The 49,297-nt window shown below is 67.1% G+C and carries 45 protein-coding genes and 1 pseudogene; 21 read left to right on the top strand and 25 right to left on the bottom strand.

Annotated features, from left to right (window positions below; translation table 11 throughout):
- Window positions 1-52: 52 nt before the first annotated feature.
- The 11 genes from PUN71_RS15060 to PUN71_RS15110 all read right to left on the bottom strand — a co-directional run bounded on the left by PUN71_RS15060 (window position 53) and on the right by PUN71_RS15110 (window position 12,039).
- Window positions 53-1,999 carry an HNH endonuclease signature motif containing protein gene (locus PUN71_RS15060; protein ID WP_277799050.1) on the bottom strand — a complete coding sequence of 649 codons (1,947 nt, stop codon included), beginning with the start codon at window positions 1,997-1,999 and terminating at the stop codon, window positions 53-55.
- Window positions 2,000-2,231: 232 nt separating this feature from the next.
- Window positions 2,232-2,711, bottom strand: a complete 480-nt coding sequence (locus PUN71_RS15065; protein WP_277799051.1) for a YtxH domain-containing protein — start codon at window positions 2,709-2,711, stop codon at window positions 2,232-2,234.
- 134 nt (window positions 2,712-2,845) lie between these two features.
- On the bottom strand, window positions 2,846-3,112 hold the full coding sequence (locus tag PUN71_RS15070) for a GlsB/YeaQ/YmgE family stress response membrane protein (protein ID WP_043451908.1): 267 nt from the start codon (window positions 3,110-3,112) through the stop codon (window positions 2,846-2,848).
- 131 nt (window positions 3,113-3,243) lie between these two features.
- Window positions 3,244-4,077: an aldo/keto reductase gene (locus PUN71_RS15075; RefSeq protein WP_277799052.1), complete on the bottom strand. Its 834-nt coding sequence runs from the start codon at window positions 4,075-4,077 to the stop codon at window positions 3,244-3,246.
- A 55-nt stretch (window positions 4,078-4,132) separates the two neighbouring features.
- Window positions 4,133-5,689 carry a long-chain-fatty-acid--CoA ligase gene (locus PUN71_RS15080; protein WP_277799053.1) on the bottom strand — a complete coding sequence of 519 codons (1,557 nt, stop codon included), beginning with the start codon at window positions 5,687-5,689 and terminating at the stop codon, window positions 4,133-4,135.
- 24 nt (window positions 5,690-5,713) lie between these two features.
- Window positions 5,714-6,910, bottom strand: a complete 1,197-nt coding sequence (locus PUN71_RS15085) for an acetyl-CoA C-acetyltransferase (RefSeq protein ID WP_277799054.1) — start codon at window positions 6,908-6,910, stop codon at window positions 5,714-5,716.
- A gap of 49 nt (window positions 6,911-6,959) precedes the next feature.
- A complete protein-coding gene (locus PUN71_RS15090) occupies window positions 6,960-8,216 on the bottom strand; it encodes an acyl-CoA dehydrogenase family protein (RefSeq protein WP_277799055.1) in 1,257 nt (418 codons plus the stop codon).
- Window positions 8,217-8,336: 120 nt separating this feature from the next.
- Window positions 8,337-9,041, bottom strand: a complete 705-nt coding sequence (locus tag PUN71_RS15095) for a TetR/AcrR family transcriptional regulator (RefSeq protein WP_277799056.1) — start codon at window positions 9,039-9,041, stop codon at window positions 8,337-8,339.
- Between the two features lie 107 nt (window positions 9,042-9,148).
- Window positions 9,149-10,174, bottom strand: a complete 1,026-nt coding sequence (locus tag PUN71_RS15100) for an NAD-dependent epimerase/dehydratase family protein (protein WP_277799057.1) — start codon at window positions 10,172-10,174, stop codon at window positions 9,149-9,151.
- Complete coding sequence (locus PUN71_RS15105) at window positions 10,168-11,139, bottom strand: aldo/keto reductase (protein ID WP_277799058.1); 972 nt, start codon at window positions 11,137-11,139, stop codon at window positions 10,168-10,170. Before PUN71_RS15105 ends, PUN71_RS15100 begins: the two co-directional genes overlap by 7 nt.
- A gap of 78 nt (window positions 11,140-11,217) precedes the next feature.
- Window positions 11,218-12,039: an aldo/keto reductase gene (locus tag PUN71_RS15110; protein WP_277799059.1), complete on the bottom strand. Its 822-nt coding sequence runs from the start codon at window positions 12,037-12,039 to the stop codon at window positions 11,218-11,220.
- 221 nt (window positions 12,040-12,260) lie between these two features.
- Between PUN71_RS15110 and PUN71_RS15115 the strand changes: the two genes are divergently transcribed.
- Entirely contained in the window at window positions 12,261-13,160 is a 900-nt protein-coding gene (locus PUN71_RS15115; RefSeq protein ID WP_277799060.1) for a helix-turn-helix domain-containing protein, read from the top strand.
- A 163-nt stretch (window positions 13,161-13,323) separates the two neighbouring features.
- The gene (locus tag PUN71_RS15120) at window positions 13,324-13,530 is read left to right on the top strand and encodes a hypothetical protein (RefSeq protein WP_043451888.1); all 207 of its coding nucleotides are present in this window, start codon (window positions 13,324-13,326) and stop codon (window positions 13,528-13,530) included.
- Between the two features lie 74 nt (window positions 13,531-13,604).
- On the opposite strand, the gene PUN71_RS15125 is transcribed toward PUN71_RS15120, so the two are convergent.
- The gene (locus tag PUN71_RS15125) at window positions 13,605-13,817 is read right to left on the bottom strand and encodes a dodecin (protein ID WP_043451886.1); all 213 of its coding nucleotides are present in this window, start codon (window positions 13,815-13,817) and stop codon (window positions 13,605-13,607) included.
- A 127-nt stretch (window positions 13,818-13,944) separates the two neighbouring features.
- Window positions 13,945-14,649: a FadR/GntR family transcriptional regulator gene (locus PUN71_RS15130; RefSeq protein ID WP_277799061.1), complete on the bottom strand. Its 705-nt coding sequence runs from the start codon at window positions 14,647-14,649 to the stop codon at window positions 13,945-13,947.
- Between the two features lie 174 nt (window positions 14,650-14,823).
- Between PUN71_RS15130 and PUN71_RS15135 the strand changes: the two genes are divergently transcribed.
- From PUN71_RS15135 to PUN71_RS15165, 7 genes and pseudogenes are all read left to right on the top strand, one after another.
- Entirely contained in the window at window positions 14,824-16,332 is a 1,509-nt protein-coding gene (locus PUN71_RS15135) for a four-carbon acid sugar kinase family protein (RefSeq protein ID WP_277799062.1), read from the top strand.
- A gap of 34 nt (window positions 16,333-16,366) precedes the next feature.
- A pseudogene (locus PUN71_RS15140) lies at window positions 16,367-17,260 on the top strand (NAD(P)-dependent oxidoreductase); the annotation flags it as partial.
- A 159-nt stretch (window positions 17,261-17,419) separates the two neighbouring features.
- The gene (locus PUN71_RS15145; protein ID WP_277799064.1) at window positions 17,420-18,886 is read left to right on the top strand and encodes a GntP family transporter; all 1,467 of its coding nucleotides are present in this window, start codon (window positions 17,420-17,422) and stop codon (window positions 18,884-18,886) included.
- Window positions 18,886-19,749, top strand: a complete 864-nt coding sequence (locus PUN71_RS15150; RefSeq protein ID WP_277799065.1) for a class II fructose-bisphosphate aldolase — start codon at window positions 18,886-18,888, stop codon at window positions 19,747-19,749. The genes PUN71_RS15145 and PUN71_RS15150 overlap by 1 nt, the downstream gene beginning before the upstream one ends.
- 122 nt (window positions 19,750-19,871) lie before the next feature.
- Window positions 19,872-20,276 (top strand): DUF1304 domain-containing protein, encoded by a 405-nt coding sequence (locus PUN71_RS15155; RefSeq protein ID WP_277799066.1) that lies wholly within the window; start codon window positions 19,872-19,874, stop codon window positions 20,274-20,276.
- Between the two features lie 88 nt (window positions 20,277-20,364).
- Window positions 20,365-21,672 (top strand): acyltransferase family protein, encoded by a 1,308-nt coding sequence (locus tag PUN71_RS15160; RefSeq protein WP_277799067.1) that lies wholly within the window; start codon window positions 20,365-20,367, stop codon window positions 21,670-21,672.
- A 15-nt stretch (window positions 21,673-21,687) separates the two neighbouring features.
- Window positions 21,688-22,017: a GNAT family N-acetyltransferase gene (locus PUN71_RS15165; protein ID WP_277799068.1), complete on the top strand. Its 330-nt coding sequence runs from the start codon at window positions 21,688-21,690 to the stop codon at window positions 22,015-22,017.
- A 49-nt stretch (window positions 22,018-22,066) separates the two neighbouring features.
- Here the strand turns inward: PUN71_RS15165 and PUN71_RS15170 are convergent, their stop codons facing one another.
- The gene (locus tag PUN71_RS15170; protein ID WP_043451868.1) at window positions 22,067-22,390 is read right to left on the bottom strand and encodes a hypothetical protein; all 324 of its coding nucleotides are present in this window, start codon (window positions 22,388-22,390) and stop codon (window positions 22,067-22,069) included.
- Window positions 22,391-22,561: 171 nt separating this feature from the next.
- Complete coding sequence (locus PUN71_RS15175) at window positions 22,562-22,897, bottom strand: hypothetical protein (protein WP_277799069.1); 336 nt, start codon at window positions 22,895-22,897, stop codon at window positions 22,562-22,564.
- 154 nt (window positions 22,898-23,051) lie between these two features.
- On the opposite strand from PUN71_RS15175, the gene PUN71_RS15180 reads away from it, so the two are divergent.
- Genes PUN71_RS15180 through PUN71_RS15200 form a run of 5 tightly spaced genes read left to right on the top strand, consistent with a single transcriptional unit; the run spans window position 23,052 to window position 29,276 of the window.
- Window positions 23,052-24,674 (top strand): pyridoxal phosphate-dependent decarboxylase family protein, encoded by a 1,623-nt coding sequence (locus tag PUN71_RS15180; protein ID WP_502860801.1) that lies wholly within the window; start codon window positions 23,052-23,054, stop codon window positions 24,672-24,674.
- Window positions 24,671-26,032, top strand: a complete 1,362-nt coding sequence (locus tag PUN71_RS15185) for a lysine N(6)-hydroxylase/L-ornithine N(5)-oxygenase family protein (protein WP_277799070.1) — start codon at window positions 24,671-24,673, stop codon at window positions 26,030-26,032. Before PUN71_RS15180 ends, PUN71_RS15185 begins: the two co-directional genes overlap by 4 nt.
- Window positions 26,029-26,613 (top strand): GNAT family N-acetyltransferase, encoded by a 585-nt coding sequence (locus PUN71_RS15190; RefSeq protein WP_277799071.1) that lies wholly within the window; start codon window positions 26,029-26,031, stop codon window positions 26,611-26,613. Before PUN71_RS15185 ends, PUN71_RS15190 begins: the two co-directional genes overlap by 4 nt.
- Window positions 26,610-28,493, top strand: coding sequence for an IucA/IucC family protein (locus PUN71_RS15195; protein ID WP_502860803.1), 1,884 nt, complete (start codon window positions 26,610-26,612; stop codon window positions 28,491-28,493). Before PUN71_RS15190 ends, PUN71_RS15195 begins: the two co-directional genes overlap by 4 nt.
- A 9-nt stretch (window positions 28,494-28,502) precedes the next feature.
- A complete protein-coding gene (locus tag PUN71_RS15200; RefSeq protein ID WP_277799072.1) occupies window positions 28,503-29,276 on the top strand; it encodes an SDR family NAD(P)-dependent oxidoreductase in 774 nt (257 codons plus the stop codon).
- Here PUN71_RS15200 and PUN71_RS15205 read toward each other — a convergent pair.
- Together PUN71_RS15205 and PUN71_RS15210 are read right to left on the bottom strand one after the other, a co-directional pair.
- Window positions 29,244-30,380 carry an FUSC family protein gene (locus tag PUN71_RS15205; protein WP_277799073.1) on the bottom strand — a complete coding sequence of 379 codons (1,137 nt, stop codon included), beginning with the start codon at window positions 30,378-30,380 and terminating at the stop codon, window positions 29,244-29,246. The genes PUN71_RS15200 and PUN71_RS15205 overlap by 33 nt on opposite strands.
- A 204-nt stretch (window positions 30,381-30,584) precedes the next feature.
- A complete protein-coding gene (locus tag PUN71_RS15210) occupies window positions 30,585-32,174 on the bottom strand; it encodes an MFS transporter (RefSeq protein WP_277799074.1) in 1,590 nt (529 codons plus the stop codon).
- 432 nt (window positions 32,175-32,606) lie between these two features.
- On the opposite strand from PUN71_RS15210, the gene PUN71_RS15215 reads away from it, so the two are divergent.
- Entirely contained in the window at window positions 32,607-32,864 is a 258-nt protein-coding gene (locus PUN71_RS15215) for a hypothetical protein (RefSeq protein ID WP_277799075.1), read from the top strand.
- A 156-nt stretch (window positions 32,865-33,020) separates the two neighbouring features.
- On the opposite strand, the gene PUN71_RS15220 is transcribed toward PUN71_RS15215, so the two are convergent.
- On the bottom strand, window positions 33,021-35,537 hold the full coding sequence (locus PUN71_RS15220; protein WP_277799076.1) for an ATP-dependent DNA ligase: 2,517 nt from the start codon (window positions 35,535-35,537) through the stop codon (window positions 33,021-33,023).
- 40 nt (window positions 35,538-35,577) lie between these two features.
- Between PUN71_RS15220 and ku the strand changes: the two genes are divergently transcribed.
- The 3 genes from ku to PUN71_RS15235 all read left to right on the top strand — a co-directional run bounded on the left by ku (window position 35,578) and on the right by PUN71_RS15235 (window position 38,164).
- Window positions 35,578-36,756, top strand: a complete 1,179-nt coding sequence (ku, locus tag PUN71_RS15225) for a non-homologous end joining protein Ku (protein ID WP_277799077.1) — start codon at window positions 35,578-35,580, stop codon at window positions 36,754-36,756.
- A gap of 130 nt (window positions 36,757-36,886) precedes the next feature.
- The gene (locus PUN71_RS15230) at window positions 36,887-37,729 is read left to right on the top strand and encodes a class I SAM-dependent methyltransferase (protein ID WP_277799078.1); all 843 of its coding nucleotides are present in this window, start codon (window positions 36,887-36,889) and stop codon (window positions 37,727-37,729) included.
- A 3-nt stretch (window positions 37,730-37,732) separates the two neighbouring features.
- The gene (locus tag PUN71_RS15235; protein WP_043451828.1) at window positions 37,733-38,164 is read left to right on the top strand and encodes an SRPBCC domain-containing protein; all 432 of its coding nucleotides are present in this window, start codon (window positions 37,733-37,735) and stop codon (window positions 38,162-38,164) included.
- Between the two features lie 104 nt (window positions 38,165-38,268).
- On the opposite strand, the gene PUN71_RS15240 is transcribed toward PUN71_RS15235, so the two are convergent.
- The 5 genes from PUN71_RS15240 to PUN71_RS15260 all read right to left on the bottom strand — a co-directional run bounded on the left by PUN71_RS15240 (window position 38,269) and on the right by PUN71_RS15260 (window position 43,052).
- On the bottom strand, window positions 38,269-38,547 hold the full coding sequence (locus PUN71_RS15240; protein WP_043451825.1) for an HPr family phosphocarrier protein: 279 nt from the start codon (window positions 38,545-38,547) through the stop codon (window positions 38,269-38,271).
- A 65-nt stretch (window positions 38,548-38,612) separates the two neighbouring features.
- Entirely contained in the window at window positions 38,613-40,724 is a 2,112-nt protein-coding gene (locus tag PUN71_RS15245) for a PTS fructose transporter subunit IIABC (protein ID WP_043451822.1), read from the bottom strand.
- A gap of 2 nt (window positions 40,725-40,726) precedes the next feature.
- Window positions 40,727-41,734 carry a 1-phosphofructokinase family hexose kinase gene (locus PUN71_RS15250; protein ID WP_277799079.1) on the bottom strand — a complete coding sequence of 336 codons (1,008 nt, stop codon included), beginning with the start codon at window positions 41,732-41,734 and terminating at the stop codon, window positions 40,727-40,729.
- The gene (locus PUN71_RS15255) at window positions 41,731-42,537 is read right to left on the bottom strand and encodes a DeoR/GlpR family DNA-binding transcription regulator (RefSeq protein WP_043451819.1); all 807 of its coding nucleotides are present in this window, start codon (window positions 42,535-42,537) and stop codon (window positions 41,731-41,733) included. Before PUN71_RS15255 ends, PUN71_RS15250 begins: the two co-directional genes overlap by 4 nt.
- A 257-nt stretch (window positions 42,538-42,794) precedes the next feature.
- Entirely contained in the window at window positions 42,795-43,052 is a 258-nt protein-coding gene (locus PUN71_RS15260) for a DUF6458 family protein (protein ID WP_043451817.1), read from the bottom strand.
- Between the two features lie 170 nt (window positions 43,053-43,222).
- Here PUN71_RS15260 and PUN71_RS15265 point away from each other — a divergent pair, with 170 nt between their 5' ends.
- The 3 genes from PUN71_RS15265 to PUN71_RS15275 all read left to right on the top strand — a co-directional run bounded on the left by PUN71_RS15265 (window position 43,223) and on the right by PUN71_RS15275 (window position 47,260).
- The gene (locus PUN71_RS15265; RefSeq protein ID WP_277799080.1) at window positions 43,223-43,840 is read left to right on the top strand and encodes an alpha/beta hydrolase; all 618 of its coding nucleotides are present in this window, start codon (window positions 43,223-43,225) and stop codon (window positions 43,838-43,840) included.
- A gap of 199 nt (window positions 43,841-44,039) precedes the next feature.
- A complete protein-coding gene (locus PUN71_RS15270; RefSeq protein WP_277799081.1) occupies window positions 44,040-44,777 on the top strand; it encodes an HAD family hydrolase in 738 nt (245 codons plus the stop codon).
- 137 nt (window positions 44,778-44,914) lie between these two features.
- Complete coding sequence (locus PUN71_RS15275) at window positions 44,915-47,260, top strand: glycoside hydrolase family 65 protein (RefSeq protein ID WP_277799082.1); 2,346 nt, start codon at window positions 44,915-44,917, stop codon at window positions 47,258-47,260.
- A gap of 78 nt (window positions 47,261-47,338) precedes the next feature.
- On the opposite strand, the gene lipA is transcribed toward PUN71_RS15275, so the two are convergent.
- Together lipA and PUN71_RS15285 are read right to left on the bottom strand one after the other, a co-directional pair.
- Window positions 47,339-48,352 carry a lipoyl synthase gene (gene lipA / locus PUN71_RS15280; RefSeq protein WP_277799083.1) on the bottom strand — a complete coding sequence of 338 codons (1,014 nt, stop codon included), beginning with the start codon at window positions 48,350-48,352 and terminating at the stop codon, window positions 47,339-47,341.
- Window positions 48,353-48,413: 61 nt separating this feature from the next.
- On the bottom strand, window positions 48,414-49,297 hold an 884-nt coding region (locus PUN71_RS15285; protein ID WP_277798081.1), incomplete at its 5' end, for an L-serine ammonia-lyase.

Consider the following 49,297-nt stretch of genomic DNA (forward strand, 5'->3'; position numbering starts at 1 on the left):
TGGCACCTGTGTGACCTGGGTGGTAGCTCCCGTGTGATCTGGGTGGTGGCGGTCATGGAGATGGGAGGGGTAGTGGTGGCTTGAAGTAAAAGTTTCGGCGTGGCGTTTGGGTGGGGTCGACGTGGGGTGGGGGGATGAAAGCGGGGTCGCCCTGGGTGCTGGTGATCGTCCAGGTTTCTTTGTGGACGAGATGGTGGTGGTGACTGCAGAGCAGGACGCCGTTGTTGGTGTTGGTGGGCCCGTCATGTGACCAGTAAGTGATGTGGTGGGCCTCGCACCACGGGGCGGGAATAGTGCAATCGGGGAAGGCACAACCTTGGTCGCGGGCGGTGAGGGCCGTCCGTTGGGCCGGGGTGAAGAGGCGCGTCTTGCGGCCGAGGTCCAGGATTTCGCCGCGGGTGCCCAGGAGGGCGGGGATGATGTCGGCGTCGCAGGCGATCTTTCGGAGGGTGGCCGCGGCGACAGGGCCGGTGAAGACGAAGTTGCCGGTCCCCGCCACTGTTCCGATCTCTGCCTCTGTTCCGGCGCCTGGTTCTATGCCTGTTCCCGGTTCTTTACTCACACTGTTTTCCGGTCTGGTGGCTGTTCCTGTTCCGGCGCCTGTTTGCGTCCCAGGTTTTGTGGCGCGGGTGGGGAAGAGGTCCTGGTAGTGGATAGTGGCGATGATCTGCGGCCGGTTGCCGCCAGTGGTGGGGAGGGTGTCGGTGGCGAGGGCGGTCTTGGCCGCGGTGACGAGGCCGTCGAGTTGTTTTTGCGCGCGCGTACGTCGGTCCAGGTCCGGTGAACCGGCGGCGTCCGCCCCTCCCGCGGTCTCCGGTGCTTCCGCTTCTCCAGCCGCCCCTCCCGGGGTCCCTGGTGCTTCCGCTGTTCCGGCTACTGGCCTGTCATACCCGCTGGCGTTGGGCGTGCTGGTGCGCGGGTTGGTTGCCGTGTTCATGACAGTGAGGAGGTATTCGTATTGGTCAGTGGCGGCGAAGATTTCGAGATGGTGCAGGCCATGGCGGGGCTTGCGGATGAAGGCACCTTGGGTGTGGCGCAGGGCCTCCTCGGTGGGTTCGGTGCCGTCAGCGTCGATAATGTCGGTCCAGCGCTGGGCCAGGCGGGCAAGGAAGTCAGGGTCAGTAGCTGCGGCAGCTTTGGTGAGGTGGTGCTCGATCCGGTCCAATGTGCCGGCTGTGGTGCGGTGTTGGAGCCGGTCCAGAGTGGCGGTGATGAGGGTGGCGGCATGTGACGACACCGCTGGCCCGTGAACTGTCCCGGTTTCCCAGGTGCCGGTTTCCCAGATGCCGGTTTCCCCGGAGCCAGCGTCGCTGCTGCAGAACGTGCTGGGGGCGAGGGCATCGGCGATACGGGGCCGGGTTGGTGGGAGTTGCTGGCCGGTGAGACTGGTGCCCGGAAGAGTGTGGCTGGCGAGGGTGAGCCGACGGCGGGCTTCACGGATGGGGATCCGCAGGCGCAAGCGGAGGAAGTCCGCAGTGGTGCGGCAGCCGTCATCTGCCGGGGACATGACCGCAGGCCGTGCCGTAGGCGGCCCTGGCCAGTTACTGTCGGTTTCCTTCAGGGATCCGACCCCGTCTTCATCCCACCCGGTGAACCAGCTTCTTGCTGGCTGAGCTTCCCGCATGCTGCGGCCAGCGGTGCTGCGGCGGCCTGTGGTTGTTGCGGCGGCCGCGCTGATGGCCTGGCTTCGGGTCCGGTCTACGGTGCCGGCTGCCAGGAGCTGCAGGTATTCGATCGTCCGGGCCAGATCCTCGACCCTGCCGGCATATGCGGCGGCCTCGGCGTAAGTGGCGCTGGCGAGCAGCCCCGGGGCGGCGAGGGCGGCGGCCGCGAGCTGCACAGCAAGCCCGCCCAACGCATCCGGTTCCACATGCCCCTCAGGTCCGGGCCCCGGTTGCTGTGGAGTGTCCTCCCCCGGGACCGCGTAAAGGTGGGCCGGGCGCATGAGCCGGCTGCCGGCGTCGTCCGTCTCCCCAAGATGCTCCCCAATGGCCTCCATAACCCAACTCTGCCAGCCGCCACTGACAATCAGGAGCCGGCAGATCTGCTATGTGGAAAACCTGGGCGGAGTTGCCCCGAGGCCTTGTAAACACTCCGGTTAAGCATTGCCGGCCGCCGCGTCCCCCAAGGATCGCGACGGCCGGCAAAGCGATTCAGTTGTAGCACAAAGATGGGCCAGTACCGTTGTCATGCTGCGTTACCCGCGTCATGAACACTGGCGGAAGGGCGGGTCAGCCCTGGGAGCCGGCCTCGTCGGAGGTGCCGAGGTTTGTTGTCTCGGGGTGCGTGCTGTGGGCCGGGATGTGGTCATTGCCCAGTTCCCCTGCAGCACCGCCCGTAGCGGGGCTGCCTGCTCCGGGTGCTGCAGTTGCAGCCGTCCCTGTCGCGGTGGAAGTGCCGGCAGGACTGGAGGTGCCGGCCGCAGTCGAGGTGCCGGGTGTCTGGCTCCCACTGGCAGCCGTGCCCTCCCGGTGCATCGCGGATCCAATCACGGTCCCGGCCCTGCGGGCGGCTTCGCCCAGCTGGTCAGCGACCTCGGGGGCTTTTTCCTTGATGGCCTCCGTAGCTACGGACACCTTGTCCTGGACGGGCTTGCTGTCCCAGATGCCAGCGGCACGGGCCTTGAGCTTGTCGTAAGCAGCGCGGCCGGAACGGGAACCGAGGACGTATCCAACGGCTACACCTACACCCAAAAGAAGCTTGTTTTTCACGATGAACTCCTGCTCTGCGAGAGGGTTGCGAGAAGGTTGTCAGTTCCGGGCGGGCCGGGAGCCCGGTGCCGGAGAAAGTGAAAGCCGGCCTGGGGATGGTGTCCCCAGGCCGGCCTCCTGGCTTGCCCGTGCAGTTATCCGCGGGCGCTGCGCTTGGTGACCATGCCGTAGATGGCAAGGACGATCAGCGAGCCAACGATCGCCAGCAGCCAGGTCTGGATGGAGAAGAACTCCTGCAGTCCACTGCCGAAGATCATGCCACCCAGCCAGCCGCCGAGCAGTGCGCCGACGACGCCCAGGATCAGAGTGATGACCCAGCCGCCACCCTGCCTGCCCGGGAGGATCGCCTTAGCGATCGCACCAGCAATAAGTCCGAGAATCAGAAATGCAATAAATCCCATTTGTTGCTCTCTTCCAAGTAGAGGAGGCCCCCATGTTCCGGGGGCACTTCATCCTTCTGGCTCAATAGTAATCATGCTTACTATCTTTTTGCCAACCCTGTTTGAGGAAAAAAGTGCAGTTCAGGGCGTTTTTAGTGCCCTGTCCTGTCCGAATCATTGCCTACCCCGGGGCCCTCGTCCAGCACCGACAATTCCGCTAGATCCTGCGGGTCCAGGGCGAAATCGAACACGTCCATATTCTCCGCCATGCGCTCCGGTGAAGCCGTCTTTGGAATCGTTACCAATCCGTTTTGTATGTGCCACCGCAGGACCAGTTGACCGGGGGTTTTCCCGTGTTTTTCCGCCAACTGGGCAAGAATGGGTGCGCCCAGCAATCCGGCGCCGGAGCCGCCAAGGGGACTGTACGACTCCGTGACAATTCCATGCCTGGCATGGAATTCCCGTTCCGCTGACCGCGTGATCGCCGGGCTGAGCTGGATCTGGTTCACCGCAGGCACCACGTCGGTTTCCGCCATGAGGTGCTCGAGGTGTGCCGGCTTGAAGTTGGACACCCCGATGGAGCGTACCTTTCCTTCCGCCTGCAGCCGCTCGAAGGTCTGCCACGTGGAGACATACTGGTCCCTTCCGGGCAGCGGCCAGTGGATCAGGAGCAGGTCCACATAATCCAGCCCCAGCCGCTCCAGGGATCCCTCCAGGCCCGCCGCGGCACGGTCATGGCCCTGGAACTCGCCGTCGAGCTTGGTGGTGATGAACAGCTCGCCCCGGTCCACGCCGCTGGCCCGGATGCCGTTGCCCACGCCGCGCTCGTTGCCATACTTCACGGCGGTGTCGATGTGCCGGTACCCGGCTTCAACGGCCTGGACGACGGCGGTTGCCACCTGTTCGTCGTCCAGCGGCCAGGTGCCAAGCCCCAGTTGCGGAATCCGGTTGCCGTCATTGAGCTCGAGGAGCGGTGCACGTGTCATGCCATCAGTCTTCCGGGCCAATGCAGCCCGGTCCACCCCCGATCCACCCCCGGGTTCACCCGGCGTCGCCGGCCAGTTTCCGTTTGAGGATTTTCCCGCTGGGGCCCAGGGGGAGTTCGGAGAGGATCCTGATCACCCGCGGGTACTTGTATGCGGCGAGCTGGTTGGCCGCGAAATCGATCAGCTCGGCTTCGGTCACGGTAGCGCCCGCGTCCAGCACGATGGCGGCAGCGATTTCCTGCCCGTGGACCTCGTCCGGGATGCCGTAGACGGCGGCACTGACCACGGCGGGATGGGTGAGCAGGACTTCCTCCACCTCCCGGGGATAGACGTTGTATCCGTTGCGGATGATCATGTCCTTCTTGCGGTCCACAATGGTGAGGTAGCCGTCGTCGTCCTTGGTTCCGAGGTCCCCCGTGCGGAACCAGCCGTCCACCATGGCTTCCGCGGTGGCTTCCGGCCGGTTCAGGTAGCCCTTCATCAGCAGGTGCCCGCGGATGACGAGTTCGCCGAGCTCGCCGTTGGGCAGCAGTTCAATGCTTTCCACCAGCTCGGGGCGTGCGATTTCGATGTCGACTCCCCAGATGGGAACCCCAATGGTGCCGGGCCGCGGCGGCGTGCCAACGTGGTTGAAGGCGGCCACCGGTGACGTTTCGGTCAGGCCGTAGCCTTCGTGGATCTCCACTCCGAAGGCGTCGCGGAACCGGTCCATGACGGCCAGGGGAAGGGATGCGCCGCCCGAGATGCCGTAACGCAGCGCTGCCGGGCGGTCCGGGATGGTCTTGGCGGCTTCCAAAAGCGCCACGTACATGGTGGGCACGCCAAGGAAGATGTTGACGCCGTGCCTGACCAGCAGTTTCAGGGCGTCCGCACCGTTGAAGCGGGGCATCAGCACAATGGTGGCACCCGCCCGCAGCCCGGTGTTGAGGACCACCGTCTGGCCGAAGGTGTGGAAGAGCGGCAGGCCGCCGAACAGGACGTCACCGGGCCGGAAGTCCATCACGCTGGTCAGCAGGACGCTGGTCTGCTCCACCAGGGCGAAGTGGGTGCCCAGTGCGCCTTTGGGCTTGCCGGTGGTGCCTGAGGTGTACAGGATGGTGGCCGTGTCCGAGGGGCGGCAGGGTTCGTACGTCCGGATTGGCTCCGCGGCGGCCGCCTCCTCCTCCAGCCGTGGCAACCCGCCGTCGTCGGGAGCCATGACCGTCAGCACATCGACCCCGCTGGCTGAAGCGCCGGCGGCGCCCTCCGTGAGCAGGGAAGCGGCGCAGATCAGGAGCCTGGCGCCGCTGTCCTGCAGGACGTACTCGATTTCGCGGCCCTTCAGCAGGGCGTGCACGGGCACCACGATCGCGCCCAGCGAGAGGATGGCGTAGTACACCCGGGCGAAGTCCGGGACGTTGGGGATCAGGACGGCGACGGCGTCTCCCGGGCCGATTCCCCGCGCCCGCAGTGCCCCGGCATAGGCGCGGGTTTGGCTCCACAGGTCGGCGTAGCTGACCTGGTCCTCGCCCACAACGAGGGCGATGCTGTCAGGATTCCTCTTGGCTGATTCAGCCAGGACGGCAGCGACGGAGATGGTGGCGAAGCCGTCAGTGGAGTTGGTGGTGGTCATGGCCTGCTTCCTTGTTGGGATGGGTCACGCTGTGAGGATCAGGGCGTCGCCCTGGCCGCCGCCCCCGCAGAGGGCCACGACGCCGGTGCCTCCGCCGCGGCGTTTCAACGCCAGCGCCTGGTGCAGCACCAGGCGTGCGCCCGAGGCGCCCACGGGGTGGCCCAGTGCGATGGCGCCGCCTTCGGCGTTGACAGTTTCGGTGTCGATGCCGAGATCGTTGGCGGACTGGATGAGGACCGAGGCGAAGGCCTCGTTGATTTCCACCAGGTCCAGCTCCTGCACAGTGAGTCCCTGGTCCTTGAGTGCGCGCTCGATGGCGCGGGCGGGCTGGGAATGCAGGGATCCGTCGGGGCCTGCGGTCTGGCCGTGGGCCCCGATCTCGGCGATCCACTCCAGGCCTGCTGCTTCCGCGGCTGCCTTGCTGGCAATGACCAGCGCCGCTGCACCGTCGGAAAGGGGCGACGACGACCCTGCCGTGATGGTGGCGGTCTCCGCCGTGGAGAACGCCGGGCGGAGCTGCGCCAGGGATTCGGCGGTGGTGTCCGGACGGATGCCTTCGTCGTGTTCGAGGGTCACGGCAGGTCCCTTGCGTTGCGGTATCTCGATCGGTGCGATCTCCTCCGCCATGATCCCGGCGGCGCGGGCGGCTTCGGCACGCTGGTGGGAGCGGGCCGCGACGGCGTCCTGCTCTTCGCGCGTGATGCCGCGTTCGGCGTTGCCGGCATCGGTGGCCTCACCCATGAGCTTCTTGCTCACCGGGTCCTGCAGCCCGTCATGGTTCAGGGAGTCCAGCATGGGGGCATCTCCGATGACGACGCCAGCGCGCAGTCCGGGGACCAGGTGCGGCGCATTGGTCATCGATTCCTGGCCGGCGGCCACAATGAAGTCGGCTTCCCCCGTACGGATCATCCGGGCGGCATCGATCACGGCCGTCAGGCCGGACAGGCAGAGCTTGTTGATGGTGATGGTGGGAACGTCCCAGCCGATTCCGGCGGCCAGGCTGGCCTGGCGGGCGGGGCCCTGGCCGGCTCCGGCCTGGATGACCTGGCCGACAATGACGGCGCCGATCTGCTCCGGTGCCACGCCGGTGCGTTCCAGCGCGGCGCGGATGGCGTGGGCGCCCAGTTCGCTGGCGGAAAAGGGCGTGAGGCCGCCGCGGAACCTGCCGAACGGGGTGCGGGCGCCGCCCAGGATGACGGGGATGTTGGCGTTCTGGTTCAAGAACAGTCCTTTCAGGGAATGACGGGCAGCCAAAGCCGAACGGCAGGGCTTAGGCGAAGGCCGAGGTGCCTGTGATGCCGCGGCCGATAATGAGCGCCTGCATGGTTTCGGTGCCTTCGTAGGTGTGGATGGCTTCGATGTCGGCAAGGTGGCGGGCCACCCTGTTTCCCAGCAGGATGCCGTTGCCACCCAGCAGGTCACGGGCGTTGGAGGCGATGCCGCGTGCGGTCCGGGTGCAGGTGTACTTCACGAGCGATGCCTGCTCGGGCGTGAGGGTTCCGGCTTCATCGAGCCGCGTCATCTGCACCACCATCAGCTGCATGGTGGCCAGTTCGCTCAGCATCCGGGCCAGCCGCTCCTGGACGATCTGGGAGGCGGCCAGCGGCCGGCCGAACTGCTTGCGCTGCTTGGCGTACTGGACGGCCGTTTCGTAGCAGGCGGTGGCATGGCCGACGGCGGACCAGGCCACGCCCAACCGGGTCGCCAGCAGCACCCGGGCCGTGTCCTTGAAGGTGCGTGCCCCCGGCAGGACGTTCTCCTCGGGGACGAAGACGTCCTCCAGGCGGATGTGGGCCTGCCAGATGGCGCGGAGGGCAAGTTTGCCTTCGATTTTGGTGGCGGTGTAGCCGGGGGAGTCCTGCGGAACCAGGTAACCGTGGACCTGGCCGTCGTCGCCCCGGGCCCAGACGATGCTGACGCCGCCCACGGAGCCGTTGCCGATCCACTTCTTCTCGCCGTTGAGCAGGAAGCCGCCAGCCGTCCGGGTCGCGGTCGTCTCCAGGGCCACCGAGTCGGAGCCATGGGTAGGCTCGGTGAGGGCGAACGCCGCGTATTCCGTGCCCCTGGCAATCGCCGGCAGCCAGCATTCCTTCTGCGCCGCGGATCCGCATTCAGCCACGGAGCGCAGGGCCAGGCCGCCCTGGACGGCAATCATCGTGGCCACGGAACCATCGCCCCGGCTGATTTCCATGTTCACCAGGCCGGCGGCCATGTTGCTCATGGGTGCGAAGCCCTCCACGGTGATGCCGTCGCGGAGCAGGTCCAGTTCGCCCAGGCGCTGGAGAAGGTGCAACGGGTACTCGCCGCGTTCCCAGTAGCCGTCAATGACGGGGAGGACCTCATCCTGGACAAAGTCGCGGGCGCGGTCCCGGAAGGCGCGGTCTTCGTCGTTGATCCCGGTGAAAACGGATGCCGGATCGGTGCCGAGGGCATCGGTCAGGCAGTAGTCGGGCTCAACGGTGCCCGCGGGGAAGTTGCCCGGGTGTTCGGTACGGGCCGGCACCGGGCCAAGCGACGTCGTCGTCATGTTTGTGCATCCTCAAAATCGGCGAAGGGGCCATCGTTGTATTGTGGCGTGGCCCACACCGACTAAGGATGCAATGAAACTGAGTTCCACGTCAAGAAACTCCGTTTCACCGGGTGTGTGTTAGGGGAGCGCGTCCAGGACCGCCTTGGCGATGGCGTCCTTGTCCGCGGGGCCGGGAAGGACGGTGACGACGACGGTCGGTGCCGGCTGGGCAGGGACGGCGCCAAGGAGTGCAGGCCTGAACGTCTCGGCCAGGGTCCGCAGTTCGCGGGCCAGGGCTGCCGTCCTCTTCCTGTCCAGGGCGTCGGCGTCCTCTTGCGCCGGCGCGCGCAGCCACTCGCGAAGGAAGGCGTTGTGCACAGCCACCACAGCCGCCGCGAAAGCCACGGCTGCGAATTCCCCCCGGCCCTCACTGGGCAGCGTGCCATTGAGGTAGGTGAGGAATTCACGCTCGTACCGGTGCGACGTCACCAGCTCCCGGTCGCGAAGCGCGGGTACCGCCTGCAGGAGGCCGTAGCGGGCCCGTGACGTTTCGCGGTTCCGCAGGTGGTGGTTGAAGACCAGCAGCGCCGCGTCCGCAACGGCGGCCAAAGGCTCCAGCGTTGATTGGGCCAGCCGCTCCCTCACCTGCTGCAGAATCCGCTCATGGTCGGCGAAGACAACGTCCTCCTTGGACCCGAACCGCCGGAAGAAGGTACTGCGGCTCATTCCCGACGCTTCTGCCAGTTCCTCGACCGACGTTGCGTCGAAACCCTGCCTGGCCAGGAGTCCGATGGCGGCGGAAACGGGCACATCGACGGGTTGTTCGGAAGGGGGCAAGGTCATGCGCCGAAGGTAGCACAGCCGGCCTGCCGGACTTGCCGGCCGCCGCGAGTGGCAGGTGCGTGCGGCAGGCCGCCGCGGGGCAGGACACTGGCCAGGCTCCCGCGTGGTCAGGCCCCCTGCCGCGCCCAGCTGGTCAGCTTGTCGGAGAGCTGCATGTAGGACTCCGTCACCTGCTGCAGTTCGGGGTGGCTGTCGTACCACTCCACGATCTCCCGGGCGCCGTCCGCGAACGGGATGGTGGCCGTGAAGTCCGGCACCAGGGATTTGATCTTGGTGTTGTCGAAGACCACGGAGTGGGACCGGTCGCCCAGAAGGTTGGAGCCCAGTTCCTGGTCGTGGGCGGCGATGGTTTCGGAGGCGACGTGGACAAGTTCCGGTTCCCGGACGCCCGCCGCCCTCGCGAAGAGCCGGTAGATCTGGTTCCAGGGCAGGTACTCATCGGAAGTGATGGTGTAGCTTTCGCCCACCGCCTGCGGCCTGCCGAGCAGTCCGACAAACGCCTTGGCAAAATCCTTGCTGTGCGTCAGCGTCCACAGCGAGGTGCCATCGCCGTGCACCATGACCGGAAGGCCGCTGCGCATACGGTGGATGTCCGTCCAGCCGCCCACCATGGCGATCTTGGTGCGGTCGTATGTGTGCGAGGGCCGGATCACCGTCAGCGGGAAGTCGTCCTCCCGGTAGGCCCGGAACAGCAGCTCCTCGCAGGCGATCTTGTCCCGGGAGTACTGCCAGAAGGGGTTCTTCAGCGGTGTTGATTCGCGGATGGGCAGCCTGGTGGGCGGCTTCTGGTACGCGGAGGCCGAGCTGATGAAGACGTACTGCCCGGTCCGTTCCCGGAACAACTCCATGCTGGCCTGCGCCTGGTCCGGAGTGTAGGCGATGAAGTCTGCTACGGCGTCGAATTCCCTTCCGCCCAGCACCTCCCGGACGGCCGCTGCATCACGGACGTCCGCCTGGAGCACCTCCGCCCCCTCCGGGACGGGCCTGGTGGATTGGCCCCGGTTCAAGATGGTCAGCCGGTGGCCCAGCGCGACGGCGCGTTCTGCCGCCGCCGCGCTGATGACCCCGGTGCCGCCGATGAAGAGGATGTTCCTCGGCGCCACCGTATCCGCGGCCCCGGCGGGGGTTACCACGCGTAGTCTTCCGGCGCCGTGCGGTGGCCGGGGAAGATGTCGTCCAGCCGCTTGAGTGCGTCCCCATCAAGGGTGACATCGAGGGCGCGGATGGCGGCGTCCAGTTGTTCCTGCGTCCGTGGGCCCACGATCGGGGCGGTCACGGCCGGCTGGTGCAGGAGCCAGGCCAGGGCCACGTCGCCGGGCTCGTGGCCCAGTTCGTCGGCGAAGTCCTCATACTGGCGGATCTGGTCTTCGTGCTGCTTCAGCGTCTCCGCGGCGCGGCCCTCGGTACGGCGCACACCCTGGCGCTCCTTCTTGAGAACGCCGCCCAGCAGCCCGCCCTGCAGCGGCGACCAGGGAATCAGTCCCAGCCCGTACTGCCGGGCCGCCGGAATGACCTCCAGTTCCACCTGGCGCATGAACAGGTTGTAGATGGACTGCTCGCTGACGAGGCCGTTGTAGTTCCGGCGGCGCGCCGCTTCCTGGGCCTGGGCGATGTGCCAACCGGCGAAGTTGCTGCTGCCCGAGTAGAGGATCTTCCCCTGCTGCACTGCCACTTCGATGGCCTGCCAGATCTCGTCCCACGGCGTATCGCGGTCGATGTGGTGGAACTGGTACACATCGATGTAGTCCGTCTGGAGTCGCTTCAGGCTTGCATCCAGGGCGCGGCGGATGTTGAGGGCCGAGAGTTTTGACTCGTTGGGCCGGTCCGTCATGGTTCCGTAGAGCTTGGTGGCCAGGACAGTGTGCTCGCGCCGCTGGCCGCCCTTGGCGAACCAGCGTCCGATGATTTCCTCGGTCCAGCCGCGGTGCTCGGCGCCGCCGTAGACGTTGGCGGTATCGAAGAAGTTGATGCCGGACGCGTGGGCGGAGTCCATGATGCTGTGCGCGTCCGCTTCCTCTGTCTGCGGACCGAAGTTCATGGTGCCCAGGCAAAGGCGGGAAACTTTCAGGCCGGAGCGGCCCAAATGGGTGTACTGCACGGAAAGTCCTTTCGGAAGGTGCCTGCGGTGTAGGGCTGGTAGGTGGTCGGCCCGGCCGGAGATTGGCCGGCGGGCAACCTACATCTGGGTGAAGGAGGCGACGGCGGGATCGGACCCGATGCGGGCGCCGGACTCCAGCGCGGTGATGGCGGAGAGTTCGTCGTCGGTCAGGGTGAGGGTGGGCGCCGCAAAGTTCTCCCGGATCCGGTCCGGGTTGGCGGACTTGGGGATGACGATGTTGCCGTTGGCCAGGTGCCACGCGAGCACCACCTGGGCGGTGGTGGCGTCATGGGCCCGGGCAATGGCGGTGACGGCATCGCCGTTGAGGTCGCCGCCCTGCCCCAACGGGCTGTAAGCCTCGACGGCGATGCCCAGGCTCCGGCATTTTGCCGCCAGCTCTGCCTGCTGGTAGCTCGGGTGGAGCTCGATCTGGTTGACCGCCGGCACCGTCTGGGCGGATTCCAGCAGCGTGTCCAGGTGGTCGGAAAGGAAGTTGGAGACGCCGATGGCGCGGATCTCCTTGTTCTCGTACAGCCGCTCCATCTCCTTCCATGCCTGGACGAAGAGGCCCTGCGAAGGAACCGGCCAGTGGATGAGGTAGAGGTCGATGAAGTCCAGGCCCAGCGCCTTGCGGCTGTTCTGGAACGCTTCCTGCGCCCGGCCCTGCTCGCCGTTGCGGAGCTTGGTGGTGACGAAGATTTCCTCACGGGGGATGCCGGTGGCGGCAAGTGCTGCACCGACTCCTGCCTCGTTGCGGTAGGCGGCGGCGGTGTCGATGTGGCGGTAGCCTGCTTCGAGCGCGTCCTCCACGGTCCGCTGGGTGTCCTCCGGCGGGACCTGGAAGACGCCGAAGCCAAGCTGCGGGATGGTGACGCCGTTGTTCAGGGTCAGCTCTGACATGGGTGTGCTCCTTGGAACGGTATGGGGCGTGGAACGGAAGATTGGCGTTGATGGATGCCGGCTGCTCGACGTGACGAGAAAGCGGTTTCCGCTGGCTCACTCCTGAGCCTATGCACTTTTCGCCGCCAAGTCAGCAGGGAAGGCTGTTCCTGTTTTTCCTAGGACCGCCAGTCCTACCTTCGTTGTAGAGGCCCGCAGGTATCGCGGGCAGAATGGTCTGCATGGGTCAAAGCGCCGAGTTCGGAAAATTCCTCAAAGCCATGCGGTCCCGGCTAAGTCCGGAGGTTGCGGGAACGGGTCCCAGCACGGGCGCGCGGAGGGTGCCGGGGCTGCGGCGCGAGGAAGTCGCCCGGCTGGCCGGAGTCAGCACCGACTACTACGTGCGGCTGGAGCAGGGCCGGAACATCCACCCCTCACGGACCGTGCTGGACGCGGTGGCGCGGGCCCTGCGGCTGGACAGCAGCGAACACGCGCACATGCTGGACCTCCTGGAGAACTGTGCAGGTGCGCCCCGCGAGCCCGGCGCCACCACGGCCCAGGGTGTCCGCCCGGCTTTGCGCCAGCTCCTCGATGCCGTGGGGGACGTGCCCGCGATGGTCCTGGGCCGGCGCAGCGACGTGCTGGCCGGCAACAGGATGGCGTTCCTGCTGTTCGCGGATTTCCCGTCGCTGCCGCCGGCGGAACGGAACCTGACCCGCTGGACCATCCTGGACCCTGCTGCCAGGGAACTGTTCAGGGACTGGAAGACAGTGGCGGCAGAAGCGGCGGGCTCCCTGCGGCTGGACGTGGGGCGGCACCCCAATGACCCGCAGGCCAACCACCTCGTAGGCGAACTCGCGGTCCACAGCGAGCACTTCCGGCAGTGGTGGGCCGGACACCGGGTGGCCACCCGTGCCGCAGGCACCGTCCGGCTGCACCATCCCGCGGTGGGGGACCTGGAGCTGAACTTTGAAAACCTCGTCCTGCCGGAGGACCCCGACCAGACGCTGCGGGTGTACTCCGCCAGGCCAGGATCGCCGTCGTCGGATGCGCTGGCGCTCCTCGGCAGCCTTGGTGCGGCGCCCGGGGCAGGCCCGGACCAGGGGAGCGTTGCTGCGGCCGAGCAGGGTGGCAAGGATTGAGCTGGGACTAAGGCGGGCCGGCATCCCGTGCCGTTCTGTACATTCGTCCAGCGTGGGCGGTGCATTCTGGCCATGCGCCCATTGGTACGGGGACAGGCGTTTCCTAGGGTGGGAGTACCAGCTTTCTTTGCCCAGTTTTTATCACCCCAGGATGGTCTCAACGATGAAACGCATCGCCCTGTTGAAGGAACGCCAGGCGTCAGCCGGCACTGCCTCCACCGCCACCGGTTCACACTGCCCGGCTTCGGGCCTGTGGAGCCCTGACCTGGACCCGCACACGGTCCTGTCCTTCTTCGAAGGCCATGTGTTTCCCGCGTTCGACGGCGTGCCCACCGTGTGGCGCCGGCGCAGCCCGGGTACGGCGAACTAACGCACATCCCGTTAAGCACGGAGAGGCCGTGAAGCAAAAGCTTCACGGCCTCTCCGGCGTTTAAAGCCGTTGAGTCAGTGGTCTTCCAGCCGGAAGCCGATCTTGATGGTGACCTGCCAGTCCGCGATCTTGCCGTCCTCCAGGTGGCCGCGGACCTCTTTCACCTCGAACCAGTCGAGGTTCCGCAGGGTCTGCGATGCCTTGGCAATGCCGTTGCGGACGGCGTCGTCCACGCCCTGGGTGGAGGTGCCGACAATTTCAGAAATGCTGTACGTGTGGTTGGACAACTTCGCTCCTCGTGATCATCGATGCTCCCGGTTGCGGGCCGTTCCTGAAGCCTAGTAGGAGTCCGGGAGGGTTGAACAGGGGGCTGCGGCAATTAGGCGCAGCAGTAGAAACCGGCGGGGGAGCGGGCTATTTGGCCTCGAGCACCAGTTGCTTCAGGTCGTCCAGGGTTTGCTGCATGTGGGCGTCCATGGCCTCTCGCGCCCGGCCTGCATCGCCGGATTCCAGGGCCTCGGCGATGTTCTGGTGGTGGCCGATGGCGTGCTCCTGGATGGCCGGGACGGCGGAGGTTTCGGTCCTGCGCTTCTCCAGCACGCGGTGCAGCGGTTCAAAAAGGACTGACACGAAAACATTCCCCGAGGCGTGCAGGATGACGTCGTGAAAGGCGAGGTCCGCCTCCACGAAGGCTGCGACGTCGTTGATGCTGTGGGCCGCCTTCATCGCGGAAATGTAGTTGAAGAGCGCAGTGATGTCCTCCTCCGCGATCCGTCCGGCGGCGAGCTCGCAGGCGCCGGTTTCGAGCATGCGCCGCAGTTCGATCAGCTGGATGGAGGCGTCCGCGTCGTTCTTCCCCTCGGATGCCGCGCGCAGTACGGCTTCCAGTGAGGCCCATCGGCTGAGGGGGTTGACGAACGTTCCCCTGCCGCGTTCCACACTCAGGATGCGCTGGGCCTGCAGCGTCTTCATGGCTTCACGGACCGTCATGCGGCTCACCTCATGGCGGGCGCTCAGTTCATGCTCCCCGGGGACGGTGGAGCCGGGCGGGAACTCGCCTTCGATGATGCGGTCCAGCAACTCGTCGGCCACTACGCCTACCAGTGACTTCCTTGCCATTGTGCCCCCGATTCCTGCTCCCGCGGCACCAGCGCGGCGGATATGTCAGACAAGTGTACTTGCGCGTCCGTATGCCGTGTGCCACACTAACTTCAAATGCAAGATGTCAGACATCTTACAGTTACCTTTACACCAGGATCCGCAAGCCCGGATCGAAACACAACGGAGTGCACTGTGACGCATGAAGCAGACGTTCTGGCCGCCTACCCGGCGGACCTCGAGATCCCGGCCGGGCTGGTTGCCGGCGCGCTGGCCGCTTCCACCGCCGACGTTCCCCGCGTCCTGGTGGTCCTGGACGACGACCCCACCGGCACGCAGTCCGTGGCCGACCTGCCCGTGCTCACCCGGTGGGACGTGCAGGATTTCGCGTGGGCCTTCGCCCAGGGCAAGCCCGCGGTTTACGTCCTCACCAACACCCGCAGCCTGGATCCCGCGGAAGCCGCGGCCCGCAATGAGGAAGTGGTCCGGAATGCCTTGGCCGCCGCAGGCTCAACCGGTGCCGCCGGTAACAGTGCCGGTTCCAGCCTGCGGCTCGGATTCGTGAGCCGCAGCGACTCCACGCTCCGCGGCCATTACCCTTTGGAACCGGACGTCATCGCCGCCACGGTTGCAGAGGTCAGCGGTGAAAAGACCGACGGCGTTGTCCTGGTGCCGGCATTCCCCGACGCCGGCCGCCTCACCATCGGCGGCGTCCACTACATGCGCGGCACCGGTGACGCAAAGGGCACCCTGGTCCCCGTCGCCGAAACCGAGTTCGCCAAGGACGCCACCTTTGGCTTCAGCACCTCCGTCATGGCCGACTACGTCGCCGAAAAGTCACAGGGCCGGTTCCCCGCCGACGCCGTCATCGTCCTGGACCTGAACATCATCCGCGCCGGCGCGGCCGCCCAGGACCCCGCGATCTCCGCCAAGGCCATCGCGGACGCCATCGAACCGGCCACCGACTCCACGCCGATCGTGGCGGACATCGTCACCGAGAACGACTTCCGGGCCCTGGCATTGGGCCTTGAAGAAGCCGAACGCCGCGGCAAGAAGCTCCTCTACCGCGTGGGCCCGCCGTTCGTCCGGGGCCGGATCGGCCAGGAAATCCGCACCGCGCTGACTGCAGAGGAAGCCTACGCGGGCAATACCCCCTCCGAAGCCGGCGGCCTGATCGTGGTGGGCTCGCACGTCGGCCTCACCACCCGGCAGCTCAATGTCCTCACCGCCGAACACCGCTCGGCGCGGATCATCGAGATCGACGTTGAAAAGCTCCTCGGCGACGACGCCACGGCGGCTGGGCACCTGGACCGGACCGTGGATGCCGTCGTCGAGGCCCTCCGCTCGGGTGACGTCATCGTGCATACCAGCCGCCTGCTTATCAAGACCGACGATCCCGCCGAAAGCCTGCGGATCGCACGCACCGTGTCCGCCGCCGTCGTCGCCGTGGTCAACCGGACCCTGAAGACCTTCCCGCCCCGGTTCGTCATCGCCAAGGGCGGCATCACATCCTCGGATGTTGCAGCCCACGGCCTGGAAATCCGCCACGCCATTGTCCGCGGCCCCATGCTCCCGGGCATTGTCAGCCTCTGGGAACCGGTGGACGGCCCCGCCAAGGGCATCCCCTACATCGTCTTCGCCGGCAACGTGGGCGACGACGACTCCCTGGCCCAGGTCACCCGCAAGCTCAGCAACACTTTCTGATCCGTCCCACCGCAAGAATTCAACGGAGAACACCATGACCAGCAACTACACCGTCACCGTCCTGGGCCTTGGCGCCATGGGCCTGCCCATGGCCACCCGCCTGGCCTCGCAGCTCACCGTCCACGGCTTCGACATCGCCGAACCGCGCCTTGAGCTCGCCCGGGAAGCCGGCATCGCCACCTTCAGCACGGCCCGCGAAGCCGCGAAGGGTGCCAACGCAGTCCTCCTGGCCGTCCGCAACGGTGAACAGCTCAACGATGTCCTCTTCGGCGAGAACGGTGTGGCCTCCGTCCTGGAGCCGGGCGCCGTCGTCATCCTCGGCAGCACGGTGGGTACCGACGCCATCCCCGCCACGGTCGCCAAGCTGGCCGAATACGGCGTGGACCTGGTGGACGCGCCCCTCTCCGGCGGACCCAAGCGTGCCGGCGAAGGCGACCTGCTGATCGTCGTTGGCGCTTCCCCCGAAGCCCGCGAAAAGGCAGCGCCCGCCCTGGACCTGCTGGCCTCCACCCTGACCGTGGTGGGCGACAACCCCGGCGACGGCCAGGCGCTGAAGACCGTCAACCAGCTCCTCTGCGGCGTCCACATCGCGGCCGCCGCCGAGGCCCTGGCCCTGGCCGACGCTTTGGGGCTGGACCAGGCCAAGACCCTCGCCGCGCTGGAGGCAGGCGCGGCGGGTTCCTTCATGCTCTCCAACCGCGGCCCCCGCATCCTGGAGGCCTACAACGAGGAAGGTGCCGAGGTCCTGTCCAGGCTGGACATCTTCGTCAAGGACATGGGCATCGTGGGCAAGGCCACCCGTGCCGCCGGCCTGGCAGCCCCCGTGGCCGCCGCCGCCGAACAGCTCTACCTGCTGGGCCAGGCCCAGGGCCTCGCCGCCGCCGATGACTCCGCGGTCATCAAGGTGGTCGCGCCGTCCAAGCGCACCAAATAAGCGTCTTTCCCCCCACCGGTACGACGACGGCGGTCCCCCCTCCGCCGTCGTCGTACCTCCCAGCGTTGCCGGCACTGCCCCGCAGCGTTTCATCCCCGCCGTAAGACCTGCTGCCCGTCTGCGCCCAGACCGGCACGTCAAAGGAGACATTCCGTGAACCACCTGATGAGTCCGCTGATACAGCGGGCGGCCGACGCCCCGGCCATCAAGCCCGCCGTGGAGCTTGGCACCCCCCTGCTCCTCACCATCGCGGCGGTCGGCATCGCCGTGTTGCTGGTCATGATCATCCGCTTCAAGATCCAGGCCTTCGTGGCCCTGCTGACAGTAAGCATCCTGGTGGCCGTGGCGGCAACCATCCCGCTGCAGGACATCTTCACCGTGGTGTCCGGCGGCGTGGGCAGCACCATGGGCAAGGTGGCCATCCTCATCGCGCTCGGCGCCGTGCTGGGCCGCATGATCGAGGTCTCCGGCGGCGTCCAGTCCCTGGCCGACCACTTCACCCGCAAGCTCGGCGCCCGCCGCGTGGCCGTGGCGCTGACCGCCGTCGGCTTCCTGGTGGCCATCCCCGTCTTCTTCGAAGTGGGCATCATCGTGCTGGTGCCCATCGTGTATGCCTTCGCCAAGATCGCCAAGGTCCACCCCGTGAAGTTCGGCCTCCCCATGGCCGGCATCATGCTCGCCATCCACGTGGCAGTTCCCCCGCACCCGGGCATCGTTGCCGGCGCCGGTGTGCTGGGTGCGGACATTGGACTGATCGCCCTGATCTCGCTGCTCATCTGCATCCCGCTGGGCTTCCTGTCCTACTGGGTGGCGTCCATCATGAACCGCAGGGACTACGAGCTGCTGCCCGCCGTGAAGACCCAGGTGGAGGAGTTCGGCTCCGACTCGCTGGTTAAGGTGGGCCACGACGGACCGGGTGCCGCCGCCATCGCGCCTCCCCGGCCCGGCTTGATCATCTTCCTGATCGCCGCCCCGATCGTGCAGATCCTCCTCGGCACCGCCGGTACCCTCATCCTCCCCAAGACTGACCCGCTGTACGGCCTGGCAGCCTTCGTCGGCAACCCCTTCCTGGCCCTGCTGGTGGCCGTGGCGCTGTCCTTCTTCCTCCTGGCTGTCCGCCGCGGCTGGTCCTTCAAGGAAACCGGCGAGATCTTCGAAGGCTCCCTCCCGCCGATCGCCTCCATCCTGATGGTGGTGGCCGCCGGCGGCGTGTTCGGCAACGTGCTGCAGGTCTCCGGCATCGGATCGGCGCTGTCCAAGACCCTGGACACCCTCGGCGTTCCGCTGCTGCTGCTCGGCTTCATCATCTCGCTGGCCCTGCGCGCCGCCCAGGGTTCGGCCACCGTGGCCATCGTGACCACCACCGGCCTGCTGTCCGCAGCAGTCAGCGGCGGCGGCTACAGCCCCGCACAGATTGCCGTGATCGTGATCGCCATCGGCTTCGGCGCCCTGGGCCTGTCCCACGTGACCGACGCCGGCTTCTGGGTGGTGGTCCGCTACTACGGCCTCACCGTATCCGACGGCCTGAAGACCTGGACCGTCCTGACCACCATCCTGGGCGTGGCCGGCTTCCTGCTGACCTTCGTCGCCTGGATCCTGGTGGGAGGCCTGGGCGCCTGATGCAAACCCGTCTGGACCACCTGGTCACCTCCGCCCTGCAGCAGGGTTCCGCCGTGCCGGCGTTCACCTGCTACGACTTCACCACCGCGCTGGCCGTCGTGGGCGCCGCTGAGGAATCCGGCAGGGGCGTGATCCTGCTGGTGGCACCCAAGACCGCCGCCACGGCAAACGGCCTCCGGCTGATCTCGGCGCTGCGCGGCCTGGCCGACGCCGCCACCGTCCCCATCGCGGTGCAGCTTGACCACGCCTCCGACCTCGGCGTCATGGCCGCCGCCGTCGAGGCAGGCGCGGATTCCGTCCTGGCCGACGGTTCCGCCCTCCCCTACGGGGACAACATCGCCCTGGTCCAGGCAGCCCGCGCTCTCCTGGGACCCGACGTAGTCCTCGAGGCCGAACTCGGTGGCCTGGCGGGCGACGAGGACCGCGCGTTCTCCGCCGACCAGCCGGCCGGCCAGTCCGGCGCGGACGTGGCAGGACTGACCGACTCCGCGCAGGTGGAGGACTTCGTGTCCCGCACCGGTGCCCAGCTTCTCGCCGTCGCGGTAGGCAACGTCCACGGCAAGTACAAGGGCGAACCGCGGCTGCGCTGGGACGTGCTGCAGGACATCGCGGCCCGGATCCACATTCCCCTGGTCCTGCACGGCGCCTCCGGAATCCCCGCGGAAGAGCTGGTCAAGGCCGCAGCCATGAACGTCGGCAAGGTCAACTTCAACACCGAGCTGCGGACCGGCGTGCTGGCCACCCTCCAGGACCAGCTGCCCGCCCACCGTGCCGACGGTGAGAACCTGCAGGGCCTGCTGGCGCGGTGGAACACGTCGGCGAAGGATTTTGCCGCCGCCACCCTGGAAACGTTGGCGCGGTAGCGGGAACGGAAATTTCCACGAACGGGAGGCCAGGATCAAGCAGCCGGTCCTGGCCTCCTCCTTTTCACTTCGGGCTGCCTGCCAGGGGTATGAAGGTTTCCACGGGAGGCTAGGATCAAGCAATGATCCCGGCCTCCCTTCTTTTTGCCTTCCTCGCCGCCGCGCTGCACGTCTTCATCTTCACCATGGAGTCGGTTACCTGGACGCGGCCGGCTACGTGGAAGCGCTTCGGGGTTGCCTCCCAATCGGATGCCGAGACCACCAGGCCACTGGCGTTCAACCAGGGCTTCTACAACCTCTTCCTGGCCGTCGGTGCCTTCGTGGGCGTGGGACTGGTGGCCCTCCGCGGTGCGGGCCCGTGGCAGGACGTGGCAGGCTGGACGCTCATCTTCAGCTGCTGCGGCTCCATGCTGCTGGCTGCCGCCGTCCTGGCCCTGACCGGGCGAAGGTACCTGCGCGCCGCCGTAACGCAGGGCACCTTGCCGCTGCTCGCCGTCGTACTGGGACTCCCGGCAGTGCTCCTGTAAGGGCAGAAGGGACGTAAGTCCTTAAAACCGCGGGAGCCCGGGGGCACAATGGTGCTGTGGACGACGCCAGGCCGTTATAGGTCCACCCATGCCGGACATCAGCGCGCGGGGGACAGGAACCGGGGCGGACGCGGCACGCCGCGATCCGGCCATCGACCTTGTCCGCTTCATCTGCCTGGTTCTGGTGGTGGTCGGCCACTCCATGATGGTCAGCCCGGTCCTGCATCCCGACGGGACCGTGACGACGGAGAACACCCTCGCCCTGCAGGACTGGTTCGAACCCATCATCTGGATCTTCATGGTCATGCCGCTGTTCTTCGTCACCGGCGGCATCACCGGCCTGCAGTCCTGGCGGCGGCTCAAGGCGGGCGGCGGGACGGCCGCCCAGTTCATCAGGGCGCGCCTCCTCCGCCTGGTCCGCCCGGCCACGGCCCTGCTGGCAGCGATGGTGGCGGGTCTCTCCGTGGCGGCAGTGCTGGGTGTGGACCCACAGGTGGTCCAGCTCATGGCCACCGGGGCGGGCATGCCGTTGTGGTTCCTCGCCGCCTACCTCGCGGCGCAATTGAACATTCCCGTCCTGGCGGCGCTCCATGCACGCGCTCCCTGGCTGGTCCTTGGCGTGCTCACGGCCCTGGTGGTTGCGGTGGACTGCCTGCGCGGCGCCCTCCCGGACCTCGCCAACGCGAACCTGGTGTTCGTGTGGTGCGCCGTTCAGCAACTGGGGTTCCTGGCCGCGGACGGCTACTTTTCCGGCCTTTCCCGCTCCGGCCTGCTGGGCATCGCTGTGGCCGCCAACCTGCTGCTGGGGCTGTTGACCGGACTGGGCCTGTACCGGGGAAACATGCTGGTCAACCTCAACCCGCCCAACCTGACCCTGGTGATCCTGGGCATTGCCCAGCTGGCGGTGATGGAACTGGGGCGGCCGGTCCTGGCTCCGCTCGCCGGGATCCCGTGGATCGGCCGGCTCCTGGCACTTGCCGGTGCCCGGTCCCTGACCGTGTACCTGTGGCACCTGCCCCTGCTGGGCGCCATGTCCGGGCTGCTGCTCCTGGCGCCGGTTCCCAAGCCGGGCTCCGGCACCGCTGAATGGTGGTGGTCGCGGCCCCTTGTGGTCCTCGCGCTGGTCCTCCTGCTCCTGCCGGTGGCCGCAGCCTTTGGCAGGCTGGAGGAACGGACGACGGCGATGCGCGCCGTCCGCTGCCGGCCCGCCGTGGCGGGGGCCGCCGTCGTGGTGGTCTTCATCCCCGTGGCGGACGCCGCGCTGAACGGGCTGTCGCTGGGACTGCTGGCGGCCGGCACCGCCTGTTTCTCCGTGGCGGTCCTTTTGCTTTCCGGCCGGCCGCAGCGGGCACGCCGGAAGAGGGGGAGAAAGGGCATTGCCAGCGGGGTCAAGTAGTGCCAGTGTCGAACCATGACCGAGAACACCACCTCCGCGGAAGACAGATTCACCGCCAACGTTTCGCTGCGGCGCAATGACGCGGAGCGCCGGTACGAATTACTGGTGGACGGCAAGCTGGCCGTGGAGGCCTTCTTCCATGACCTTCCCGGGCATATCGACTTCACGCACACGGAAACCGGCCAGGATTTCGAGGGCCAGGGGCTGGGCAAAGTCCTTGCGCACTTTGCCCTGGATGACGTGGTGGCCACGGGCAAGCGGATCATCCCGCACTGCCCGTTCATCTCCAGCTACCTGCGCAAGCACGAAGGGTACGGCCAGTTCGTCGACTGGCCGCAGAACTGACTGCCCGATCCCGGCCGGGACCGGGCAAGGCGTCAGCTGGCCCGGGGGTTCAGCTGGCCAGGGCCTGGTCGGTTACGGGCACGGCCGTGCCGGGATCGTCAATCGTGAAGCCGCAGGCGCAGCGGTAGGTGACCACGCTCTCCGGAACGGATCCGGGCCGGAGGGCAACGACGGAGTTCCCGTCAACGTACACAGGCTGCCGGACCGGCAGTTCGCCATGGTCGACGCGCTGCATCGGTGTGCGGCAATGCATGCGTGTGTTCAGGGTCAAGAGCAACCCTGCGTCCACGGGTACGGTGGCGGTCAAGAGCTTCCCAGCTTCCCCGGTGCGCTCCCCAAACGCCGTCAGCTGGTCTTCCGTTGCGGTGGTCATTATGTTCTTCCTTGGGCTTCTTTCACGGAGCCGCCAACGCTGGCAACCCCGCCGCGAACTGCTTGCGGAGGTTCATCTGCCCCATAAGCAAAGCATGCTTACTATATGCCGCACAAGTCGGAGCCTGCCTGGGGTGCGGGCGGGGAGGTTGCCATAGGGCATCCTCCCGGGTCAGCCGCGGCGGCGTTGCCAGCGCCAGGCGTGCCACAGCAGCAGGATCACCACGGTGCTAAGGCCGATAAGCATCAGGTGCGGCGCGAAGGTAAACAGCACGAAGTCGAAGGACAGGCCGTTGCTGATGGGCCCTGTGGCGACCGGACCCCGAAGAAGCGTCCACATGGCAATGGCAATCATCCCCGCCGCCAACAGCCACAACGCCACGATGAACGGGTTTGGTGCCAGCCAAGGCCTTGCCGCCTCCTCCTGGCCTTCCAGTTCGGGCGGGACGGGATTCCCCTCCCGGTCCACTTCGCGGAACCCGACGATGCCGGATGGTTGCTGGTCCATGCTTCCCCCTTTTGTGCCGCCAGGCTGGCCCGCCCGCGACGCCACCAGCCTAGCCTTTGCATTCCGAGTTGAATAATTACGGCACAAAAGTTTGATTAAAAGGGTCACCTAAGTAAGGCTGTCCTTACTGAACGATCCAAGTGAAGGAAAAACTGTGCCGCTGATGACCCGCCACGACCACACCAGCCACCTGCCGCAGCAACCCGGGGGTGGCGCCCAACCCGGGAGGCAACGGCCCGAAGGCCACGCCGCCAAGGACTTCAGTGACGGCATCGAATTGGCGCTGGCCGCTGGAAACCACCTGCTCAACACCCGCAACTCGGCCAAGTACGTGGCGCAGGTGCTGCAGGGGGTCACCGCCGTGGCCACCAGGCTCGAGCGGACCACCGGGCCGTTCACCGGCGTCGAACCGGCAGCGATGCAGTCCCGGGTTGCCGCCGTGGACCTGGACAGCCCGCTGCCGGATACGGCGGCGGCGCTGCAGGAACTTGAGGAGGTGTACCTGCGCGACGCCGTCTATTTCCATCACCCCAGGTACGCCGCCCACCTCAACTGCCCCGTGGTCATCCCCGCACTGGTGGGCGAGGCCATCCTGTCGGCGGTGAACTCATCGCTGGACACCTGGGACCAGAGCGCGGGCGCCACCATGATCGAGCGGCGCCTCATCGACTGGGCGGCAGGGCGGCTCCATTTGGGTGGCAATGCCGACGGTATCTTCACCTCCGGCGGCAGCCAATCCAACCTGCAGGCACTGCTCATCGCGCGCAACCACGCCGTGGCGGGACTTCGCCAGGATCCCGCCCACGCCGGACTCCGCCTCCCGGCACTGCTGGACAGCCTGCGGATCTTCACCTCCGCGGACAGCCATTTCAGCATCAGGAAGTCGGCCTCCCTGCTGGGTCTCGGCCTCGACGCAGTCATCAGCATCCCCTGCACCGCTGACCACCGGATGGACCCCGGAGCCCTCGCCGAAGCGATGGCGGAAGCCCGGGACTCAGGCCTGACCGCCATGGCCGTCGTGGCCACCGCCGGAACGACGGACTTCGGCGCCGTGGACCCGCTCGAAGACCTCGCCGCCCTCGCCCAGGCCTACGGCGCCTGGTTGCACATCGATGCCGCGTACGGTGGCGGGCTGATGGTTTCCGGCCGGTACCGGCACCTGCTGGACGGTACCGGCCTGGCCGACTCGGTCACCGTGGACTTCCACAAGACCTTCTTCCAGCCGGTCAGCTCCAGCGCCCTCCTGGTCCGCGAGTCCGCAATGCTGCGGCATGTCACCTACTACGCCGATTACCTCAACCCGGAAAGCGCCGCCCTGGCCGAGATCCCCAACCAGGTGGACAAGAGCATCCAGACCACCCGCCGGTTCGACGCCCTCAAGCTCTGGCTTACCCTGCGGATCATGGGTGCAGACGCCATTGGTGCCCTGTTCGACGAGGCCATCGACCTCGCGGCGCGGGTGGGCTCCCTGCTCGAGGCCGATGACGACTTCGAGCTCGCGGTACAGCCGCACCTCAGCACCCTGGTGTTCCGGTACCGGCCTCGGCTGGAAGACGGGAAACGGCTTTCTGAGGACAGCGCAGACGCCTTGAACCCCGCCATCCGGGCGGCCGTCTTCGCCTCCGGCAAGGCGGTGGTGGCCGGGACCACGGTGGGCGGCCGGCACTACCTGAAGTTCACCCTGCTCAACGCCGAGGCAACGCTTGAGGACATTGCCGGCATCGTCGGCCTCGTCCGCAGCACCGGGGCCGGACTCCTGACGGGCGCCGCAGCATGAGCACCCCGGACAACCGCACGATCTACGACTTTGCCGCGGTCGGCGTCGGGCCCTTCAACCTGGGGCTCGCCGCCCTTAGCGAGCCTGTGGAGGGTGTGGAGGGCATCTTTCTGGAGCAGCGCGGATCCTTTGACTGGCACCCGGGGATGATGCTGGAGCCTGCGCACCTCCAGGTGCCCTTCATGGCCGACCTCGTGACCATGGCGGACCCCACCTCGCCCTATTCGTTCCTGAACTTCCTCAAGCAGACCGGACGGCTCTACCGCTTCTACATCCGGGAGAACTTCTACCCCCTGCGCGCGGAGTACAACCAGTACTGCCAGTGGGTGGCCGGCCAGCTGCCGTCCGTACGGTTCGGCACCACGGTGCTGGATGTGCGGTACGACGACGGCGTGTACGGGCTCAGCGTGGACGGTCCGGCCGGGCAGGAGGTACTCCGGGCCCGGCGGCTGGTGCTGGGAACCGGCACCTCGCCCAACATCCCGGCTGCGGGGGCGGACATCACCGCCGCCGCGGCGGCGGGACACGGGGGAGTGGCCTTCCACAACGCCGACTACTTGGCCCGGAAGGCCGAGCTCCAACGGCAACGCAGCATCACCATCGTGGGCAGCGGTCAGAGTGCCGCCGAGATCTATTACGAACTCCTGCAGGAAGCCGACGTCCACGGCTACCGGCTGGACTGGGTGACCCGTTCCGGCCGGTTCTTCCCGCTGGAGTACACCAAGCTGACCCTGGAGATGACCTCACCCGAGTACGTGGACTACTTCCATGCGCTGCCGCAGGACAGGCGGGACCACCTCAACACGACGCAGAAGAACCTCTACAAGGGGATCAATTCGGACCTGATCGATGCGATTTACGACCTGCTTTACGCCAGGAGCCTCTCCGGCATGGTCAACAGCAGGCTGCTCACCCACTCCACCCTGACCGCCGCGCGCTGGGACCCGGCCGCGGGCACCCACACGCTGCAGCTCCACCACGACGAACAGGGCAGCTCCTACACGTTGGACAGCGACGCCGTGGTCTTCGCCACCGGCTACGGCTACCGGGAGCCGGCGTTCCTGGCCGGCGTGCAGGACCGGATCGCCCGCGACGGCGCCGGAAGGTTCGCGGTGGACCGGAACTACAGCACCGGTGTGGTTCCCGGCGAGATCTTCGTCCAGAACGCCGAACTGCACACCCACGGGTTCGCCACCCCGGACCTGGGGATGGGCGCCTACCGCAACTCCTGCATCCTGCGGGACATCACCGGCCGCGAGGTGTACCCCGTGGAGCGGAGCATCGCCTTCCAGGAGTTCGGCGCCCCCGCCAGTGTTCTCCCGGCGGCTGACCTTGTTTCCCGGGAGGTGCACGCATGAGGTTCACGTTCCGCTGCCTGGACGCGCAGGCAGACGCCCTGCTGCTGCACGGCTGGGTGACCCGGCCGTACGCATCGTTCTGGGGGATGCTGTCCGCCAGCGTGGCTGACGTGGCGGAGGAGTACGCCGGAATCCAGTCAAGCGGACACCACCACGCACTCCTGGGGCTCGACGGCGGTGTGCCCGCCTTCCTGGTGGAGGAGTACCTTCCGTCCCTATCGCCCCTGGCGGCCACCTACGCCGTCCGGCCCGGTGACGTGGGGATGCACCTGCTGGTGGCTCCGCCGTCGTCCGGGCCGGAACACGGCTATACCACCGCCGTCATGGACGCCGTCCTGGCCCGGCTGTTCTCCCGGCCGGAGGTGGAGCGCGTGGTGGTGGAACCGGATGTCCGCAACACCAGGATCCATGCGCTGAACGAACGGCTTGGCTTCCAGCCTGCCGGGATGGTGGCCCTGCCGGACAAGGAGGCCCTCCTGAGTTTCTGCACCCGCTCCGGCTACCTGGCCGCCCGGTCACTCCTCCCGCCCGCGCGCCCACGCCCAGCAACCCCCATCAGCATCCCCGAAGGAGCACTGTGACCGTCCACCTCGAAGCCCGTCCCACCCCTGGAACAGCTGCCGCAGCCACTGCCACGCGTGCCGCCGTAGCCCACCTGGCGCCCGCCCGCTGGGACGCCGCCAACCGGCACCTGCTCCGCAAGGCGCTCGCCGAGTTCTCCCACGAGCGGATCCTCGCCCCGGAACAAGTGTCCGTCGCGGCTGGTGCCGGCACCTACCGCCTCGCCAGCGGTGACGGCTCGCACGAATACCGGTTCACGGCCCGGATCCTCGAACTCGACCACTGGTCCATCGATGCCGCGTCCATCCGGCACCTCCATAACGGCGCGGAAGCGCCCCTGGACGTCCTGGAATTCATCACCGTTTTCCACGGAACACTGGGCATCACCCCGCAGATGCTCCCGGTCTACCTTGAGGAAATCAGCAGCACACTGGCCAGCCACGCCTACAAACAGGGGTCCGGCCAGCCGTCCGCAGCCGAACTCGCGGCCGGCGTCACCGGCGGCCGGGACACTGCCGCCGACTTCCAGGCCATCGAGCGGAGCATGACCGAGGGGCATCCCTGTTTCGTGGCGAACAACGGGCGCCTGGGTTTCGGCATCAGCGACTACCACGCCTTCGCGCCGGAAACAGGCGCCCCGGTGCTGCTGGAATGGATCGCCGTGCAGCGCTCCCATGCCGTGTTCACTGCGACTGCAGGGCTGGATTACCGGACGCACCTGGACGCCGAGCTGGGCGCTCTTGCCGGAGACTTCGCCAATGAACTGCGGCTGCTGGGCCTGGACCCGGACCAGTACTTCTTCATGCCTGTCCATCCGTGGCAGTGGGAGAACAAACTGACCGTGACCTTCGCGGCCGAGATCGCCCGGCAGCGAATCGTGCACCTGGGCACCGGAACCGACATCTACCAGGCGCAGCAGTCGATCCGCACGTTCTTCAACACCAGCCACCCGTCCCGGAGCTACGTCAAGACCGCCATGTCCGTGCTGAACATGGGCTTCATGCGGGGCCTGTCGCCGCAATACATGAGGGCCACGCCGGCCATCAACGACTGGCTGCGGGGCCTCATCGAAGCCGACGAGGCGCTCACTCAGCGGGGCTTCACCATGATCGGCGAGGTGGCAGCGATCGGGTACCACAACGGCTATTACGAGGCCGGCTCCGCCAGCGGGTCGCCCTACCGGAAGATGCTGTCCGCGCTGTGGCGGGAAAGCCCGCTGCCGCTGCTGCAGGACGGCCGGCAGCTGGCCACCATGGCCTCGCTGCTGCACGTGGACGCCACGGGAAAGCCCATGGCGTCGGCCCTCATCAAGCGCTCCGGACTGGCCCCCGGGGCATGGCTCCGCCGCTACTTCGAGGCCTACCTGGTGCCGCTGGTGCACTGCCTTGTCCGGTACGGGCTGGCGTTCATGCCGCACGGTGAGAACGTGATCCTGGTGCTGGAGGACGGCGTGCCCGCCAGCGCCATCATGAAGGACATCGCCGAGGAGATCGTGGTGATGGGTGACCGGCTGGACCTTCCGGACGAGGTGGCCCGCATCAAGGCCGACATCCCGGACGGCGAACAGGTGCTGGCCATCTTCACGGACGTCTTCGACTGCATCTTCCGTTTCCTTAGCGCCCTGCTGGATGAGGACGGCGTCCTTCCCCAGGAGGAGTTCTGGCGGACGGCGGCCGCGGCCGTCCGGGACTACCAGGCGCAGCATCCCCAGCTTGCCGCCGAGTACGCCAAGTATGACCTTTTCGCCCCGGATTTCGCGTTGTCCTGCCTGAACCGGCTGCAGCTCCGCAACAACCAGCACATGCTGGACCTGGCGGACCCCTCGGGCGGACTGCAGATGGCCGGGCGGCTGGCCAATCCGCTGGCCCGGTTCGCGGACGGTGTGCCCTCCCGTGACTAGGCTGGCACCATGACGCCAACAACCTCCAGAACCACCGCATTGGTCACCGGTGCCAGCGCCGGACTGGGCCACGAATTCGCCAGGCAGCTCGCCGCCCAGGGGCATGACGTGGTCCTGGTGGCGCGCAACGCGGCCAGGCTGGCCGAAACAGCGGAGGACCTGCGCCGGCGCTACGGAATCACGGCTGAGGTGCTTCCCGCCGACCTGACGGACGAGGATGACGTTGCCGCCGTCGTCGAACGCCTTGAAGACAGCGCCCGGCCGGTGGGGATCCTGGTCAACAACGCTGGGATCGGCCTGCTGCACAACTTCGACGAAAACCAGGCGTCGGACGAGAAGAAGCACCTGCGGCTGCACGCTGAAACGTCGATGGTGCTCACCCACGCGGCGCTGAAGGGCATGCTGGAGCGCGGCGGGGGCAGGATCATCAATGTGGCCAGCGTGGCCGCATTCCTGCCCCGCGGCACCTATTCGGCGGCCAAGGCCTGGCTGGTGAGTTTCAGCCGCTGGGCGAACCTGGCCTACCGTAACCGTGGCATCAAGGTCACGGCCGTCTGCCCGGGCTTCACGCATACCGAGTTCCACGACCGGATGGGGATGGACAAGTCGGTGGCCCCGTCCTGGACCTGGCTGCGGGCGGACCGGGTGGTCCGTGAGGGCCTGGCGGACAACGAGCGCGGCAAGGCGGTGTCCATCCCGTCCAAGCGGTACAAGGCGGTGGTGGCGCTGGCCAAGGTGGCGCCGACGCGGCTAATGGCCGGGCCGGCGCGGAAACCGAAATAGGGCCTGGCGCGCGGCCGGCAGTCCCGTGAAGGCTGTCCGGCGGCGTGAACCGGGACGGCGGACAGCCACTACCACCAGGATGCCCAGCAGCGCACCCACGAGGGTTTCCACCGCCCGCTCGAGGATCAGGACGCGCGGTTCGGCCGGCGAGGCGAGCTGCGTCATGAGCAGGATCACGGGGGTGAACCAGACCATCGCCAGACCATAGTGCCTGGTCATGAACAGCTCGGTGGCGAACTGGAAGAGGACCACCAGCAGGGCCAGTACCTGCGCGTGGTGCAGGGGTTCCTGGAAAGCGGGGTAGAGCGCAGCCAGGGTCCAGGGCCCGGGGAGGAGCACGACGGCGGTCACCGCCAGGCCCAGGAACGTCCCCACGATGCGGTGGACACCCCGCCGGACGCTGCTGGGCAGGTCTGCTCCGGCGAGTGGCACTGCAGCCGCCGCCATGGCCCAGTGCGGGTGGCCGCTGCCGCTGGCCACACCCACGCTTCCGGCAGCAGCGACGGCCAGGACGTACCGGGCGGCGTGCAGCGTGAGTTCCCGGGTCCCCGCCGCGGAACGGGGCGGCAGGGTCCGGGTTGCTCCCGGTTCCCACGCCCTCCGGCGCATCCAGCCGCTGAACCCTATGGCCATGGAAAACAGGGCGGAACCGGCGGCGATGAGCATGGCCGCGTACCAGGGGACCTGGGCGGGAACAGAGGCACACGCGCCGAGGGCGAGGATGCCGAAGAAGGGGCCGTTGGGTTTCAGCCGTACCCGGTCCGAGTACACGGAACCCACACCCGCCAGGGTGGCTTCCACTGCCACCAGCCACCAGGAGTGGATGTGGTTAACGGACAGCGCCACCCCCACGGCGACCCCCGTCAGCAGCACCAGGGCGGCCTGGGCCTGGTGGCGGAGCCGCAGTTGGTGTGGTTCGGAGCGGCCGTACATGCCGGTGAGGGCGCCGAAGACGGCGTAGATGATGAGGTCGGTGCGGCCGGCGGCCAGCAGGAGCAGGGAGGGGACGGCGACGCTCAGCGCCACGCGCAGCGCGGCCAGGTGGTCGTTGTTGGCCGGTTCCAGCCGGTGGAGCGCGCGGACCTGCTCCCTGACGCGCTTCATGTACCAGCCTGTCCTGTTGTGGTTCTCCTGCCGCGGCCCACGGCTTCTGGGAAAGTATCACCGGCTCCGCGGCAGAGTCACATGCCGCAGTCATACGAGGTCATTCGCCGGCACCGCAAAAGGCCCGTTCTGTGTGCTTCCCCCAAGGAAGCACACAGAACGGGCCTGCGAGCGTGGGCTACAAGAGTGCCCGGGCGGCCGGAGCTATGCCCCCGCCGGAACTCCGCGGTGGGCCTGGGGATCCGTGCCGTCAAGGGTCTCGAACGGCAGTTCGTCCAGGTTGATCAGCGGGTTCTCGTCCTGGGTGGCCACCAGTTCCTTTGCCTCAGCTGGGCTGTCTACGCTGGGCATGGAGCCGGGAAGCGGGCGGTTGGCCGATTCCTTCAGGAAGTAGATGGCCACAGCGCCTACCAGGGACGTTGCCATCAGGTAATAGGCAGGCATCATGTCGTTGCCGGTGGCACTGATCAGCGCAGCCACGATGAACGGGGTGGTGCCGCCGAAGATGGCCACGGCGAAGTTGTAGGCAATGCCCATGGCGCCGTAGCGGCTGGACGTGGGGAACTGGGCCGGCAGCGCCGAGGCCAGGTTGGCCACGTAGAAGGTGACAGGGAAGGCAACCAGCGCCAGCCCGGCCAGGGTGGACCAGACCTGTCCGATGCCGATCAGCATGAAGGCCGGGATGGCCAGCACGATGGTGCTGATGGCGCCGATCCACAGGACGGGACGGCGGCCGATGCGGTCCGAGAGCTTGCCGGTAAGGGGAATGCACAACGACATCACCACGAGGACCGGAATGGTCAGCAGCGTGCCATGCACCTCGTCATAGCCCTTGGACTCGGTGAGGTAGGTGGGCATGTACGACGTCAGGGCGTAACCGGCCGTGTTGGCAGCAGCCACTACAACCATGGCCACGATGATCGGACGCCAGTAGGCCTTGACGATTCCAAGGGGTCCCTTGGCCGTGGCAACGTCTCCCGCGGAGGCGTTCTTGGCGTTCTCTTCCTGCGCGTCAAGGGTGGCCTGGAACTGCGGCGATTCCTCGATCTTGCTCCGGAAGTACACGGCGATCAGGCCCAGCGGGCCGGCAACGAGGAACGGGATACGCCATCCCCAGTCCTCCATGGTGTCCTGGCCAAGGGTCAGCTGCAGGACGGACACCAGGGCGGCACCGATGGCGAAGCCCAGGTAGCTGCCCAGGTCCAGGAAGCTGGCGAAGAAGCCGCGGCGCTTGTCAGCGGCGTATTCGCTGACGAAGGTGGTGGCACCGGCGTACTCACCGCCGGTGGAGAAGCCCTGGATGACCTTGAGGAGCACCAGGAGCGCTGCAGCCCAGAGCCCGATTTGGGCGTAGCCGGGCAGGAGGCCGACGGCGAAGGTGCTGGCGGCCATGATCATCAGCGTGGCGGCCAGGATCTTCTGGCGTCCCATCTTGTCGCCCAGCCAGCCGAAGATCACGCCGCCCAGGGGACGGGCGATGAAGGTGGCGGCGAACGTTCCCAGCAGGAACAGCGTCTGCGTGGTGGGATCTGATTCGGGGAGGAACACCGGGCCCATGGTGGTGATGAGGTAGCCGAAGACGCCTACGTCGTACCATTCCATGGTGTTGCCCACGATGGTTCCGCCCAGTGCTTTTTTGAGCATGGGCTGGTCAACCACGTTGACATCGGATTCCTTGAGCCGGCGGCGTGGCAGCAGCCGTGGCTTCTTGGCAGCCGCGGGGGCTGCAGGGTCGGTTCCGCGGGCGTTCCTGGCGCCTGCTGAAGAGTCGGTCATGCTTCGGTCTGTGGGCATTTGGGCAACTCCTGTGGAGGTCATTTGCTTGCGACTTGTAGCTGCCCCGCTCTGGGCAGGCCTTCAATTTTACGGGATTTCGCTGGCGCCCGGGCGGTTTCAGGCGTAGCATGCCGCCTTTTGGGGCCCATATGGGGCTGGTCCGAAAATTTTTTGCCCCGCCTTTTCCCGCGCTATCACTGGGAAGCAGGCTGATGAACGGCGCCGTTACCAAAAATTTTAAAGTGCCCCGTTTCAAGCCCCCTTTCCCGGGGAAACCGGCCGTAAAAGTGACCGCGGCCACGGGCGATGGAGGGGGTTCCCAGCGGGCACGGACCTGCCTATGGTAGAGCGATGGACACACTTCTTTCCGGGCAGTAGTCCGCGCTCGCCCGGGCGCTTTCGTTGGCATTTCGTTTCAGGGAAGAACCGAAGGGAAGAAGGGAAGAATCAATGGGTGAACAGTCCAACCAGTTCCACCTCAGGCCCGAGGTGGGCGACCACCTTGCGGCCGCCATGGACGCGCCGGTAGCGCCGGGTCCGGCAGCCACCGGAGCCATGCCACTGGCACAGCAAAGCGGGTGGCCGGACGGCACCGGCAAGCGCCGGCACCCCAGGGACAGCGCGGCAGGCCACGGCAGGATGGGGCATGAGGCCGCTGTGACGGCGGTCCACCGCACCGGCCGGCCCCAGATGCCGCACTCCTCGTAGCCACCACGGAGGTGCGGGCGGCTCGACGGCGGCCCGCACCTTCGCTCTCGACGCCGACCTTCGCTGCCGACGCGCAGATGACCTGGCGCCCGCCACATTCGGGCCGCGCCAGGTATTCCGCGCGTCATCGGTTGGTGTGGGCGTCGAAAAGGGCGGTCAGCCCTCGCGGACCACGTCCGACGGGTCCTTATCCACCCGCCAGCCCCGCCACCTCGGATGCCGCAGCCGTCCCGGCCCGGTCCATTCGCTGTAGGTCACCTCGCCCACAAGCTCCGGCGCCACCCAATGGGCGTCGGCGGCGTCCGGCCGCGGAACCTCATGGAAGGGCGAGGTCTTCCGGCCGAGCCTCTCCACCGTTTGCCGCAGTTCGGCGAGCTCACGGGTGCTGAAACCGGAACCAACGCGCCCCACATACTGCAGCTTGTCGCCGTCGGGAATTCCCACCAGCAGCGACCCCACGGTCTCCTGGCGGCCGCCCTTGCCCGGACGCCAGCCGCCGACCACCACTTCCTGCGTCTGCTCCGTCTTGAGCTTGATCCACGTGCGGGTCCGCTGGCCACTGACGTAGCGGCTGTCCGTCCGCTTGGCCATCACCCCCTCAAGGCCCAGTTCCTGTGCGCTTGCCAGGAGGAGGTCCACGGGCTCGTCCAGCACCATGGACAGGTCCACGGGGCAGTCGGAGGGGCTGAAGAACTGTTCGAGCCGGTGGCGCCGCTGGCTGAGCGGCAGGCGCCGGAGGTCCGTTCCGTCGTCGAACAGGAGGTCGAAGAGCATCAGCTGCAGCGGGATGGCGGTGCGGGCTTTGGCGACGTCGGCGGCGCGGGTCAGTTTCATCCGGCCCTGCAGGAGGCCGAAGTCGGGCTTCCCGCCGGGTCCGACGGCGATAATCTCACCGTCCGCCACGAAGGGCTGTGGGGGCCAGCAGGCCCGGTCGGTGAACTCAGGGTAGGTCCTGGTCACGTCGTTGCCGTTGCGGCTGAAAATCCGCACGCCCTCCCGGTCGGCCAGCACGAGGGCACGGACGCCGTCCCATTTGAGCTCGTACTGCCATCTGCTGCCCTGCAGGTCCGCCGGGGTGCCGGAGGTGGCCATCATGGGCCGGTACTCCAGCGGGTCCGCGGAGGTGCCGGGCGCTGGCCCGGCACTCCCGGCTTGTTTGGCGACCGGCCCGGTGTCCCCTTCGCCGTCGACCTGTGACGCCGCCTTCGACGACGCGGACGACGGCGCCGCGTGCCGCCGTCGTCCGCCCTGCTGCTCCTGGTCCATCAGGTGGATCAGCCACTGGTTTTCGGCGTCCTTGCCGCTGCCGCGCCCGGTGTGGATCAGCGCGACCTTCCTGGTGCCGCCCAGGCCGCCGCCCTCGGACCCGGCCAGCGTGACGATGACTTCCCTGCCATTGATCCATTTGTGCAGCTCATAGGTGCCGGTATCCCAGATGGTCATCTCGCCGGCCCCGTACTGGCCCTTGGGTATGGTGCCGTGGAACGTGAGGTAGTCCATGGGGTGGTCCTCGGTCTGGACTGCCAGGTGGTTCTTCCCGCCCGACTCCGGAACCCCCTTGGGCAGGGCCCAGGACACCAGGACCCCTTCGTGTTCCAGCCGGAGGTCCCAGTGCAGCCGGCTGGCGTGGTGCTCCTGGATGACAAAGCTGTTGCCGCCGGCGGGTATGCCCGCAAACGGTTCGGGTGTCTCCTTGGGGTCGCGCATGGAGCGGTACTTGCCCAGGCGGGGATCGCCGTCGGGTGTTTCGTCCTGGGCCGCGGTGTTGCCGGCGGCACCGGAGGCAGCACTGACGACGACGGCGAACGGGTCCTTGCCGTCCCGCACCCGCCGCAGTACCTCCTGGAAATCCAGGTGCTTCAATGTGGGTGATTCAATTTCCCGCCAGGTCCGCGGCGCGGCAACCGTGGGTGTGGGCCGGCCGCGGAGCGAATACGGCACCACCGTGGTTTTCGCCGCATTGTTCTGGCTCCAGTCCACCAGCACCTTGTTCCTGCGGAGCGCCTTCTTCATGTCGCTGACGGCAAGGTCCGGGTGGTCGGCTTCCAGTGCGCGGGCCAGTTCCCGGGCGAAAGCGGAGATCTGTTCGGAGGTCTGGGTCCCGTCCAGGGCTGCGTAGAGGTGGATTCCCTTGCTCCCGCTGGTAACCGGGACCGGGTCCAGGCCCACGTCCTGCAGGATGTCACGTGCCAGCAGGGCCACTTCGCGGCATTCGGGCAGCCCGGCGCCCTCGCCCGGGTCCAGGTCCAGCACCAGCCGGTCGGGGTTCAACGGGTTGCCGTGGGCGTCCACGCGCCACTGGGGTACATGGATTTCCAGTGAGTTGATCTGGCCGAACCAGGTCAGCGTGGCGGCGTCATTGACCAGAGGGTAGTGGATGGTGCGGTCCTTGTGCGTGACGGCTGCCCGGGGCAGCCAGCCGGGGGCCGAGTCCTCCAGATCCTTCTGGAAGAACACCTCGCCGGGCTTGTCCGCAGTCCCCACACCGTTGACCCACCGCTTCCGCGTGGCCGGACGGTTGGCCGCCGCCGGGATCAGCACATGGGCCACCGCGGCGTAGTAGGCCAGCACGTCCGCCTTGGTGGTGCCGGTCTCCGGATAGATGATTTTGTCCAGGTTTGTCAGCGTCAGTTCCCGTCCCGCAACCCGGACACGTTCCCTACTCGCTGCCACGGGTCTTCACCTCCGGCCCGCACTGATGTTGACTGTAGGAATGAGAGCCATCTGGAAAGGTGCCATCGCGTTCGGGCTGGTCAACGTGCCCGTGAAGGTCTACAGCGCCACTGAGGATCATGACATCAGTCTGCACCAGGTTCACAATGCCGACGGCGGCCGGATCCGCTACCAGCGCCGGTGCGAGGTGTGCGGCGAGGTGGTGGACTACTCCGATATCGAGAAGGCCTTCGAAGAGGACGGCCGGACGGTGGTCCTGTCCAAGGATGAGCTCAAGTCCATCCCCGCGGAGAACAGCCATGAAATCGAAGTGGTGCAGTTCGTTCCGTCCGAGCAGCTTGAACCCATGATGTTCGAGAAGAGCTACTACCTGGAGCCCGATTCCAAGTCGCCCAAGGCGTACGTGCTCCTCCGGCGCGCGCTGGAGGATACGGACCGGGTGGCCATCGTCCAGTTCGCACTCCGGGAGAAGACCCGGCTGGGGGCCCTGCGGATCAAGGACGACGTCCTGGTACTTCAGTCCCTGCTGTGGCCTGATGAGGTGCGGGAGGCCAACTTCCCGTCCCTCGACGCCGACATCAGGATTTCCTCACAGGAGCGCGACATGTCCGCGGCGCTGGTGGAATCCATGGCGGCGGACTTCGACCCCGCTTCCTTCACGGACGAGTACCAGGTGCAGCTCCGCCAGCTGATCGACGCCAAGCTTGAACAGGGCGAATCGCTGGACACGGAGGAGACCTTCGGCGTGGAAGCGGGCGAGGGCGGCAAGGGCGAGGTCATCGACCTGATGGAGGCCCTCAAGCGAAGCCTGGACCGGAAGCGCGGCGGCGGGGACGCAGCCGCCGCCGGTGGAACAGGCGACGACGAAGCGGACGCCGGGGGCGCGGAGGACGGGGAGGCAAAACCTGCCCGTAAGGCTGCCGGGAGCAGGGCGGCGGCTTCAAAGACGTCCGACTCCAGGACGACTGCCTCCAAGACGACGGCTGCGAAGACTTCAGCTTCCAGGACGGCTGCAAAGACCGGAACGGACGATGCAAAGCCCGCCGCCACGTCGGCGGCCAAGTCCGGCACCTCCAGGACCACCGCATCGAAGTCCAGCGCATCGAAGTCGACTGCCTCAAAGTCCGCCGCGTCGAAGACCGCGGACACCAAGTCCACGGGAACCAGGACTGCGGAAAAGCCGGCGGCCAAGACCACCAGGGCGCGCAAGCCCGCCTGACCGGCTGCGGGTGGCCTTCCACTCTTTACAGGGGCTTTCAACGCGCCCACAATGAGTCGCATCGCAGCCTCCGCTGTGGCAACAGCGTGCTGACATCCATCCTCGGACGGACATATAAAGGGGCGCGGACATGAGCGAACAGACAGGCGTGGCGGAGGCAGACCGGGAGCTGAAGCAGAAGCACCGGGCCATGTGGGCGTCAGGGGACTACCCGGCACTGGCTGACGAGATGCTGCTGGAGCTGGGGGCGGTCCTGGTGGAGGCCTGCGGCATCACGTCCCGGCAACGGGTCCTGGACGTTGCAGCCGGGACGGGCAACGCCGCCATTCCTGCGGCAATGATGGGCGCAAAGGTGGTGGCCAGCGACCTCACCCCTGAACTTTTCGAGGCGGGGCGAAAAGAGGCGGCCAACCGGGGAGTCAGCCTGGACTGGCAGGAGGGCGATGCCGAGGCCCTGCCCTTTGCGGATGCGGAATTTGACGCCGTCATGTCCTGCATCGGGGTGATGTTCGCACCCCACCACCAGGCTGCTGCCGACGAACTGCTGCGGGTCTGCAAGCCGGGGGGCTCCATCGGCCTGCTGAACTGGACCCCGGAGGGCTTTATTGGGCAGATGTTCGCCACGATGAAGCCGTTCGCTCCACCGCCGCCGCCGGGCGCCCAGCCTGGCCCCCTGTGGGGGAATGAAGACCATGTCCGGGGGTTGCTGGGCGGCAGGGTCACTGACGTCCGGACCCGCAAGCGGACCCTGGCCGTCAGGAGCTTCCACCAGCCCGCGGACTTCGTCCGGTATTTCAAGTCCCATTACGGGCCCATCATCTCCGTCTACAAGTCGCTCGCGGATGACCAGGACAAGGTTAAGGCGCTGGACCAGGCCCTCACGGACCTCGCCGACTCCTTCGGTGATGCCCACGGCGATTCCCCGTTCCAGATGGAATGGGAGTACCTGCTGTTCACTGCGAGGAAGGCCTGAGCCATGCCGGAGAACCATGTGGCCACGTCCACCGCCACCATCGACGCATCACCGGACCGGGTCTGGGGCGTGATCACCGATCCGGCTGCGGTCAAGGAATTCATGTTCGGGACAGAGCTGGAAACAGACTGGAACGAGGGGAGCCCCATTACCTGGCAGGGGGAATGGGAGGGGAAGGCATTCCAGGACAAAGGCGAGATCCAGCACGTGGAGCCGGGACGGAAACTGGTCCACACCCACTTCAGCCCACTGTCCGGCCAGGAGGACAAGCCGGAGAACTACCACACCCTCGAATGGACCCTGGAGGACCTTGGCGGCTCGACCCGCCTGACCCTGGCCCAGGACAACAACCCCACCGAAGAGGCGGCCGCCCATTCGAAGGCGATGTGGGACAAGCTGGTGGCTGACGTCAAGCGCATCGCCGAAGCCCGCTGAGCCCAAGCAGTGGCGGTGCCTGAATCCGGCGCTTAAACGCCGCGGCCGCCGTCGGAATGCTCCCGGTGGGGAGGCATCCGACGGCGGCCGTGGACCGAAAGCCGCTACTCGGCGTCGTGGTCCGTTTCCAGGATCTGCACCAGGCGGTCCAGGGCAGCATCCGCGCCGTCACCTTCGGCGCGCAGGACCACCACGTCTCCGTGGGAGGCACCCAGGCTCATGAGGGACAGGATGCTGGCGGCATCCATGGCCTCGTCGGCCGGCTCGCCTTCACGGGCGATGGTGATGTCCAGGTCGAACTCTCCGGCAGCCTCTGCGAAGATGGCGGCCGGGCGGGCGTGCAGGCCCACGCGGCTGGCGACGGTTGCGGTGCGTTCTGGCATTTTTGCTCCTTTGTCTTTCGGCGTGCTGGGGGTCCAGCGGCCGGTGAGGTGTATGGCCTGCCGGCTCAGACGGTTACGGGAACCGGTTCAACCGTATCAACGGTCTTCTTGACTGCCCAGCGCTTCAGGGCGATCACCGACAGTGCCGTGATGACCGTGCCGACGATGATCGAAACGAGGAACATCACGAAGTTGTCGATCGCGAAGAAGACGAAGATGCCGCCGTGCGGGGCTTTGGAACCAACTCCGGCAGCCATCGAGATGGCCCCGGTCACCGCACCGCCCAGCATGCTGGCGGGGATGACGCGCAGCGGGTCGGCCGCGGCGAACGGGATGGCGCCTTCGGAGATGAAGGACGCGCCCAGCAGCCAGGCTGCCTTGCCGTTTTCCTGCTCGGCGAGGCTGAAGAGCTTCTTGTTCAGGACGGTGGAGGCCAGGGCCATGGCAAGCGGGGGAACCATGCCGGAGGCCATGACGGCTGCCATGATCTGCCACGGGGCCTGGTTGTCGATGGTTGCTGCACCAAGGCCGGCGACGGCGAAGGAGTAGGCAACCTTGTTGACCGGGCCACCGAGGTCGAAGCACATCATGAGGCCCAGGATGACGCCGAGGGCGATGGCACCGGCACCGGTGAGGCCGGAAAGCCAGCTGTTCAGGCCGTTGGTGATGGCGACGATCGGGCCGCCCAGGATAAGGAACATCAGGCCGGACGCCACCAGCGAGGCCAGCAGCGGGATGATCACCACGGGCATCAGGCCGCGCAGCCAGCGGGCCACCTGCAGGCGGCCCACGACGTGGGCGATGTAGCCGGCCAGCAGGCCGCCGACAATGCCGCCGAGGAAGCCGGCTCCCATGAATCCGGCCACTGCACCGGCGACGAAGCCGGGGGCGATGCCGGGGCGGTCAGCGATGGCGTAGGCGATGTAGCCCGCCAGCGCCGGGACCAGGAAGCCCAGCGACAGGGCACCGATCTTGAACAGGACCGCACCGAGGTAGGCGCCGAGCGGGCCCCAGGCGTTGTCGGGGAACTGGGTGGGCAGGTTGAACAGGCTGTTCTGGACAACGATCGTGTCGGCGTACTTGGTGATCAGGTAGCCGCCCATGAGGAAGCCGAGGGCGATCAGCAGGCCGCCGCCGGCCACGAACGGAATCATGTAGCTGACGCCGGTCAGGAGGGCCTTCTTGAGCTTCTGCCCAATGTGCTCGCCCTTTTCCTCGGCCTCGTGCTCGGCCTGTTCCTCCGCACCGAAGTGCGGGACGCGCCGGGCGTGCGGGTTGTCGGCCGCGGCGAGGGCCTCCTGGACCATCTTGTCCGGCTCGTCGATGCCGCGCTTGACCGGGGCGTTGACCACGGGCTTGCCGGCGAAGCGCTCCTTGCCGCGCACGTCCACGTCCACCGCAAAGATGACGGCGTCTGCGGCCGCGATGACGGCGGGATCCAGCGCCTTGGCGCCGGAGGAACCCTGGGTCTCCACCTGCAGGTCGACGCCAACTTCCTTGGCAGCTGCCACGAGTGAATCGGCGGCCATGTAGGTGTGGGCGATGCCGGTGGGGCACGCCGTAACGGCCACCAGGCGCTTGGGGCCACGGGTACCGGAACCTGCGGGAGCGCCGGAGGAAGCGGCTGCCGCGGAGGAGCCCGCGGCACCGGCAGCACCTGCGGCGCCAACTCCCGCAGCCACCGGAACGGCATCGGCGGGGGCGGCGGCAGCGTGTGCGGCGGGCTTGTCTGCCAGGGCACCGTCCACGAGTTCCACGATTTCAGCTTCCGAGGAGGCGTTGCGCAGGGCTGCGGTGAAGTCCTTCTTGATGAGGGACCGTGCCAGCTTGGAGAGCAGCTTCAGGTGCTCCTGGTCCGCCCCGTCCGGAGCGGCGATGAAGAACACCAGGTCGGCGGGGCCGTCCTTGGCGCCGAAGTCCACCTTCGGGTTCAGGCGGGCCATGGCCAGGGTGGGCACGGTGACGGCGGCGGAGCGGCAGTGCGGGATGGCAATGCCGCCGGGGATGCCCGTGGCCGTCTTCTGCTCGCGGGCGAAGGCGTCCGCGAAGAGGCCTTCAACTTCAGAGGCGCGTCCGGTGGCAGCTACCTTGCTTGCCAGATGCCGGATCACCGACTCGGGCGCGTTGCCCAGGTTCTGGTCGAGCTCGACCAGTTCCGTGGTGATGAGCTGGGTCACTGTCAATCCTTTCGAAGGGCCGTGATGGTTACGGCATCCGGGGTGGTTTGGTGTACTGCCGGAACAGTGGAACCCGGCAGCGAGGCAGCGGCGGCACCGTGGGCCACCGCCTGACGAAGGCAATCGGCAGGGGCGGCGCCCCGGCCGTGGGCGAGCAGGTAACCGGCAAGCGCGGAGTCGCCCGCACCCACCGTGCTGACCGCGGCGACCGGCGGATGCGTGGCCAGCCACGCGCCGTCGGCCGTTACAAGGACAGCTCCCTTGGAACCGAGAGTTGCCAGCACAGCACCCACACCGGAACGCACGACGGCGGCGGCGGCAGCGGCTGCAGCCGCCGGGTCCGCTTCCAGTTCGTCACCAGTGGCCGGGGCGAAACCGGCCGCTGCGGCCAGTTCTGCCAGTTCTTCGGCATTGGGTTTAAGGAGGTCCGGTTTGCCGGAACCAGTAGAGGTTCCGCCGGTCCCTGATCCGTCGCCCGTGAGGGCGGCGGCGAGGGGGGCCCCGGAGGAATCGACGGCGATCAGCGGCGTGGTACCGTTGCCCGCCTCCCGGATCCGCCGGGCCACCGTGGCATAGAAGTCCACCGGGAAGCCGGGCGGCAGCGAGCCGGCCAGGACCACCCAGCTGGCACCGCGGGAGCTTTCCAGCAGCAGCTTGATGAGGGCTTCCTGCTGGTCGGCTTCCAGTGCGGGGCCGGGTTCGTTGATCTTTGTGGTGACGCCTCCCGGCTCGGTGAGGGCCACGTTGGTGCGCAGCGGCTCATCGATGGGAAGCGAAACGAAGGGAACGGCGCTCTCGCGCAGGCCTGCAAGGACAGGATCGCTGTCTGCCCCGGGCAGGACGGCCAGGGATTCCAGGCCGGAGGCCACCAGGGCGCGGGAGACGTTGACGCCCTTGCCGCCGGACTCCTGGCGGACGGAGACGGCACGCTGGACCTCGCCGCGTTCCAGGGGGCCGGGCAGCGCGACCGTGCGGTCCAGGCTGGGGTTGGCGGTGAAGGTGACGATCATGCGATCACCACATCGACGCCCGCGTCTTCCAGTGCGGCTGCGAGTTCAGGTCCGGGTTCACTGTCTGTGATCAAGGTATCCAGATCTTTCAGGGAGGCGAACTGGACCAGGGTTTCCGTGTCCAGCTTGGAGGAGTCGGCCAGCACCACGATGCGGCGCGCCGACTGGACGAAGGCTGCCTTGACGGCTGCTTCTTCAGGATCGGGAGTGCTGATGCCAAAGGCTGCGTGGATGCCGTTGGTACCAATGAACGCGATGTCCGGCCGCAGCCTGGCAGCGGCGTCCACCGTTGCCTGGCCGACGGCCACCTGGGTAATGCCGCGCACCCGGCCGCCCAGGATCTGCAGGGCCACGCCGGGAACGTTGGACAGTTTGCTGGCGATGGGCACTGCGTGGGTGATGACCACCAGCTCGTGGTGCGGTCCCGTTCCATCAGAGGGTTCGACGGCGGTGCGCCGCGCCAGCATGTCTGCCAGCACCTCCGTGGTGGTTCCGCCGTCCATCAGCACGCTGGCGGAGGAGTTCCGGGGAATCAGGGCCAGGGCGGCTTCGGCGATCCGGATTTTTTGGTCCGGCCGCTGGATGGCCCGTTCGTTGACGCTTTCCTCGGTGGTGCTGAAACGGTCTGCCGCTACTGCGCCGCCGTGGACACGCCGGACCGTACCGGCATTCTCCAAGGCAGCCAGGTCCCTGCGGACTGTTTCGGTGGTGATGTTGAAGCGCTCAGCCAGCAAGGTCACGCTGACCCGGCCGCTGCCGGCTACAAGCTCGGCAATCTGTTGCTGGCGCTCCTCGGCGAACACATACCCTCCGTTGCGTAGGTCCTGCTGGTGGTGAACTTTCCCCGGCTTGTCCGGAGGTGACTCGCATCACATTGATGTTGAGTTACTTGACTTTATCTTTGCTTGTGTTGGTTTGTCAATGGAAACCAACACGAAACAAGATCCCGTGGTGACGAGGGCCTGCCGGGAACGCAAAAGCCGGGCCGGACGCTGCTGGTCCGGCCCGGCTGGGCGGGTCTCGTTTGTGCCTCCCCGGGATCCTGTCCCGTCGCTTTTCGCTAGATGCCGCCGTCGCGGCTTTCACGGCGGGTGATTCGTTCACCCGTAGCGGGGTCAACGACGGAACGGGACTCGCTGACACGGCGGCTGCGGCCGGGCGAGGCCAGGATAAGCGATGCGATCAGCCCGATCACGCCCACCGCGATCAGGATGTAGCCCACCAGCTGCTGGTCCACGAACGGAATCAGCCCGGGAGTCACGGCCCAGGCAAGAATGGCGCCAAGGGCGATAAGGAAGATTGACGAGCCGATTCTCATGACTTGCTCCTTACGGCCGCATCCTGTGCGGCGCTGGTTGGGCGTTACCGGAGGGTGGTGCGTACTGCCAAAGCTAAGCCTGCTGTCGTTCAAGCGTCACGCTACCTCCCGGTGATTCCCGATTCAATGACCCGCCCGGGGCGGCGAGGTTCCCTCGCTAGGCTGGACCGGTGGAAACAGTTGTGTGGTCCAGGCCGGAAGACCAGCGCGCCGGCACGCCCTTGTTGGTCATGATGCACGGGTACGGCACCGACGAATCGCGCATGGTCCGGCTGTTTGAGTACCTGCCGCAGGAGTTCACCTTTGCCGCCCTTCGGGCTCCCATGCCCATCGGCGACCACTGGGGTTGGTTCCTGCTCGACTACTTCCTCGCCAACGACTTCGCCGACGTCATCTCCGCTGCCAACGCCGTGCAGGCATGGATCAACTCCGTCAAGGACCGGCACAGCAGCGTCACCCTCATGGGGTACTCCCAGGGCATGGCGATGGCCAGCACGCTGCTGCGGCTGCATCCGAAGGAGTACAAGGCGGTGGTGGGGCTGTCCGGCTTTGTCCTCAACAACGAACTCCTTTCGGTGATGGATTCCTTCGACACCAGGCCGCCCTTCTTCTGGGGCCGGGACAAGGCGGACCTGGTGATCAACGAGGACGCCACCGCGTATACGGCGGAGTGGCTGGAAAAGAACACGCTGCTGACGGCCCGGACGTACCCCGGAATGGGGCATGCCATGTCCAGGACCGAGATGGTGGACGTCAGCGCATTCCTGCGCCATTACGTGCTGCGCTGACTTCCAGGGCGCTTGGAAAGCCACAAATAAAAAACAGTTGCAAGTCAAATTTGTAAGCGCTTACACTCGTCTACGGCCATGATCGGTCCTGCAGTGGGCGGAACTGGGAGACGATGCCGTGTGCGTAAGCACCGCGTCCTCTCCCCGGCCCTCCCGGCGGGGCCGGTTGTCCACTAACCGAGAGGACACCGCACTGCCGATGACACATCAAACTGCCGCTGACACGGCCGCCTGGACCGGCGCCGCAGCAATCCTGTTTGACCTGGACGGGGTGCTGACCCCCACAGCGACCGTGCATGAGCGTGCCTGGCAGGAACTCTTCGATGGTTACCTGTCCTCCCGCGCAGGAGTCGACGGCTACAGGGAAAGCGACTACTTTGACCACATCGACGGCAAACCGCGCTTTGACGGAGTGCGCGACTTCCTGGCGTCCCGCGGCATCACCCTGCCGGAAGGGCCCCTGGACGACCACCCCGGCAACGAAACCGTCCAGGGCCTGGGCAACCGCAAGAATGCCATCTTCAACGACATCGTGAGCGCCGGCGTCGAACCCTTTGAAGGCTCGGTGCGCTTCCTCGAAGCCGCGCTCGAGCGCGGACTGAGGGTCGCCGTCGTATCCTCCTCCCGCAACGCCCCCGCAGTCCTGGCGGCAGCGGGGCTCAGCCACCACTTCGCCGTGGTGGTGGACGGTGTCGTGGCCGCCGAACAGGGCCTGCCCGGCAAGCCGAGCCCGGCCACCTACGAATACGCTGCGAAACTGCTCGATCTGTCCAGCGCCGAGTGCGTAGTGGTGGAAGACGCCGTGTCCGGCGTTCAGGCCGGACACGCGGGATCGTTCCACTCGGTCATCGGCGTGGACCGCGGCGCCGGGCGGCAGACGCTCCTGGACGCCGGCGCCACCCTGGTGGTCAACGACCTTGGCGAGCTCGTTCCCTAAACCCCGTTGATTCCCCGGTTGCCGTCCCCGGGCAACCTGCTGCTTCCCCCGGCAGCACCCATCCGAAATACCCATTCCCCCCGAATTCCTGCTGCCGGCCAGCCCGGCAGCACAGCAAGGCCAAAAGGACCCCGACCATGGCACTGATCACCGCGGACCGCGACCGGTTCCCCGACACCCCCTGGCAACTCATCGAAACGCGCCACGAGGCCGGCGCGGCGGGGACACTTGAGACCCTGTTTGCCTTGGGCAACGGGCACCTTGGCATCCGTGGCGCCCATTGGGCGGCGGCGGACGCCGAGCTGCCGGGCAGCTTCATTAACGGACTGCACGAGATCTGGGATATCAAGCACGCCGAAAACGCCTTTGGGTTTGCCCGGACGGGGCAGCGGATCCTGTACATCCCGGACGCCAACAACTTCACCGTAGTGGTGGACGGCGAGAGCCTGTCCCTCGCCGAATCCGAGGTCCTGGACTACCGCCGCAGCGTGGACTTCAGCACCGGCATCTACCAGTGCCGCATCACCTGGCAATGCCGGTCCGGCGCAACGGTGACCACCACCGAGCGCCGGGCTGTCGGGTTCGAGTCCCGCGGCTGCCTTGGCATTTCACTGGAGGTGGAAACCGACCGGCAGGTTTCCCTGGACGTCACCTCCTCCGTGATCAACCGGCAGGACCAGCCGGTGGAGGACCACTCAGTGCATGATCCCCGCCGTGCCGGCCGGCACGCCGGGCGGGTGTTGGTCCCGGTGCGGCTCGACGGCGGCGACGGATCGCTGCGCCTGTCCTGGGAAGCGGCCGAGTCCAAGCAGCGGGTGGGCCTCGCCGTGGACCACTGGACCTCCGCAGGTCACCAGCCGTTCGAGACACTGGTGGACCAGGACGACAGCAGCGTCCGGTACGTCCTGGCCGTGGACGCCGATCAGCCATTCCGGTTGGAAAAGAGCGTCAGCTACGCTGCCGGGCGCACCATCCAGGACCCGGACGTCGATGCGGCAGCGGTGGCGGAAGAGGCACTCCGGCCGGTGGACGAAATCTTCGCCGAAAGTATCGCCCACTTCCGCGGCTACTGGGCGACGTCTGACATCCTGGTGGAGGGCGGCAGTCCGGGGCTGCAGCAGGCGATCCGCTGGAACCTGTTCCAGCTTGCCCAGGCGACGGCCCGCGCCGATGTTGCCGGCATCCCGGCCAAGGGTGTGACGGGCTCGGGCTACGAGGGGCACTACTTCTGGGACCAGGAGGTGTACCTGTTGCCGTACCTGACCTACACCAACCCCGATGGCGCCCGCCAGGTCCTGGAATTCCGGCACGGCATGCTTCCCGAGGCGAAGATCCGGGCCAAGGAGCTCAGCGTTGACGGCGCCCTGTTCCCGTGGCGCACCATCAACGGACTCGAAGCCAGCGCCTACTACGCAGCGGGTACGGCACAGTTCCACATCGCGGCTGCGATCGCCTTCGCCACCAACAGGTACCTGTGGGCTACCGGCGATGCCGCGTTCCGGGAGGGAATGGGCGCCGAACTGCTGATGGAGACGGCGCGCATGTGGATCTCCCTGGGCTTCTTCGGCAAGGACGGGCTCTTCCATATCCACGGCGTCACGGGCCCGGACGAATACACGGCCGTTGTGAACGACAATCTCTACACGAACGTCATGGCCCGCTTCAACCTGCGTGCCGCCGCCGCCCTGGAACATGCAGGGATCACCCAGGAGGAGCGCCAGCTGTGGGGGGCTGCCGCCAACCGCATGCAGCTGCCGTTCGATGAGCGGATGCAGGTGTACTCCCAGGACAACGACTTCATGACGCTGGAGGCCTGGGACTGGACCACGCCCCGGTCCAAGTACCCGCTGCTGCTGCACTTCCACCCGCTGGTGATCTACCGGCACCAGGTCCTGAAGCAGGCGGATACAGTGCTGGCCATGTTCCTGCAGTGGCAGGATTTCTCGGCGGAGGAGAAGCAGCGCGCCTTCGACTTCTACGATCCCATCACCACCGGAGACTCCACCCTGTCCGCCTGCGTCCAGGGGATCATGGCCGCCGAGGTGGGCTATTCGAAGGAAGCGCTGGACCACTTCACCAACGCCGTGTTCATCGACCTGGATGACACCCACGGCAACACCATCGACGGCGTGCACATCGCCTCCACGGGCGGTGTCTGGAGTTCACTGGTCTGCGGCTTCGCCGGGATGCGCGACCAGGGGCCGGTCCCGTTCTTCGATCCCCGCCTGCCGGCTGGGTGGGACGCCCTCTCCTTCCACCTGAAGATCCGGGGGCGGCTGCTGCTGGTCCGGCTGACCGCCGATGCCATCACGCTCACGGTCCAGGAGGGCGGCCCGCTGGAGATTGACGTCCGCGGAACACGGGTGGCCGTAGCAGGCGAACCCGTCCGGGTGCCGCTGGAGCCGGTCGCTAAGCCGGAGCCCACGGTCTTCCCCAGCGGACTTCCGACGGCGAGCATCCCCGTGGTGCGCGGCAACAGCTAAGGCGGTGCCCCGGCGGCGGCCCGGCAGCTTCGTGCCGGGCCGCCGTCGTAGTTCGTCCATCGGGGGGCCGCCGTCCGCCTAGCCTGCCAGGAGGGTGGCGGCTTCCTGGCGGGTGGTGCCGGAGTCCTGGATGCCGTCGGCGATGTGGGCGAGTTCGGCGGGGATGTCGCGGCCTTTTTTGCGCATGGCGGTGGCCCAGAGGCGGCCTGCGCGGTAGGAGGAGCGGACCAGGGGGCCGGACATGACGCCGAGGAACCCGATGTCTTCGGCTTCGTGCTGGAGGTCGACGAATTCCTGGGGTTTGACCCAGCGGTCCACGGGCAGGTGCCGTTCGGAGGGGCGCAGGTACTGGGTGATGGTGATCAGGTCGCAGCCGGCGGCGTGGAGGTCGCGGAGGGCTTCGCTGATCTCCTCGCGGGTTTCGCCCATGCCCAGGATGAGGTTGGATTTGGTGACCATTCCGTGGTTGCGGCCCTGGGTGATGACGTCCAGGGAGCGGTCGTAGCGGAACGCGGGGCGGATGCGCTTGAAGATCCGGGGCACGGTTTCGACGTTGTGGGCGAAGACTTCGGGTGCTGAGTCGCAGATCGCGGCGATGTGGTCGGGGTTGCCGGAGAAGTCCGGGATGAGCAGTTCCACGCCGGTGCCGGGGTTCAGTTCATGGATCTTCCGGACGGTTTCGGCGTAGAGCCAGACGCCTTCGTCCTCGAGGTCGTCGCGGGCCACGCCGGTGACGGTGGCGTAGCGCAGGGCCATGGATTGGACGGAGCGGGCCACCTTGGTGGGTTCGAACCGGTCCAGGGGTGAGGGTTTGCCGGTGTCGATCTGGCAGAAGTCGCAGCGGCGGGTGCATTCGGAGCCGCCGATCAGGAAGGTGGCTTCCTTGTCTTCCCAGCATTCGAAGATGTTCGGGCAGCCGGCCTCTTCGCAGACGGTGTGCAGGCCTTCCTTTTTCACCAGGTTCTTCAGGCCCACGAACTCCGGGCCCATCTGGACCTTGGCCTTGATCCATTCCGGTTTGCGTTCCACCGGGACCGCAGCGTTGCGCTGCTCGATCCGCAGCATCTTCCGGCCTTCAGGTGCCAGGGTCATGAGTGTTTCCTTTGTTCGTGGTGTTGCCGTTGGTTGAGCGGGCCGCCATGTGGAGGGGTTGTCAGCATTCGACGACGTTGACGGCGAGGCCGCCCATGGCGGTTTCCTTGTATTTGTCGCTCATGTCCTTGCCGGTTTCGCGCATGGTGATGATGACTTCGTCGAGGGACACGCGGTGGGTGCCGTCGCCCCAGAGCGCCATTTTCGCGGCGTTGATCGCTTTCGCGGCGGCGATCGCGTTCCGCTCGATGCAGGGGACCTGGACCAGGCCGCCGATCGGGTCGCAGGTCAGGCCCAGGTTGTGTTCCATCGCGATTTCCGCGGCGTTCTCCACCTGCGCCGGGGACCCGCCCATCACCTCCGCCAACCCCGCGGCGGCCATCGAGGACGCCGAGCCGACCTCGCCCTGGCAGCCGACCTCGGCCCCGGAAATCGAGGCCTGTTCCTTGTACAGCACCCCCACCGCCCCGGCGGCGAGCAGGAACCGCACCACCACATCCTCCCGGTCCGCCCGGGTGGCCTTCTCCATGCCCGGCGCGAAATGCAGGGCATAGAACAACACCGCGGGAATGATCCCGGCCGCCCCGTTGGTCGGGGCCGTGACCACCCGGCCGCCGGACGCGTTCTCCTCATTCACCGCCAACGCCACCAAGTTAACCCACTCCTGCCAATACCTGGGATCGAACGGCCCCGCATCCCACGCAGCATCCGGATCCACGTCCCGCCCGTCCGCGCATTCCTTCTTCAACCGCTCAAACCAGTCCGGCGCACGGCGGCGGACCTTCAACCCGCCCGGCAGCACCCCGTCCCGTTTCAGGGACGTGGCCACGCACGCCTCCATCACCGCCCAGATCTGCAGCAACCCGGCCCGGATCTGCTCCCCGGACCGGGAAGCCTTCTCATTGACCAGCATCACGTCCGCGATGCCCAGGCCGGTCACCGCGC

Origin of the sequence: Arthrobacter sp. NQ7 (assembly GCF_029581595.2) — a bacterium.
GTDB classification, from domain to species: domain Bacteria; phylum Actinomycetota; class Actinomycetes; order Actinomycetales; family Micrococcaceae; genus Arthrobacter; species Arthrobacter phenanthrenivorans_B.

What these genes read in the sequence shown, in the direction of transcription:
- PUN71_RS15060 (WP_277799050.1), bottom strand. Translation starts at nt 1,999, where the DNA reads ATGGAGGCCATTGGGGAGCATCTTGGGGAGACGGACGACGCCGGCAGC.
- PUN71_RS15070 (WP_043451908.1), bottom strand. Translation starts at nt 3,112, where the DNA reads ATGGGATTTATTGCATTTCTGATTCTCGGACTTATTGCTGGTGCGATC.
- PUN71_RS15075 (WP_277799052.1), bottom strand. Translation starts at nt 4,077, where the DNA reads ATGACACGTGCACCGCTCCTCGAGCTCAATGACGGCAACCGGATTCCG.
- PUN71_RS15080 (WP_277799053.1), bottom strand. Translation starts at nt 5,689, where the DNA reads ATGACCACCACCAACTCCACTGACGGCTTCGCCACCATCTCCGTCGCT.
- PUN71_RS15090 (WP_277799055.1), bottom strand. Translation starts at nt 8,216, where the DNA reads ATGACGACGACGTCGCTTGGCCCGGTGCCGGCCCGTACCGAACACCCG.
- PUN71_RS15095 (WP_277799056.1), bottom strand. Translation starts at nt 9,041, where the DNA reads ATGACCTTGCCCCCTTCCGAACAACCCGTCGATGTGCCCGTTTCCGCC.
- PUN71_RS15110 (WP_277799059.1), bottom strand. Translation starts at nt 12,039, where the DNA reads ATGTCAGAGCTGACCCTGAACAACGGCGTCACCATCCCGCAGCTTGGC.
- PUN71_RS15115 (WP_277799060.1), top strand. Translation starts at nt 12,261, where the DNA reads ATGGGTCAAAGCGCCGAGTTCGGAAAATTCCTCAAAGCCATGCGGTCC.
- PUN71_RS15120 (WP_043451888.1), top strand. Translation starts at nt 13,324, where the DNA reads ATGAAACGCATCGCCCTGTTGAAGGAACGCCAGGCGTCAGCCGGCACT.
- PUN71_RS15130 (WP_277799061.1), bottom strand. Translation starts at nt 14,649, where the DNA reads ATGGCAAGGAAGTCACTGGTAGGCGTAGTGGCCGACGAGTTGCTGGAC.
- PUN71_RS15150 (WP_277799065.1), top strand. Translation starts at nt 18,886, where the DNA reads ATGCAAACCCGTCTGGACCACCTGGTCACCTCCGCCCTGCAGCAGGGT.
- PUN71_RS15155 (WP_277799066.1), top strand. Translation starts at nt 19,872, where the DNA reads ATGATCCCGGCCTCCCTTCTTTTTGCCTTCCTCGCCGCCGCGCTGCAC.
- PUN71_RS15160 (WP_277799067.1), top strand. Translation starts at nt 20,365, where the DNA reads ATGCCGGACATCAGCGCGCGGGGGACAGGAACCGGGGCGGACGCGGCA.
- PUN71_RS15165 (WP_277799068.1), top strand. Translation starts at nt 21,688, where the DNA reads ATGACCGAGAACACCACCTCCGCGGAAGACAGATTCACCGCCAACGTT.
- PUN71_RS15170 (WP_043451868.1), bottom strand. Translation starts at nt 22,390, where the DNA reads ATGACCACCGCAACGGAAGACCAGCTGACGGCGTTTGGGGAGCGCACC.
- PUN71_RS15175 (WP_277799069.1), bottom strand. Translation starts at nt 22,897, where the DNA reads ATGGACCAGCAACCATCCGGCATCGTCGGGTTCCGCGAAGTGGACCGG.
- PUN71_RS15185 (WP_277799070.1), top strand. Translation starts at nt 24,671, where the DNA reads ATGAGCACCCCGGACAACCGCACGATCTACGACTTTGCCGCGGTCGGC.
- PUN71_RS15190 (WP_277799071.1), top strand. Translation starts at nt 26,029, where the DNA reads ATGAGGTTCACGTTCCGCTGCCTGGACGCGCAGGCAGACGCCCTGCTG.
- PUN71_RS15200 (WP_277799072.1), top strand. Translation starts at nt 28,503, where the DNA reads ATGACGCCAACAACCTCCAGAACCACCGCATTGGTCACCGGTGCCAGC.
- PUN71_RS15205 (WP_277799073.1), bottom strand. Translation starts at nt 30,380, where the DNA reads ATGAAGCGCGTCAGGGAGCAGGTCCGCGCGCTCCACCGGCTGGAACCG.
- PUN71_RS15210 (WP_277799074.1), bottom strand. Translation starts at nt 32,174, where the DNA reads ATGCCCACAGACCGAAGCATGACCGACTCTTCAGCAGGCGCCAGGAAC.
- PUN71_RS15215 (WP_277799075.1), top strand. Translation starts at nt 32,607, where the DNA reads ATGGGTGAACAGTCCAACCAGTTCCACCTCAGGCCCGAGGTGGGCGAC.
- ku (WP_277799077.1), top strand. Translation starts at nt 35,578, where the DNA reads ATGAGAGCCATCTGGAAAGGTGCCATCGCGTTCGGGCTGGTCAACGTG.
- PUN71_RS15230 (WP_277799078.1), top strand. Translation starts at nt 36,887, where the DNA reads ATGAGCGAACAGACAGGCGTGGCGGAGGCAGACCGGGAGCTGAAGCAG.
- PUN71_RS15235 (WP_043451828.1), top strand. Translation starts at nt 37,733, where the DNA reads ATGCCGGAGAACCATGTGGCCACGTCCACCGCCACCATCGACGCATCA.
- PUN71_RS15240 (WP_043451825.1), bottom strand. Translation starts at nt 38,547, where the DNA reads ATGCCAGAACGCACCGCAACCGTCGCCAGCCGCGTGGGCCTGCACGCC.
- PUN71_RS15250 (WP_277799079.1), bottom strand. Translation starts at nt 41,734, where the DNA reads ATGATCGTCACCTTCACCGCCAACCCCAGCCTGGACCGCACGGTCGCG.
- PUN71_RS15260 (WP_043451817.1), bottom strand. Translation starts at nt 43,052, where the DNA reads ATGAGAATCGGCTCGTCAATCTTCCTTATCGCCCTTGGCGCCATTCTT.
- PUN71_RS15270 (WP_277799081.1), top strand. Translation starts at nt 44,040, where the DNA reads ATGACACATCAAACTGCCGCTGACACGGCCGCCTGGACCGGCGCCGCA.
- PUN71_RS15275 (WP_277799082.1), top strand. Translation starts at nt 44,915, where the DNA reads ATGGCACTGATCACCGCGGACCGCGACCGGTTCCCCGACACCCCCTGG.
- lipA (WP_277799083.1), bottom strand. Translation starts at nt 48,352, where the DNA reads ATGACCCTGGCACCTGAAGGCCGGAAGATGCTGCGGATCGAGCAGCGC.